Origin of the sequence: Pseudomonas sp. 21, assembly GCF_000955805.1 — a bacterium.
Classification (GTDB): domain Bacteria; phylum Pseudomonadota; class Gammaproteobacteria; order Pseudomonadales; family Pseudomonadaceae; genus Pseudomonas.
Window position 1 is genome coordinate 809,098 of record NZ_JYOA01000007.1, and the last position, 53,452, is coordinate 862,549.

Annotated in this window: 46 protein-coding genes; 29 read left to right on the plus strand and 17 right to left on the minus strand. The window is 66.4% G+C overall.

The genetic code is table 11. The features are described from left to right. The first annotated feature begins 123 nt into the window (after positions 1-123). Positions 124-519 (plus strand): lysozyme inhibitor LprI family protein, encoded by a 396-nt coding sequence (locus UB43_RS19215; protein ID WP_045214053.1) that lies wholly within the window; start codon positions 124-126, stop codon positions 517-519. A 232-nt stretch (positions 520-751) separates the two neighbouring features. Here the strand turns inward: UB43_RS19215 and fdhA are convergent, their stop codons facing one another. The 7 genes from fdhA to glyA all read right to left on the minus strand — a co-directional run bounded on the left by fdhA (position 752) and on the right by glyA (position 9,903). Beyond that, entirely contained in the window at positions 752-1,951 is a 1,200-nt protein-coding gene (gene fdhA, locus UB43_RS19220; protein WP_045214055.1) for a formaldehyde dehydrogenase, glutathione-independent, read from the minus strand. 289 nt (positions 1,952-2,240) lie between these two features. After that, positions 2,241-3,098, minus strand: coding sequence for a formyltetrahydrofolate deformylase (locus UB43_RS19225; RefSeq protein WP_045214058.1), 858 nt, complete (start codon positions 3,096-3,098; stop codon positions 2,241-2,243). 55 nt (positions 3,099-3,153) lie between these two features. Continuing rightward, on the minus strand, positions 3,154-3,789 hold the full coding sequence (locus tag UB43_RS19230; RefSeq protein ID WP_045214061.1) for a sarcosine oxidase subunit gamma: 636 nt from the start codon (positions 3,787-3,789) through the stop codon (positions 3,154-3,156). 118 nt (positions 3,790-3,907) lie between these two features. Then, the gene (locus tag UB43_RS19235; RefSeq protein WP_045214062.1) at positions 3,908-6,928 is read right to left on the minus strand and encodes a sarcosine oxidase subunit alpha; all 3,021 of its coding nucleotides are present in this window, start codon (positions 6,926-6,928) and stop codon (positions 3,908-3,910) included. After that, a complete protein-coding gene (locus UB43_RS19240; RefSeq protein ID WP_045214064.1) occupies positions 6,928-7,263 on the minus strand; it encodes a sarcosine oxidase subunit delta in 336 nt (111 codons plus the stop codon). Before UB43_RS19240 ends, UB43_RS19235 begins: the two co-directional genes overlap by 1 nt. Positions 7,264-7,276: 13 nt before the next feature. Further along, complete coding sequence (locus UB43_RS19245) at positions 7,277-8,527, minus strand: sarcosine oxidase subunit beta (RefSeq protein WP_045214067.1); 1,251 nt, start codon at positions 8,525-8,527, stop codon at positions 7,277-7,279. Between the two features lie 122 nt (positions 8,528-8,649). Continuing rightward, entirely contained in the window at positions 8,650-9,903 is a 1,254-nt protein-coding gene (gene glyA / locus UB43_RS19250) for a serine hydroxymethyltransferase (protein WP_045214069.1), read from the minus strand. 238 nt (positions 9,904-10,141) lie between these two features. On the opposite strand from glyA, the gene UB43_RS19255 reads away from it, so the two are divergent. From UB43_RS19255 to UB43_RS19270, 4 genes are all read left to right on the plus strand, one after another. Then, the gene (locus UB43_RS19255; protein ID WP_045214071.1) at positions 10,142-10,669 is read left to right on the plus strand and encodes a hypothetical protein; all 528 of its coding nucleotides are present in this window, start codon (positions 10,142-10,144) and stop codon (positions 10,667-10,669) included. A gap of 65 nt (positions 10,670-10,734) precedes the next feature. Beyond that, positions 10,735-11,415, plus strand: a complete 681-nt coding sequence (locus tag UB43_RS19260) for a hypothetical protein (RefSeq protein WP_045214074.1) — start codon at positions 10,735-10,737, stop codon at positions 11,413-11,415. Positions 11,416-11,534: 119 nt separating this feature from the next. Next, complete coding sequence (locus tag UB43_RS19265; protein ID WP_045214077.1) at positions 11,535-11,963, plus strand: hypothetical protein; 429 nt, start codon at positions 11,535-11,537, stop codon at positions 11,961-11,963. 75 nt (positions 11,964-12,038) lie between these two features. Then, positions 12,039-13,085, plus strand: coding sequence for a low specificity L-threonine aldolase (locus UB43_RS19270; RefSeq protein WP_045214079.1), 1,047 nt, complete (start codon positions 12,039-12,041; stop codon positions 13,083-13,085). A 250-nt stretch (positions 13,086-13,335) separates the two neighbouring features. Here UB43_RS19270 and UB43_RS19275 read toward each other — a convergent pair whose 3' ends face one another. After that, on the minus strand, positions 13,336-13,653 hold the full coding sequence (locus UB43_RS19275) for a heavy metal-binding domain-containing protein (RefSeq protein ID WP_017521552.1): 318 nt from the start codon (positions 13,651-13,653) through the stop codon (positions 13,336-13,338). 924 nt (positions 13,654-14,577) lie between these two features. On the opposite strand from UB43_RS19275, the gene fusA reads away from it, so the two are divergent. Further along, entirely contained in the window at positions 14,578-16,626 is a 2,049-nt protein-coding gene (gene fusA / locus UB43_RS19280) for an elongation factor G (RefSeq protein ID WP_045214082.1), read from the plus strand. A 234-nt stretch (positions 16,627-16,860) separates the two neighbouring features. Here fusA and gbcB read toward each other — a convergent pair whose 3' ends face one another. After that, a complete protein-coding gene (gene gbcB / locus UB43_RS19285) occupies positions 16,861-17,964 on the minus strand; it encodes a glycine-betaine demethylase subunit GbcB (protein ID WP_045214084.1) in 1,104 nt (367 codons plus the stop codon). A gap of 426 nt (positions 17,965-18,390) precedes the next feature. Here gbcB and gbcA point away from each other — a divergent pair, with 426 nt between their 5' ends. From gbcA to UB43_RS19330, 9 genes are all read left to right on the plus strand, one after another. Further along, positions 18,391-19,680, plus strand: a complete 1,290-nt coding sequence (gene gbcA / locus UB43_RS19290; protein ID WP_045214087.1) for a glycine-betaine demethylase subunit GbcA — start codon at positions 18,391-18,393, stop codon at positions 19,678-19,680. Between the two features lie 650 nt (positions 19,681-20,330). Next, positions 20,331-21,308, plus strand: a complete 978-nt coding sequence (locus tag UB43_RS19295; RefSeq protein WP_045214089.1) for a dipeptidase — start codon at positions 20,331-20,333, stop codon at positions 21,306-21,308. Positions 21,309-21,478: 170 nt separating this feature from the next. Beyond that, positions 21,479-22,009 carry a 4-vinyl reductase gene (locus UB43_RS19300; RefSeq protein ID WP_045214091.1) on the plus strand — a complete coding sequence of 177 codons (531 nt, stop codon included), beginning with the start codon at positions 21,479-21,481 and terminating at the stop codon, positions 22,007-22,009. A 94-nt stretch (positions 22,010-22,103) separates the two neighbouring features. Further along, on the plus strand, positions 22,104-24,179 hold the full coding sequence (gene dgcA, locus UB43_RS19305) for a dimethylglycine demethylation protein DgcA (protein WP_045214093.1): 2,076 nt from the start codon (positions 22,104-22,106) through the stop codon (positions 24,177-24,179). Between the two features lie 182 nt (positions 24,180-24,361). After that, entirely contained in the window at positions 24,362-26,344 is a 1,983-nt protein-coding gene (gene dgcB / locus UB43_RS19310; RefSeq protein WP_045214095.1) for a dimethylglycine demethylation protein DgcB, read from the plus strand. A gap of 133 nt (positions 26,345-26,477) precedes the next feature. Next, positions 26,478-27,713: an electron transfer flavoprotein subunit alpha/FixB family protein gene (locus UB43_RS19315; protein WP_045214098.1), complete on the plus strand. Its 1,236-nt coding sequence runs from the start codon at positions 26,478-26,480 to the stop codon at positions 27,711-27,713. 117 nt (positions 27,714-27,830) lie between these two features. Further along, entirely contained in the window at positions 27,831-28,607 is a 777-nt protein-coding gene (locus tag UB43_RS19320) for an electron transfer flavoprotein subunit beta (RefSeq protein ID WP_045214100.1), read from the plus strand. Positions 28,608-28,846: 239 nt separating this feature from the next. Continuing rightward, entirely contained in the window at positions 28,847-29,077 is a 231-nt protein-coding gene (locus UB43_RS19325) for a hypothetical protein (RefSeq protein ID WP_045214101.1), read from the plus strand. Next, on the plus strand, positions 29,074-29,370 hold the full coding sequence (locus UB43_RS19330; protein ID WP_045214103.1) for a cell division protein ZapA: 297 nt from the start codon (positions 29,074-29,076) through the stop codon (positions 29,368-29,370). Before UB43_RS19325 ends, UB43_RS19330 begins: the two co-directional genes overlap by 4 nt. A 564-nt stretch (positions 29,371-29,934) precedes the next feature. On the opposite strand, the gene UB43_RS19335 is transcribed toward UB43_RS19330, so the two are convergent. Then, on the minus strand, positions 29,935-31,359 hold the full coding sequence (locus UB43_RS19335) for an aspartate ammonia-lyase (protein ID WP_045214106.1): 1,425 nt from the start codon (positions 31,357-31,359) through the stop codon (positions 29,935-29,937). A 211-nt stretch (positions 31,360-31,570) separates the two neighbouring features. On the opposite strand from UB43_RS19335, the gene UB43_RS19340 reads away from it, so the two are divergent. The 4 genes from UB43_RS19340 to UB43_RS19355 all read left to right on the plus strand — a co-directional run bounded on the left by UB43_RS19340 (position 31,571) and on the right by UB43_RS19355 (position 36,728). Next, the gene (locus UB43_RS19340) at positions 31,571-32,485 is read left to right on the plus strand and encodes a LysR substrate-binding domain-containing protein (RefSeq protein ID WP_045214108.1); all 915 of its coding nucleotides are present in this window, start codon (positions 31,571-31,573) and stop codon (positions 32,483-32,485) included. Between the two features lie 113 nt (positions 32,486-32,598). Continuing rightward, positions 32,599-33,186, plus strand: a complete 588-nt coding sequence (locus UB43_RS19345; protein ID WP_045214110.1) for an RNA polymerase sigma factor — start codon at positions 32,599-32,601, stop codon at positions 33,184-33,186. Further along, entirely contained in the window at positions 33,183-34,187 is a 1,005-nt protein-coding gene (locus UB43_RS19350; protein ID WP_052969569.1) for a FecR family protein, read from the plus strand. Before UB43_RS19345 ends, UB43_RS19350 begins: the two co-directional genes overlap by 4 nt. A gap of 114 nt (positions 34,188-34,301) precedes the next feature. Further along, positions 34,302-36,728 carry a TonB-dependent receptor gene (locus UB43_RS19355; RefSeq protein ID WP_045214112.1) on the plus strand — a complete coding sequence of 809 codons (2,427 nt, stop codon included), beginning with the start codon at positions 34,302-34,304 and terminating at the stop codon, positions 36,726-36,728. 193 nt (positions 36,729-36,921) lie between these two features. Here UB43_RS19355 and adhP read toward each other — a convergent pair whose 3' ends face one another. Further along, the gene (adhP, locus tag UB43_RS19360) at positions 36,922-37,956 is read right to left on the minus strand and encodes an alcohol dehydrogenase AdhP (RefSeq protein WP_045214115.1); all 1,035 of its coding nucleotides are present in this window, start codon (positions 37,954-37,956) and stop codon (positions 36,922-36,924) included. Between the two features lie 317 nt (positions 37,957-38,273). On the opposite strand from adhP, the gene purE reads away from it, so the two are divergent. The 4 genes from purE (at position 38,274) to UB43_RS19380 (ending at position 40,928) form a co-directional block, all read left to right on the plus strand. Further along, positions 38,274-38,765 (plus strand): 5-(carboxyamino)imidazole ribonucleotide mutase, encoded by a 492-nt coding sequence (purE, locus tag UB43_RS19365; protein WP_017521570.1) that lies wholly within the window; start codon positions 38,274-38,276, stop codon positions 38,763-38,765. Between the two features lie 8 nt (positions 38,766-38,773). Continuing rightward, the gene (locus UB43_RS19370) at positions 38,774-39,859 is read left to right on the plus strand and encodes a 5-(carboxyamino)imidazole ribonucleotide synthase (protein ID WP_045214117.1); all 1,086 of its coding nucleotides are present in this window, start codon (positions 38,774-38,776) and stop codon (positions 39,857-39,859) included. Positions 39,860-40,054: 195 nt separating this feature from the next. Beyond that, positions 40,055-40,300: a GlsB/YeaQ/YmgE family stress response membrane protein gene (locus UB43_RS19375; RefSeq protein ID WP_017521572.1), complete on the plus strand. Its 246-nt coding sequence runs from the start codon at positions 40,055-40,057 to the stop codon at positions 40,298-40,300. Positions 40,301-40,385: 85 nt separating this feature from the next. After that, positions 40,386-40,928: a DUF3299 domain-containing protein gene (locus tag UB43_RS19380; RefSeq protein ID WP_045214119.1), complete on the plus strand. Its 543-nt coding sequence runs from the start codon at positions 40,386-40,388 to the stop codon at positions 40,926-40,928. A gap of 66 nt (positions 40,929-40,994) precedes the next feature. Here the strand turns inward: UB43_RS19380 and UB43_RS19385 are convergent, their stop codons facing one another. The 3 genes from UB43_RS19385 to UB43_RS19395 form a co-directional block, all read right to left on the minus strand. Then, a complete protein-coding gene (locus tag UB43_RS19385) occupies positions 40,995-41,906 on the minus strand; it encodes a D-hexose-6-phosphate mutarotase (RefSeq protein ID WP_045214121.1) in 912 nt (303 codons plus the stop codon). Between the two features lie 81 nt (positions 41,907-41,987). Further along, entirely contained in the window at positions 41,988-42,668 is a 681-nt protein-coding gene (locus UB43_RS19390; RefSeq protein WP_045214123.1) for a GNAT family N-acetyltransferase, read from the minus strand. Positions 42,669-42,680: 12 nt separating this feature from the next. Further along, entirely contained in the window at positions 42,681-43,130 is a 450-nt protein-coding gene (locus UB43_RS19395) for a GNAT family N-acetyltransferase (protein WP_045214125.1), read from the minus strand. Between the two features lie 116 nt (positions 43,131-43,246). On the opposite strand from UB43_RS19395, the gene UB43_RS19400 reads away from it, so the two are divergent. Both UB43_RS19400 and UB43_RS19405 read left to right on the plus strand, forming a co-directional pair. Next, positions 43,247-44,731: a PLP-dependent aminotransferase family protein gene (locus tag UB43_RS19400; protein WP_045214128.1), complete on the plus strand. Its 1,485-nt coding sequence runs from the start codon at positions 43,247-43,249 to the stop codon at positions 44,729-44,731. A 312-nt stretch (positions 44,732-45,043) separates the two neighbouring features. Further along, the gene (locus UB43_RS19405; protein WP_045214129.1) at positions 45,044-46,255 is read left to right on the plus strand and encodes a YeeE/YedE family protein; all 1,212 of its coding nucleotides are present in this window, start codon (positions 45,044-45,046) and stop codon (positions 46,253-46,255) included. Position 46,256: 1 nt separating this feature from the next. Here the strand turns inward: UB43_RS19405 and UB43_RS29845 are convergent, their stop codons facing one another. Then, positions 46,257-46,427 carry a hypothetical protein gene (locus UB43_RS29845; RefSeq protein WP_177329807.1) on the minus strand — a complete coding sequence of 57 codons (171 nt, stop codon included), beginning with the start codon at positions 46,425-46,427 and terminating at the stop codon, positions 46,257-46,259. Next, positions 46,420-46,980, minus strand: a complete 561-nt coding sequence (locus tag UB43_RS19410) for an HdeD family acid-resistance protein (RefSeq protein WP_045214130.1) — start codon at positions 46,978-46,980, stop codon at positions 46,420-46,422. Before UB43_RS19410 ends, UB43_RS29845 begins: the two co-directional genes overlap by 8 nt. A 467-nt stretch (positions 46,981-47,447) precedes the next feature. Here UB43_RS19410 and betI point away from each other — a divergent pair, with 467 nt between their 5' ends. The 3 genes from betI to betA all read left to right on the plus strand — a co-directional run bounded on the left by betI (position 47,448) and on the right by betA (position 51,373). Next, positions 47,448-48,041, plus strand: coding sequence for a transcriptional regulator BetI (gene betI / locus UB43_RS19415; protein ID WP_045214133.1), 594 nt, complete (start codon positions 47,448-47,450; stop codon positions 48,039-48,041). Between the two features lie 46 nt (positions 48,042-48,087). After that, positions 48,088-49,560, plus strand: a complete 1,473-nt coding sequence (betB, locus tag UB43_RS19420) for a betaine-aldehyde dehydrogenase (RefSeq protein ID WP_045214135.1) — start codon at positions 48,088-48,090, stop codon at positions 49,558-49,560. Between the two features lie 130 nt (positions 49,561-49,690). Further along, a complete protein-coding gene (gene betA, locus UB43_RS19425; RefSeq protein ID WP_045214137.1) occupies positions 49,691-51,373 on the plus strand; it encodes a choline dehydrogenase in 1,683 nt (560 codons plus the stop codon). Between the two features lie 52 nt (positions 51,374-51,425). Here the strand turns inward: betA and UB43_RS19430 are convergent, their stop codons facing one another. Beyond that, positions 51,426-51,830, minus strand: a complete 405-nt coding sequence (locus UB43_RS19430; RefSeq protein WP_017521585.1) for an acyl-CoA thioesterase — start codon at positions 51,828-51,830, stop codon at positions 51,426-51,428. Between the two features lie 260 nt (positions 51,831-52,090). Between UB43_RS19430 and UB43_RS19435 the strand changes: the two genes are divergently transcribed. Further along, positions 52,091-53,410: an MFS transporter gene (locus UB43_RS19435; RefSeq protein WP_045214139.1), complete on the plus strand. Its 1,320-nt coding sequence runs from the start codon at positions 52,091-52,093 to the stop codon at positions 53,408-53,410. The last annotated feature ends 42 nt before the right edge of the window (positions 53,411-53,452 follow it).

Below are 53,452 nucleotides of genomic sequence, written 5' to 3' on the forward strand. Positions count from 1 at the left end.
CATGGCGCGCTCCTACAGGTTGTGTCAGCTCGCAGGACGCATAACGCCCCAAGCGTTATCCGCCGTTACCCTGCGAGAGCGGCTAGAGTGGGGATTCCATCCAGAACAACGGATCGCGTCCCCATGAAGTTGCTGCTCCTTTCCCTCGGCCTGTTGGCCTTCTCCTCTTTCGTCCAGGCCGCTGCCGACTGCGCCGACGCCCAGACCCAGGCGGATATCAACGCCTGCGTCGGGTCCGCTTACAAAGCCAGCGACAAGCGCCTCAACGACCTCTACGGGCATTATCGCCAGCGCCTGGATGCCGGGCAGAAGAAAGCCCTGACCGCCGCGCAGAAGGCCTGGCTGAACTACCGCGACCTGAGCTGCAGGTTCGAGACGTCCAGCGCCGAGGGCGGCTCCGGTTACCCGATGGCCTACAGCAATTGCCTGAAGGCCATGACCGACAACCGCATCAAGGAACTGCAGACGCTGTCCGACTGCCAGGAAGGCGACTTCAACTGCCCCGCACCGAAGCGGTGAGCTGCTTTGCAGGAGGGGCCTCGCGGCCATGACTGGAGCCCGGCTCTTGTAGGAGCGAGCTTGCTCGCGAACAGGTTTCCCGGTTGCGCCGGTGTTGGGCGGGTTCGCGAGCAAGCTCGCTCCTACAGGGTTCCCTGCAAGTTCTCGGCGTTGAGGCAAAAAAAGGGAGCCTTGCGGCTCCCCTGGAGAGACGGCCGCGGAAGTGGAGTCGCGGCCGGGGTCGGTTGCGCCGTCAGGCGGCGCGGAACAGGTTGTGCGGGTCGATGACGAACTTCTTCGGCACGCCGGCATCGAACTCGCCGTAGCCTTTCGGCGCCTGGTCCAGGGTGATGACTTCCACCCCGACAACGTCGGCGATCTTGATGCGGTCCCACATGATCGCCTGCATCAGCTGGCGGTTGTACTTCATCACCGGGGTCTGGCCGGTGTGGAAGCTGTGCGACTTGGCCCAGCCCAGGCCGAAGCGGATGCTCAGCGAGCCCTGCTTGGCGGCCGCGTCCACCGCGCCCGGATCCTCGGTGACGTAGAGGCCCGGAATGCCGATCTTGCCGGCCACCCGCACCACACCCATCAGCGAGTTCAGCACGGTGGCCGGGGCCTCGTGCTGCGATCCGGAATGACCGTGACCGCGGGCCTCGAAGCCCACCGCGTCGACCGCGCAGTCCACTTCCGGCTCGCCCAGCAGGTCGGCGATCTGCTCGTGCAGCGGGGTGTCCTTGGACAGGTCGGCGATTTCGAAGCCCTGCGCCTTGGCGTGGGCCAGGCGGGTCGGGTTGACGTCGCCGACGATGACCACGGCGGCGCCCAGCAGGCGCGCCGACGCAGCGGCGGCGAGGCCGACCGGACCGGCACCGGCGATGTAGACGGTGCTGCCCGGACCGACGCCGGCCGTCACCGCGCCGTGGTAGCCGGTGGGGAGGATGTCGGAGAGGCAGGTCAGGTCGCGGATCTTCTCCATCGCCGCGTCGCGGTTGGGCAGGCGCAGCAGGTTGAAGTCGGCGTAGGGAACCATCACGTACTCGGCCTGGCCACCGACCCAGCCGCCCATGTCGACGTAGCCATAGGCGCCGCCGGCGCGGGACGGGTTGACCGTCAGGCAGACGCCGGTGTGCTGCTCCTTGCAGGTGCGGCAGTGGCCACAGGCGACGTTGAACGGCACCGAGACCAGGTCGCCGATCTTCATGGTTTCCACGCCACGGCCGATCTCGACGACTTCACCAGTGATTTCGTGGCCCAGCACCAGGCCTTCGGGTGCTGTGGTACGGCCACGGACCATGTGCTGGTCGGAGCCGCAGATATTGGTGGAAACCACGCGCAGGATCACCCCGTGGTCGATCTGCTTGCCCTGCGGGTCCTGCATCTTCGGATAGGGGATGTTCTGTACTTCGACCTTGCCCGGGCCGAGATAAACCACACCACGATTGCCAGACATACGCATTCCTCATTGTGTTTGTGGGTACAAAGGCGGGCCTTGCGGCGCGCTGTTTTGCACTGGGATGTCGTGTGTTGCGCGACAGGGCCGGTAGGTACTGCTGGCAGCCGGCTGGGCTGTCGGTGTTGCTCGTGCATGGGGGCTGGGCTTCAAGAGCCCCTCTCCCTAACCCTCTCCCGCAAGCGGGAGAGGGGATATCCGTGTGTGGAGGGAGCGCTGTGTCAGCCGGCGACTCCGAACTGCTCTTGCCCCCTCTCCCTTCAGGGAGAGGGTTGGGGAGAGGGGGTTCTTACAGCACCACCGTCCGATTGGCGTTCAGGAACACCCTCCGCTCGATGTGATAACCCACGGCCTTGGCCAGGGTCAGGCACTCCACGTCGCGGCCCTTGGCGATCAGGTCCTCGGGGTAGTGGGAGTGGTCCACGGGCTCGACGCCCTGGGCGATGATCGGGCCCTCGTCGAGGTCGTTGTTGATGTAGTGGGCGGTGGCGCCGACCAGCTTCACGCCTTTCTGGTAGGCCTGGTGATAAGGCTTGGCGCCCTTGAAGCCGGGCAGCAGGGAGTGGTGGATGTTGATCGCCCAGCCGTCCAGGCGACGGCACAATTCGGGCGAGAGCACCTGCATGTAGCGGGCGAGGATGACCAGTTCGGCGCCTGTTTCCTCGATCACCTGCCAGACCTTCGCCTCCTGCGCGCCCTTGTCGTTCGGGTCGAGGGCGAAGTGGTGGTAGGGGATGCCGTGCCAGCGCGCCAGCGGCTCCAGGTCCGGGTGGTTGGAGACCACCGCCACCACGTCCATCGGCAGCTGGCCGATGCGCTGGCGGTAGAGCAGGTCGTTCAGGCAGTGGTCGGCCTTGGAGACCATGATCACCACCTTGCTGCGGTAAGCCGGCGGGGTCAGCTCGACGTTCATCTGGAAGGGCGAGACGCGATCGGCGAGGCCGGCGCGGAAGGCCGCCTCGTCGAAGCCGTCGCCGGCGCGGAATTCGATGCGGATGAAGAAGCGCTGCGCCAGGCGGTCGTCGAAGGAGTGGTGCTCGGTGACGTAGCAGCGCTGTTCGAACAGGTAGCGCGTGACCACGTCCACCGTGCCCAGCAGGCTCGGGCTGTCGGCGGTGAGGATCCAGGTATCGGGGGTGCGGCTCATGGTCTGACTCCGAAGGATTTCCCCCCGCCGAAGTGGCGAGGGGAATCGACGCCTGTTACGCCGCCACCTGCAGGCCGTACTCGGCGCAGGCGTCCTGCAGCCACAGCCAGATGTAGTCGGAGAAGCTGCGGCGCACCACCAGTTCCCAGGTGTGCTCGCCGGTATGGCGGATCACCAGCTGGGACTTGGCGAAATTGGTGCCTACCGCCTTGCCCACCGGGAAGTTGCTTGGGTGCACGTCGTAGCCGGTGGACTTCATCAGCACTTCGCGGACCTTGGCGCCTTCGAGCTCCAGCAGGGTCTGGCCGCCGCTGACGTTGATCACCGAGTAGTGCAGCTCATCGCCCAGCGCCTCGCGCAGGCGCTGCTCGACGGCGAATTCCTCGCCACCGGGGACGATCAGCAGCCACTCGTCCGGACCGAGCCACTGCAGCGAGGTTTCGCCCTTGGCTACCAGGCCCAGGGCGACCGGCAGTTCCAGCCCCAGGGCCTTGTGCACGCCGCCGGCGAAGGCCGGGTCGTGGGCGTCGCCGCGCAGGGTCAGGTGGCCGAGGAATTTCTTCTCGCGCAGGGTCACGCCGGCGTTGGCCACCTTGCGCGCGGCGAGCTTGTCCAGCTCGGCGTGGTGCAGGGGCGATTCGGCCTGGATGCCATCGGCGGGGCGTTGCTGGTAGAGGTTGGCTTTGCTCATGTTCTGTTCACCTTGGGATTCTGGCGCTTTCCCTCTCCCCAACCCTCTCCCTGAAGGGAGAGGGGGCGGATCGGCTTTTGCTTGCAGCTCGTGGCTTGCCGCCTGAGGCTGCTTTCAATCAATCCACGTTCTGCCGTTCCCCTTTCGGGTCGTAGAACACCGAGCTGCAAATCTCAGCCTCGATCACCCGGCCATCGGCCAGCGGCGCGTAGACCTTCTCGCCCAGGCGCTTGATGCCGCCCTTCACCACTGCCAGGGCGAAGCTGTAGCCCAGGCTGCTGCTCATGTAGCTGGAGGTGACGTGGCCGACCATGGTCGCCGGGACCGTGTGCTGCGGGGTGAACAGCAGTTGCGCGCCCTCGGGCAGCAAGTCCATCGGGTTGGTCGGCTTCAGGCCCACAAGCTGCTTGCGGTCTTCGCGCTGGCAGTCGGCGCGGTTCATCCCGCGCCAGCCAATCCACGAGAACGGCTTGGTACGACCGACCGCCCAACCCATGTTCAAGTCGTCCGGGGTGACCGAGGCATCGGTGTCCTGGCCGACGATGATGAAGCCCTTCTCGGCGCGCAGGACGTGCATGGTCTCGGTGCCGTACGGCGTCAGGTTGTACTTGGCGCCGGCCGCGATGATGGCCTCCAGCACGCCCATGGCGTAGTTGGCCTGGATGTTCACCTCGTAGGACAGCTCGCCGGTGAAGGAGATGCGGAACACCCGCGCCGGGACGCCGGCGACCTTGCCTTCCTTCCAGGTCATGAAGGGGAAGGCGTCCTTGTCCAGGTCGATGTCGGTGACCTCGGCCAGCAGCTTGCGGCTGTTGGGGCCGGACAGGGTCAGGGTGGCCCAGTGGTCGGTGACCGAGGTGAAGTACACCTTCAGCTCCGGCCATTCGGTCTGGTGGTACAGCTCCAGCCACTCCAGCACGCGCGCCGCGCCGCCGGTGGTGGTGGTCATGACGAAGTGGTTGTCCGCCAGGCAGGCGGTCACGCCGTCGTCGAAGACCATGCCGTCTTCCTTGCACATCAGGCCGTAGCGGGCCTTGCCCACGTCCAGCTTGGTCCAGGCGTTGGTGTAGACGCGGTTGAGGAACTCGCGGGCGTCCGGGCCCTGGATATCGATCTTGCCCAGGGTCGAGGCGTCCAGCAGGCCGACCGACTCCCGCACGGCGCGGCATTCGCGGGCCACGGCGGCGTGCATGTCTTCGCCGCGCTTGGGGAAGTACCAGGGGCGCTTCCATTGGCCGACGTCCTCGAACTCGGCGCCGCTCTTTACGTGCCAGGCGTGCAGGGCGGTGAAGCGCACCGGCTCGAACAGGTGGCCGCAGTGACGGCCGGCGACGGCGCCGAAGGTCACCGGGGTGTAGTTCGGGCGGAACATGGTGGTGCCGGTGTCGGCGATGCTCTTGCCCTGGGCGCGGGCGGCGATGGCCAGGCCGTTGATGTTGCCCAGCTTGCCCTGGTCGGTGCCGAAGCCCAGCGCGGTATAGCGCTTGACGTGCTCGATGGACTCGAAGCCCTCGCGGCAGGCCAGTTCGATGGCGGCGGCGGTGACGTCGTTCTGGGTGTCGACGAACTGCTTGGGTGCGCGCGCCGTGGATTTCTCGTGGGGCACCTGGAACAGCGCGAGGGTGGCGTCCTCGGCGCGCTCGGCGACCACCGGCAGCTCGCCTTCGACGGCCTTGAAGCCGCCGTCGACAGCGGCCTGGCTGCCGGCCTGGTAGCCGTCGGCCAGGGCATCGGCGAGGCGGAACACGCCGTTCACCGCGCCGGCACAGATGCGCTTCTGGAAGGCCAGGCCGGGCACGAAGGCGAGGATGTCCTCGCGCCATTCCGGCTTGCCGCCCAGGTGCGAGGCCAGGTGCACCACCGGGCTGTAGCCGCCGGAGCTGGCGACCAGGTCGCAGTCCAGCCATTCGCCGGGCGCGTTGACCTTGTGGCGGAAGGTGTCGATGGAGGCGACCTTCGCACCGGTCACGCGTTTGCTGCCGCGTGCCTCGATCACCGCGCTGCCGGTGATGACCCGCATGCCGCGCTTGCGCGCTTCCTCGACCCATTCGCCGCGCGGATTGGGGCGGGCGTCGGCGATGGCGACCACCTGCAGGCCGGCTTCCTGCCAGTCCAGGGCGACGCGGTAGGCGTAGTCGTTGTTGGTGGACAGCACCAGTTTCTTGCCCGGTGCCACGCCGTAGCGGCGCACGTAGGTGGAGACGGCGCCGGCGAGCATGTTGCCCGGCACATCGTTGTTCGCGTAGACCAGCGGGCGCTCGTGGGCGCCGGCGGCCAGCACCACGCGGTTGGCCCGGACGCGGTGCACGCGCATGCGCACCTGGCCCAGCGGCGCGGTCTCGCCGATGTGATCGGTGCGGCGCTCATGGATGGTGAGGAAGTTGTGGTCGTGGTAGCCGTTGACCGTGGCGCGCGGCAGCAGGATCACGTCCGGGTTGCCTTCCAACTCGGCGATGGCCTTGGCCACCCACTCCTCGGCCGGCTTGCCGTCGAGGGTTTCGCGGGTGTCGAGCAGGCTGCCGCCGAACTCTTCCTGTTCGTCGGCGAGGATCACCCGCGCACCGCTGCGCGAGGCAGCCAGGGCGGCGGCGATACCGGCGGGGCCGGCGCCGACGATCAGCACGTCGGCATGGTGGTTCATCCAGTCGTAGCTGTCCGGGTCCACTTCGGTGGGCGCGCGGCCAAGGCCGGCGGCCTTGCGGATGTACTTCTCGTAGGTCAGCCACATGGACTGCGGGTACATGAAGGTCTTGTAGTAGAAGCCGGGCGGCATCAGCTTGCCGCCGACCTTGCCGAAGATCCCCATGAGGTCGTTCTGTACGTTCGGCCAGCCGTTGGTGGCGGTGGCCACCAGGCCGTTGTACAGCGCTTGCTGGGTGGCGCGCACGTTGGGCACCTGGGTGGATTCGCGCGAGCCGATCTGCAGGATGGCGTTGGGCTCTTCGGCGCCGGCGGCGACGATGCCGCGCGGGCGCGAGTACTTGAAGCTGCGGCCGAGGATGTCGACGCCGTTGGCCAGCAGGGCGGCGGCCAGGGTGTCACCGGCGAAGCCCTGGTAGCTCTGGCCGTTGAAGCTGAAGGTCAGCGGCTTGTTGCGGTCGATGCGACCGCCACGGGACAGGCGATTGATCTGGCTCATTAGGCCTTCTCCACGGCGGGCTGGACGGCGGCTTGCTTTTCGGTGTCAGCATCGGCGGCGGTGACGCTGGGTTTTTCGCCGATCTTGTAGGTTTCGAGGATTTCGTAGGTCACCGTGTGGCGGGTGACGTTGAAGTACTGGCGGCAGCCGGCGGCGTGCACCCACAGCTCGTGGTGGATGCCGCGCGGGTTGTCGCGGAAGAACATGTAGTCGCCCCACTCGGCATCGGTGCAGGCGGCGGGGTCGAGCGGGCGCGGGATGTGCGCCTGGCCCTTGGCGTGGAATTCCTCTTCGGAACGCAGCTCGCCGCAGTGAGGGCAGAAGATATTCAGCATGGTCGTGGCCCTCTTAGTGCGCGACGGCGGCGGCGCCGTGTTCGTCGATCAGCGCGCCGGTGTGGAAGCGTTCGATGGAGAAGGGCGCGGCCAGCGGGTGCGGCTCGCCCTTGGCGAGGGTGGCGGCGAAGACGTTGCCCGAGCCGGGCGTGGCCTTGAAGCCGCCGGTGCCCCAGCCGCAGTTGAAGAACAGGTTCTTCACCGGGGTCTTGCCGATGATCGGGCAGGCGTCCGGGGTGGTGTCGACGATGCCGCCCCACTGGCGGTTCATGCGCACGCGGGACAGCACCGGGAACATCTCGACGATGGCCTGCAGGGTGTGCTCGATCACCGGGTAGGAGCCGCGCTGGCCGTAGCCGTTGTAACCGTCGATGCCGGCGCCGATGACCAGGTCGCCCTTGTCCGACTGGCTGATGTAGCCGTGCACGGCGTTGGACATGATCACGCTGTCGATGATGGGTTTCAGTGGCTCGGAGACCAGCGCCTGCAGCGGGTGCGATTCGATCGGCAGGCGGAAGCCGGCGAGCATCGCCATGTGCCCGGAGTTGCCGGCGGTGACCACGCCGACGCGCTTGGCGCCGATGAAGCCGCGATTGGTCTCGACGCCGATCACTGCGCCGTCCTGCTTGCGGAAGCCGATTACTTCGGTCTGCTGGATCAGGTCCACGCCCAGGGCGTCCGCGGCGCGGGCGAAGCCCCAGGCCACGGCATCGTGACGGGCCACGCCACCACGGCGTTGCACGGTGGAGCCCATGACCGGGTAGCGGGCGCTTTTGGTGCAGTTCAGGTAGGGAATCTCTTCGGCCACCTGCTGGGCATTGAGCAGCTCGCCGTCCACGCCGTTGAGGCGGTTGGCGCTCACGCGGCGCTCGCCGTCGCGCATGTCCTGCAGGGTGTGGCAGAGGTTGTAGACGCCACGCTGGGAGAACATGACGTTGTAGTTCAGGTCCTGGGACAGGCCTTCCCACAGCTTCATGGCGTGTTCGTAGAGCAGCGCCGACTCGTCCCACAGGTAGTTGGAACGCACGATGGTGGTGTTGCGCGCAGTGTTGCCGCCGCCCAGCCAGCCCTTCTCGATCACCGCGACGTTGGTGATGCCGTGCTCCTTGGCCAGGTAGTAGGCGGTCGCCAGGCCGTGCCCGCCGCCGCCGACGATGACCACGTCATACACCGGCTTGGGCGTGGGCGTGCGCCACATGCGCTGCCAGTTCTCGTGGTGGCTCAGGGAGTGCTTGAACAGGCCGAAGCCGGAGTAGCGTTGCATGGGGTGCTCCTGAAATCTCTAGTCGCCGTGCCGCCCCTGTAGGAGCGAGCTGGCTCGCGAATGGCCTCGCAGCGGGGCTGTTCGCGAGCGAGCTCGCTCCTACAGAAGAGCCTCGGGGAATCTCAACGGTAGACCGGGAAGTCCGCGCACAGCCCGGCGACCTGGGTGGCCACCTTGGCCTCGACGTCGGCGTCGCCCAGGTGGTCCAGCACGTCGCTGATCCAGCCGGCCAGCTCGCGGCACTGTTCTTCCTTCAGCCCGCGGGTGGTGACCGCCGGGGTGCCGATGCGGATGCCGGAGGTGACGAACGGGCTCTGCGGGTCGTTCGGCACGGCGTTCTTGTTCACGGTGATGCCGACGCGGCCGAGGGCGGCGTCCGCTTCCTTGCCGGTCAGGCCCTGCTTCACCAGGCTGATCAGCATCAGGTGGTTGTCGGTGCCGCCGGAAACCACGTCGTAGCCGCGCTCGATGAACACCTTGGCCATGGCCTGGGCGTTCTTGATCACCTGGGCCTGGTAGTCCTTGAAGCCGGGCTCCAGCGCTTCCTTGAAGCACACCGCCTTGGCGGCGATCACGTGCATCAGCGGGCCGCCCTGGGCGCCGGGGAAGACGGCCGAGTTGAGCTTCTTCTCGATCTCTTCGTTGGATTTGGCCAGGATCAGGCCGCCGCGCGGGCCGCGCAGGGTCTTGTGGGTGGTGGTGGTGACCACGTCGGCGTAGGGCAGCGGGTTGGGGTACAGGCCGGCGGCAACCAGGCCGGCGACGTGGGCCATGTCGACGAACAGCAGCGCCCCGACCTTGTCGGCGATGGCGCGGAAGCGCGGGAAGTCCAGCGTCTTGGAATAGGCAGAGAAGCCGGCGACGATCATCTTCGGCTGGTGCTCCACGGCCAGGCGCTCGACCTCGTCGTAGTCGATCAGCCCGGTGTCGGTGTTCAGGCCGTACTGCACGGCGTTGTACAGCTTGCCCGAGGACGACACCTTGGCGCCGTGGGTCAGGTGGCCGCCGTGGGCCAGGCTCATGCCCAGGATGGTGTCGCCGGCGTTGATCAGCGCGAGGTACACGGCGGAGTTGGCCGAGGAGCCCGAGTGCGGCTGGACGTTGGCGTAGTCGGCGCCGAACAGCTGCTTGGCGCGATCGATGGCCAGCTGCTCGACCTTATCCACATGCTCGCAGCCACCGTAGTAGCGCTTGCCCGGATAGCCTTCGGCGTACTTGTTGGTCAGCCCGCTGCCCTGGGCCTGCATGACGCGCTTGCTGGTGTAGTTCTCCGAGGCGATCAGCTCGAGGTGGTCCTCCTGGCGCGCTTCCTCGGCATCCATCGCCGCGAGCAGTTCGTCGTCGTAGCCCTGGATCTGGTCTTGCTTGCTGAACATCGCTGGTCTCCCTGCGGCGCCCGGAAGCGCCATGGCCGGTACGGAGCCGAGTGGCCCCCATGGCAGCGATGGTATGACTGGCCCAGCCGGCCCAGATGCCTGCGCACGTCGCGGGTAGGTGCGTTTGCGACATGCTGCGACCGGCGCAAAAGCGACCGGGTGCGTGGAATTGCTCGTGGCGGCTGGTCAGAATGCGACATGCCCGCGCCAGGATGGCGCGGCCCGCGGAGCCTTGCCGATGAAGCGCTTCTTCTTATCTGGTTCGCTGTGCCTTGCGCTGCTGTCGCCGACGCTGTCGGCCTGGGGCATGTCGCGCTTGTTCGACGGCGACGCACGGGTCTGGGTGCAGGGCCGGACGCTGTGCTTCGGCGGCGCGGCGTTCAAGTCGCCCGGCCTGTTCTTCAATCGCACGCTGCAGGTGGATGAACGGCAGGTGACGGTGCACGCCATCGAAGTCGCCCGCGAGCCTTACGAGCCGTTCTGGTCGTCGGCCAGCATCGAACCGACCCGGGGAGTGCCGCTGCACAGCGACACCTGCTTCGCCTATGGCCAGGCCATCACCGGCTTTCGCCAGAAAGCCCCGGCGCGGCCCCTGGAGCCTGGCCTGTACAACGTCACCCTCGGCGGGCGCGACAACGCCGGGGACGGCCAGCGCGCGACCTTCATGAAGACCTTCTGCCTGGAAGCCCGCGGCGCCGGGGTGGCGGTGATCGATGCCGGCTATGACGAAAAGCAGGGGCGCTGGGTCTGCAACCCCCCGCAATGAAGCTGCGGATAGGAACCGCCCGGCCAAGGGACTAAACTGCGCCCCTCACGAAATGCGAGGACGCCATGAACCGTTCCCTGACTCTGCTTTCCGCCCTGCTGCTCACCGCGACGCTGCAGGGCTGTGGTGACGACAGCAAACCCGCCAAGGCCGAAGCGCCCGAAGCCGCCAGCACTGCCGCCGCGGCCACCCCGGCCGGCGACAGCTGCAGCGGCCATGTGCTGGAGAAGGCGCTGCCGCCGACCAAGGCCATCTACGGCTATCCCTACCTGTCCCGCGAGTGCGGCTACGACGACGCCACCATCGTCTACGGCAAGGCCGACGGCAGCCAGCACCTGGTCGTGACCCTGACCGACACCGGCCTTCCGGCGCCGGGCGCCGACCAGCAGGGTGAGGCGGCCAAGCAGTACCTGGCCGCCCAGGCCAAGCTGCGCGACACCACCGCCAAGAACGTCTCGCTGCTCAACCAGGCCCGCCAGGCCGCATTGCAGAATGGCACCGCCGCGCAGTTCGGCGGCGAGCAGTACCTGCCGGTGATCGACAGCACGCGCATGGGCGACCCACTGGCCATCAGCGTGCCGGGCCCGGACGACAAAGCCGGCGAATCCAGCCTGACCGGCCTGATCAAGGGTCGCTACGTGCTCAACATGACCTCGCCGGACAAGCCCAACGGCGGTACCGCCCAGTCCCTGCGCGAGCTGTTCGTGCCGATCTCCGAGCAGATGGCGCTGACCAAGCTGCCCTGACAGATAGAGAGATATCTGACGGGAAGTCATACCGATTTCTGATCCTCCGCCTCACCTAGTTCTTAGGAAAATTCTCGGCATCGCTCATTACCGATCGCCAGAGACAGAGGTGGAGGACCATGAAATTCACATTGAGAAACCTGCCCCTGCTGCTGGCCGCGACGTTTCCGCTGGCCGGCCATGCGCTGCAGATGCCTGCGCAACCGGCACCCGAGGTCAAGGCCTACAGCGGTGCGGACGGCGTCAAGGTCTGGCTGGAACAGATAGGGCCGCGCAAGGCCAATATGTTCCTGGTGCGCATCGGCGGGGTGGCCCACGCATGGAACATGCGCATCCATCGAATGGATGGCCTCAGCCTGCTCGATGAGTCCCTGTTCAAGCTGCATTCCCAGGGCAGGGGACCAATTGCCCTGGTGCTGCGTGGCGACTGCGGTGAAGTGATGCTCCCCGGCGAGGGCAACGCCCGGAAGGTCTGCTACGACCAGCAGTTGTCGGCGACCCAGGATGCCAAGCAGTTCGTCAGTGCCTACGTGAACCAGCGGCTGTAAGAGTCCGGCTGCACGAGAGGCGGGGTTTTCGCTACGCTGCTGACTGACATTTCTGCGCAGTGCCGAGGCAGCCCCATGACCGACAACACCCAACAGTTCGCCAGCGACAACTATTCCGGCATCTGCCCCGAAGCCTGGGCGGCGATGGCCGAGGCCAACCGCGGCCACGAGCGCGCCTACGGCGACGACCAATGGACCGCCCGCGCCTCCGACTACTTCCGCGAGCTGTTCGAGACCGACTGCGAAGTCTTCTTCGCCTTCAACGGTACCGCCGCCAACTCCCTGGCCCTGGCGGCGCTGTGCCAGAGCTACCACAGCGTGATCTGCGCCGAGACCGCCCACGTCGAGACCGACGAGTGCGGCGCGCCGGAGTTCTTCTCCAACGGCTCCAAGCTGCTGCTGGCGCGCACCGACGCCCAGGGCAAGCTGACCCCTGAGGCGATCCGCGAGATCGCCCTGAAGCGCCAGGACATCCACTACCCGAAGGCGCGCGTGGTCACCATCACCCAGGCCACCGAGGTCGGCACCGTCTACCGCCCGGACGAGCTGCAGGCGCTCAGCGCCACCTGCCGCGAGTTGGGTCTGCACCTGCACATGGACGGCGCGCGCTTCTCCAACGCCTGCGCCTTCCTCGGCGCGACCCCGGCCGAGCTGACCTGGAAATCCGGCGTCGAAGTGCTCTGCTTCGGCGGCACCAAGAACGGCATGGCGGTGGGCGAGGCCATCCTGTTCTTCAACCGCGAACTGGCCGAAGGCTTCGACTACCGCTGCAAGCAGGCCGGGCAACTGGCCTCGAAGATGCGCTTCCTCGCCGCGCCCTGGGTCGGCGTGCTGCAGGACGACGCCTGGATGCATTACGCCAGCCACGCCAACCGCTGTGCACAACTGCTGGCCGAGCGCGTCGCCGACGTACCGGGTGTGCAGCTGATGTTCCCGGTGGAAGCCAACGGCGTGTTCCTGCAGATGTCCGAGCCGGCGCTGGAAGCCCTGCGCCAGCTCGGCTGGCGCTTCTACACCTTCATCGGTGCGGGCGGCGCGCGCTTCATGTGTTCGTGGGACACCGAGATCGCCCGCGTCGAGGAGCTGGCGGCTGACATCCGCAAGGTCATGGGGGCGAGCTGAAGCGCGCCTGAGTTGTCCCCAGGCGCTGGGGACGGTTGCACGGGCAACCTGTCCCCAACCTGTGGATGAATGCCTGCAGGCCACGGAGGACATGGCTTGCAATGGCGTGGTCGAATTTTGATCAGGGCGGTTCTTGGTAGGAGCGAGCTTGCTCGCGAACCGCATTCCGCCTGCGTTCACGGTGTAAAGCGAGGCTACGGATGTTCGCGAGCAAGCTCGCTCCTACAAGTTGAAAATCGGTTCGGTTTCGTCAGATACGCACCGCCGTCCCGCTCACGCTGACCATCAGCATGCTGCCGTTCTGGCCCACCACCTCGTAATCCAGGTCGATGCCGACCACGGCGTTGGCGCCCAGCTCCTGCGCGCGCTCCTGCAGCTCCTCGAAGGCGATCTCCCGCGCTCGCCCCAGCTCCTTCTCGTACGCACCGGAACGGCCGCCAATGATGTCGCGCAGGCCGGCGAACAGGTCGCGGAACACGTTGGCGCCGAGGATCGCCTCGCCGACCACGATGCCGCGGTATTCCTGGATGGTCTTGCCCTCGATGGTGGGCGTGGTGGTCAGGATCATGGGGCTGACTCCTCTGGTGGGGGAAATCCAGCATAGTCCCGCACCCTACCGAAGGCCGCGCCGGCTGTGTTTCAGCATTTGGCGAAATCCGGGGGCAACCTTGTGATAAAGCTGTGGACAACCTGGTGGAAAATGTCCGTGGCGTGACACTTTCATGAACCCCGCGATTTCATCGCTCATTTTCATGAGAGGCCCGCTATTCGTGGCTTTCACGGCTTATGGAGGGGGTTGTGAAGATCTCCACAGGCGCTGTGGAGGCAAGCTTGTCCAACCTGTGGAAAAACTGTTGGGAGGTGGCTGCGGAGCCGATGGTGCGGGGCCTCCCTGGAACTGGCTGTTTTCTGATCAGTTGCGCTTTTTCAATCACTTGCACGCCTGTGTATCGATTACGACGAAATTCCTGTGCACGATCCTCCCACCGCTATCCCCGGTTTGTGTTGACCCTCTTGTGCGCCACCTGTGGAAAACTTCACCGACGCCCCGCCGGGCGGGGGGCGCGCGAGCCTGCTCGAAAAATGCTCAGCTGCGAGTGCAAGGAATTGATCCACAGACGTTTTTCGGCAGCGTCGGGGGCTGCGGGAAACTTTCCACAATCCCTGTGGGGCGAAGCTCGCAGAAGGTGTGGACAACCTGTCACCAGATCGCGGGAGGCCGCGCGTGGCGTGCCTTCCTCATCTCCGTACGTTTTTTGATCAATTGGCGAAAGCCCCGTCATTTCTGGCTTTCAGCGATTTTTCCGGCGGGTTTTCCACATTGGCTGTGCAGCGTTCTGCCGGGAAGATGTGGGCGGACTGTGGATGGATCGCCACAAGCCGCGATGCCACTGGCTCGCGCCGGGTTGATCAATATTTGTCCAGGGCCGCTGGGCCCGCTGCCTATAATCCATGAACTGCGGTGCAGGAGCCCTGGGGGCGGGAGACCATCATGTCCGGTTACTCGGTGGAACAGATCCGCACCGTGGCCCTGGTCGGCCACGGTGACAGCGGCAAGACCCTGCTCGCCGAAGCGCTGCTGCAGCACAGTGGGGCAATTCCCAGCATGGGCTCGCTGGAACGCGGCGACACCCTCTGCGACTCCGACCCCATGGAGCGCGAGTACCACCATTCCCTGGCCGCCGCGCTGGCGCACTTCGAGCACGAGGGCGCGCACATCCGCCTGGTCGACACTCCCGGTTATCCCGACTTCATCGGCCACGCGTTGCCGGCGCTCGCCGCAGTGGAGACCGCGCTGGTGGTGGTGAACGCGCAGAACGGTATCGAACTGTCCACGCGGCGGATGATGGACTGGGCGGGCGAACGCGGCCTGTGCCGGATGCTGGTGGTGAACAAGATCGATGCCGAACGCGTTGACCTGCCGGCCCTGTTGGCGGGTTTGCGCGAGTCGTTCGGCAAGGAGGTACTGCCCCTCAACCTGCCCGCCGAGGGTGGCGCACGGGTTGTGGATTGTTTCTTCAATCCCGACGGCGAGGCTGACTTTTCCTCCGTGGCCGAGGCGCACCAGGCGCTGGTGGACCAGGTGGTGGAGGTGGACGAGGCGCTGATGGCGCATTACCTGGAGGAGGGCGAGGTGGCGCCCGAGGCGTTGCACGAACCCTTCGAGCGCGCGCTGCGCGAGGGGCACCTGATTCCCCTGTGCTTCGTTTCTGCCCGCACCGGTGCTGGCGTCCCCGAGTTGGCCGACATTCTCGCGCGCCTTGCGCCCAACCCCACCGAGGGCAACCCGCCGCTGTTCCTGCGCACCGACGACAAGGGCAAGGAACACCCGGTGACCTGCCAGCCGGACCCCAAGGCCCATGTGCTGGCCCATGTGTTCAAGGTGGTGATCGACCCCTTCGTCGGCCGCCTGGCCGTGTTCCGCGTGCACCAGGGCACGATTCGCCGGGAAATGCAGCTGTTCGCCGGCGATGGGCGCAAGTCGTTCAAGGTGGGCCACCTGCTGCGCCTGCAGGGAAAGAAGCACGAAGAGGCGCCGTGGCTGATCCCCGGCGACTTCGGCGCGCTGACCAAGGTCGACGAACTGGAGTACGGCGTGGTGCTGCACGACTCCCACGATGAGGACCACATCCACCTCAAGCCCCTGGACTTTCCCGAGCCGATGCAGGGCCTGGCTATCGAAGCGGGCCGCCGCGGCGACGAGCAGCGCCTGGCGGAAATCCTCCAGCGCCTGCAGGCCGAAGACCCCTGTGTGCGCCTGGACTACAACGCTTCCACCCAGCAAACCGTGCTGCGCGGCATGGGCGAGATGCACCTGCGCTATCTGCTGGAGCGCATGGCCGGACAATACAAGCTGGAGGTGCAGACCCGGGTGCCCGCCGTACCCTACCGCGAGACCGCCACCCGCGTGGCGGAGGGCCATAGCCGGCACAAGAAGCAGACCGGCGGGGCGGGGCAGTTCGGCGAGGTGTTCCTGCGCATCGAGCCGCTGCCGCGGGGCGAGGGCTTCGCCTTCGTCGACGCGATCAAGGGCGGGGTGATTCCCGGCAACTTCATCCCCTCGGTGGAGAAGGGCGTGCGCTCGGCGCTGGCGGCCGGGCCGCTGGCCGGCTTCCCGGTGGAGGACGTGAAGGTCACGGTCTTCGACGGCAAGAGTCACTCGGTGGACTCCAAGGACATCGCCTTCCAGGCCGCCGGGCGCAAGGCCATGCTCGATGCGCTGCGCAATGCCGGCGGCATCGTGCTGGAGCCGGTGATGCAGATCGAGGTGACAACGCCGGATACCCATCTGGGCGACATCACCGCCGACCTGACCGGCCGCCGGGGCCAGGTGCTGGGTACCGAGTCGCTGTCGGCCAGCGTCGCACTGGTGCGCGGGCAGGTGCCGCTGGCTGAGCTTGACGGTTACGCCAACCGGCTGAAATCCATCACCGCCGGCCAGGGTCTCTATAGCCTTTCTTCCAGTCATTACAGCGCCGTCCCACAGGACGTGCAGCAACGCCTGTCGAGTGGCTACAAGGCGGTCCCGGAAGAAGACTGAGCAAATGTGGATAGTTGTCGCAGCCGGTCGCTGGAAAGGCCCGTGGCTGCGCGCTTGCGTGCGCTCTGGTGGATATCTGGCAGAAACCTGGAAGCCACGTGGCATGCGGGTTGCAGGCGGGATCGAGGCGGCCATGCGGTTCGGCCAAAGGTGTCTCCGGGCTTGCCTCGGGACACCTTCAGCCTGTGGATAACTCAGTGGGTAACGTGTGGGGCAGGTGGGGGCAGGCTGTGATCAGTACTCGATCACCACGTCGCCCTTGGGCACGCTGCAGCAGGACAGGATGTAGCCTTCGGCGACGTCTTCGTCGGTGATCCCGCCGTTGTGCTCCATCTCCACCTCGCCGGAGCGCTTCATCACCTTGCAGGTGCCGCAGATGCCCATGCCGCAGGCCTTGGGAATGTGCAGCCCGAGCTGGGCGGCGGCGGCGTGGACGGTCTCGCCCGGCGCCACGCGGATGCTCTTGCCGGTTTCGCAGAACTCGACGAGGTTCTGCTCGGCCAGGGGTACGGCCGGCGCCTCGGCAGCCTCGGCGGCCAGCTCCTTCACGTCGGCGCGCACTTCCGGCGGGGTCGGGCCGAAGGCTTCCTCGTGGTAGCGCGACATGTCGTAGCCTTCGGCTTCGAGCACGCGCTTGACCGCGTGCATGTAGGGCGTCGGGCCGCAGCAGAAGACCTCGCGCTCGAGGAAGTCCGGCGCCATCAGCTGCAGCATGGCCTTGTTCAGGAAGCCCCGGTAGCCGGCCCAGGACTCGCCCATCTCGTATTTCTCGCAGACCAGGTACAGCTTGAAGTTGTTGATCCGCGAGTTCATGTGCTCCAGCTCGCGGTGATAGATGATGTCCTTGGGCGTGCGCGCGCTGTGCACGAAGACCATGTCGACGTTGCCGTTGGTGTCGAAGAACCAGCGCGACATGGACATCACCGGGGTGATGCCGACACCGCCGGAGAGGAACAGCACCTTCTCGGCGGGGAAGTCGATGGCGTTGAAGTTGCCCACCGGACCGTGCACCGGGATCTGGTCGCCTTCCTTGAGGTTGTCGTGCAGCCAGTTCGACACCTTGCCGCCGGGCACGCGCTTGATGGTGATGGAGAAGCTGTAGGGCACCGAGGGCGAGCTGGAGATGGTGTAGGAACGCATGATCGGCTGGCCGTCGATCTCCAGCTCCAGGGTGACGAACTGCCCCGGCTTGAAGAAGAACATGATCGGTGCGTCGGCCATGAAGCAGAAGGTGCGCACATCCCAGGTTTCCTGGATGGCCTTCACGCAGCGCACCAGGTGGCGCCCGTTGGCCCAGGTCTGGGTGTTCACCGGATTGAGGAAGTTGTTCGTCGACATGCTGTCTCTCCGCGCACGCGGGCCGTGCTGGGCCTGATGGGGCAGCGCCGGGGTCCGTTTGCCTACGTCGTTCGAGCGTAGAAAGCACGGGGCCTTTCGGCATGCCTGATGGGGCGGATTGTGTGCACGAGGATGGCCGCTGCATTTACCTGCCAGCGACATTTGCATGCTTATCGCGACCTGCCGCCTGGCGCGTGCCGTTGCGCGTCGGGAAATGATCTGGCCGTGTCGCCCATGGATAAGGGTTCCTACGGGGCGCGGCCCCACACTCAGCTCCATGCCGAGCAACCCCCAGGTTGAGCGAGACGGCGGGAAACGGCGCACTCGGCGCGCCTGACACCTGCCGCAAATGCCCTGCGTGGCAAACCGTATCAGCCACTTATTTCCGCCGGCAGCCCGACCGGGCTGCGGCATGAGGACCTAGCAATGGACGTCACTACTACCCTGAGTCTGGGCGACCCGCTGGAACCGGCCCGCAAGGCCACCGCCGAGATGCTGCGCACTCGCGACCACAGCTTCTCGCTGCCGCAGCCCTTCTACAACGACGAGCGCCTGTTCCAGCTGGACATGCAGGAGATCTTCCACAAGGAGTGGCTGATCGCCGGGATGACCTGCGAGATCCCCGCCAAGGGCAACTTCCTCACCCTGCAGATCGGCGACAACCCGGTCATTGTCCTGCGTGGCGCCGAGGGCAAGATCCACGCCTTCCACAACGTCTGCCGCCACCGTGGCTCGCGCCTGTGCGTGAGCGACAAGGGCAAGGTTGCCAAGCTGGTCTGCCCTTATCACCAGTGGACCTACGAGCTGGACGGCCGCCTGCTGTTCGCCGGCACCGAGATGGGCGCGGACTTCGACATGAAGGACTACAGCCTGAAGCCGGTGAACGTGAAGACCGCCGGCGGCTACATCTTCATCTCGCTGTCGGAGAACCCGCCGGCCATCGACGACTTCCTGCGTACGCTCGAGCACTACATGGAGCCGTACGACATGGAGAACACCAAGGTGGCGGTGCAGACCACGTTGCGGGAAAAGGCCAACTGGAAGCTGGTGCTGGAAAACAACCGCGAGTGCTACCACTGCAACGGCTCGCACCCGGAGCTGCTGAACACCCTGCTGGAGTGGGACGACGTTACCGACCCGCGCGCCAGCCAGGCGTTCAAGGACCAGGTCGCGGCCTGCACCACCGCCTGGGATGCCGAGAAGATTCCCTACGCCCACGCCAGCTTCGGCCTGCGCAACCGCATCGTGCGCATGCCGCTGCTGCAGGGCACCGTATCGATGACCATGGATGGCAAGCAGGGCAGCAAGAAGCTCATGGGCCGCATCCAGAACCCGGACCTGGGCTCTATGCGCATCCTGCACCTGCCACATTCGTGGAACCACTGCATGGGCGACCACCTGATCGTCTTCACCGTGTGGCCGATCAGCGCGCAGGAAACCGTGGTCACCACCAAGTGGCTGGTGCACAAGGATGCGGTGGAAGGCGTCGATTATGACGTCGCCCGCCTGCGTGAAGTGTGGGACGCCACCAACGACCAGGACCGCCGCCTGGCCGAAGAGAACCAGCGCGGCATCAACTCCACCGCCTACCAGCCGGGGCCGTACTCCAAGACCTACGAGTTCGGCGTGATCAACTTCCTCGACTGGTACAGCGAGCGGATGTTGAACAACCTGGGCGAGGAATCCGCCCACGCGCGCCTGGTCGCCGAGAAGTAAGCCCCCGCCACCCAGCGCCCCCTTTGCGGGGGCGCTGTCGTTGAAGAGGAATCCACTTGGACGCCATGCTCTTCTACAGCAGCTCCGCCTTCGTCACCGGCCTGGTGGCGTGGAACCTCTTCGCCTGCTGGCGCAAGCGCTGAAGGCGCCCGATCGCTGCGCTATTTGTAGGAGCGAGCTTGCTCGCGAACCTCTCACCGCACTCCGTGCCGCCGCCGTATCACCCTCTCCCCAGCCCTGGCTGCGCGCCCCGCTCCGAAGGGAGAGGGAGTCGTACGTGCCGGCTGAAGCCGTAGTGTCATCTTGCGCCGAACCGTCTCCTCTCCCTTCAGGGAGCGGGTTAGGGAGAGGGTTAGGGAGAGGGCGCTCTCAGCTCTCACGCCGCGTCCCGCAACGAAGAGCGTTCGCGAGCAAGAACTGGGCGTCCCCCTCGCTCCTACAGGGAGTGCGAGCCACTCCATTCGCGCCCTCCAGTTCCCGCATTCCCCTGCACGACGCAAACGCTGTCGCCCATGTCGTGAGGTTGACGCTTTCGGTATGACCCTGGTCGTTTTCGAACCGGGTCGCCTCCGGGGGCAGGGATATCCTGCCTGCAAAGCGTCGGCACAAGTCCCGCCGCACCAGCCTTGCCTGAATAGAGAGACGCCAAGATGAGCCCAGCCGAACTTCACGCCGACAGCATCGTCATCGATGGCCTGATCATCGCCAAATGGAACCGCGAGCTGTTCGAAGACATGCGCAAGGGCGGCCTGACCGCCGCGAACTGCACCGTCTCCGTGTGGGAAGGCTTCCAGGCCACGGTGAACAACATCGTCGCCAGCCAGAAGCTGATCCGCGAGAACGGCGACCTGGTCATCCCGGTGCGCACCACGGCCGACATCCGCCGGGCCAAGGAGCAGGGCAAGACCGGCATCCTCTTCGGCTTCCAGAACGCCCACGCGTTCGAGGACCAGATCGGCTACGTCGAGGTGTTCAAGCAGCTGGGCGTGGGCATCGTGCAGATGTGCTACAACACCCAGAACCTGGTCGGCACCGGCTGCTACGAGCGCGACGGCGGCCTTTCCGGCTTCGGTCGCGAGATCGTCGCGGAGATGAACCGCGTCGGCATCATGTGCGACCTGTCCCACGTTGGCTCCAAGACCTCCGAGGAAGTCATCCTCGAGTCGAAGAAGCCCGTCACCTATTCCCACTGCCTGCCGTCGGGCCTCAAGGAACATCCGCGCAACAAGTCCGACGCCGAGCTGAAGTTCATCGCCGACCACGGCGGCTTCGTCGGCGTGACCATGTTCGCGCCCTTCCTCGCCAAGGGCATCGACTCGACCATCGACGACTACGCCGAAGCCATCGAGTACGTGATGAACCTCGTCGGCGAGGATGCCATCGGCATCGGCACCGACTTCACCCAGGGCCACGGCCAGGACTTCTTCGAGTGGCTGACCCACGACAAGGGTTACGCCCGCCGCCTGACCAACTTCGGCAAGATCGTCAACCCGCTGGGCATCCGCACCGTGGGCGAATTCCCCAACCTCACCGAGACCCTGCTCAAGCGCGGCATGCCCGAGCGCGTGGTGCGCAAGGTCATGGGCGAGAACTGGGTGCGCGTCCTGAAGGACGTCTGGGGCGAGTGATTCAACCTCAACAGCGCCCTCTCCCCCAGCCCCTCTCCCGCAAGCGGGAGAGGGGAGCAGAGCCACCGGCATGCACCTGACCCTCCGCATGCACGGATAGCTCCCTCTCCCTTCAGGGAAAGGGCTGGGGAGAGGGCAACCGCACACACGAATTCTGGAGTTCCGCACACATGACCAAACACGCCCCCGAACTGCCCATCGAAGTCGACAGCGAAACCGGCGTCTGGACCACTGACGCCCTGCCGATGCTCTACGTGCCGCGGCACTTCTTCGTCAACAACCACATGGGCATCGAGGAAGAACTGGGCGCCGAGCGTTATGCCGAGATCCTCTACAAGGCCGGCTACAAGTCCGCCTGGCACTGGTGCGAGAAGGAAGCCGAGTGCCACGGCCTGGTCGGCGTGGAAGTCTTCGAGCACTACATGAAGCGCCTGTCGCAGCGCGGCTGGGGGTTGTTCCAGATCGAGCAGATCGACCTCGACAAGGGCACCGCCCAGGTGCGCCTGAAGCACTCGGCCTTCGTCTACGTCTACGGCAAGGTCAACCGCAAGGTCGACTACATGTTCACCGGCTGGTTCGCCGGCGCCATGGACCAGATTCTCCAGGCCCGCGGCAGCGACCTCCGCACCGTGGCCGAGCAGGTCTACAGCGGCGCCGAGGAAGGCCACGACGACGGCCTGTTCGTCGTCAAACCCCTCTGATCCTCCGCCCCGTGTAGGAGCGAGCTTGCTCGCGAACCAGCAGCCGAAAGGCCGCCAGACAACAAGAAACCTCTGATCCCGTGAGGATGCCGCAATGGCTTTCGAGGCAATGTTCCAGCCGATCCAGATCGGCAAGCTGACCATCCGCAACCGCGTGCTCTCCACCGCTCACGCCGAGGTGTATGCCACCGACGGCGGCATGACCACCGAGCGCTACGTGAAGTACTACGAGGAGAAGGCCAAGGGCGGCATCGGCCTGGCCATCTGCGGCGGTTCCTCCGTGGTCGCCATCGACAGCCCGCAGGAGTGGTGGAGCTCGGTGAACCTCTCCACCGACCGCATCATCCCGCACTTCCAGAACCTCGCTGACGCCATGCACAAGCATGGCGCCAAGATCATGATCCAGATTACCCACATGGGCCGCCGCTCGCGCTGGGACGGCTTCAACTGGCCGACCCTGATGTCGCCCTCGGGCATCCGCGAACCGGTGCACCGCGCCACCTGCAAGACCATCGAGGAAGAAGAAATCTGGCGTGTCATTGGCAACTACGCGCAAGCTGCCAGACGCGCAAAAGCGGGCGGCCTGGACGGCGTCGAGCTGTCCGCCGTGCACCAGCACATGATCGACCAGTTCTGGAGCCCGCGCGTCAACAAGCGTACCGACGAGTGGGGTGGCACCTTCGAGGGCCGCATGAAGTTCGGCCTGGAAGTGCTCAAGGCCGTGCGCAAGGAAGTCGGCGACGACTTCTGCGTCGGCATGCGTATCTGCGGTGACGAGTTCCACCCGGACGGCCTCACCCACGACGACATGAAGCAGATCGCCAAGTACTACAGCGACACCGGCATGATCGACTTCATCGGCGTGGTCGGCTCGGGCTGCGACACCCACAACACCCTGGCCAACGTCATCCCGAACATGACCTACCCGCCGGAGCCCTTCCTGCACCTGGCGGCCGGCATCAAGGAAGTGGTCAACGTGCCGGTGCTGCACGCGCAGAACATCAAGGACCCGAACCAGGCCACGCGCATCCTCGAAGGCGGCTACGTGGACATGGTCGGCATGACCCGCGCGCACATCGCCGACCCGCACCTGATCGCCAAGATCAAGATGGGCCAGATCGACCAGATCAAGCAGTGCGTCGGTGCCAACTACTGCATCGACCGCCAGTACCAGGGCCTGGACGTGCTGTGCATCCAGAACGCCGCCACCTCCCGTGAATACATGGGCGTACCGCACATCATCGAGAAGACCACCGGCGTGAAGCGCAAGGTCGTGGTCGTCGGTGGCGGCCCGGCCGGCATGGAAGCGGCGCGCGTCGCCGCCGAGCGGGGGCACGACGTCACCCTGTTCGAGAAGAAGGAGCAGCTCGGCGGGCAGATCACCACCGCCTCGAAAGCCCCGCAGCGCGACCAGATCGCCGGCATCACCCGCTGGTACCAGCTGGAGCTGGCGCGGCTGAACGTCGACCTGCGCCTGGGCACCGGCGCGGATGCCGACACCATCCTCGACCTGCGCCCCGACGTGGTGGTGCTGGCCAACGGCGGCCATCCGTTCCTCGAGCAGAACGAACACTGGGGCGCCGCCGACGGGCTGGTGGTGAGCAGCTGGGACGTACTCGATGGCAAGGTCGCGCCGGGCAAGAACGTGCTGGTCTACGACACCATCTGCGAGTTCAGCGGCATGTCGGTGGCGGACTTCCTTGCCGACAAGGGTGCCCAGGTCGAGATCGTCACCGACGACATCAAGCCGGGCGTCGCCATCGGCGGCACCACCTTCCCGACCTACTACCGCAGCATGTACCCCAAGGAAGTGATCATGACCGGCGACCTGATGCTGGAGAAGGTCTACCGCGAGGGCGACAAGCTGGTGGCGGTGCTGGAGAACGAATACACCGGCGCCAAAGAGGAGCGGGTGGTCGACCAGATCGTCGTCGAGAACGGCGTGCGTCCGGACGAAACACTGTACTACGCGCTCAAGCAGGGCTCGCGCAACAAGGGCCAGATCGACGTCGAGGCGCTGTTCGCGATCAAGCCGCAGCCGTGTCTCAGTGCTCTTGATGACAACAGCGGGGGCGACGGTTACCTGCTGTTCCGCATCGGCGACTGCGTGGCCCAGCGCAACACCCATGCGGCGATCTACGACGCGCTGCGCCTGTGCAAGGACTTCTAAGACACGCCATGTGATGTCCGGTAGGCACGGACAACCCCCTCTCCCTTCAGGGAGCGGGTTGGGGAGAGGGTGGTGGGCCAAGTGACCGAGCCGACCGGAAACACCCTCTCCCCCCGCCCTCTCCCGCAAGCGGGAGAGGGAGCTTGTCCAGCGCCCCCTGAGGTCCCGTAGGGAGACCAGAAATGCTCAACATCATCCTCCCCGTCCTGCTCTTCGCCGCCCTCGGCCTCGCCGTGCTGGGCGCCGTGAAGCGCTTTTCGATGTGGCGCCGTGGCCGGCCCGAGCAGGTCGACTGGATCGGCGGCCTGCTGAAGATGCCGCGCCGCTACCTGGTGGACCTGCACCACGTGGTCGAGCGCGACAAGTACATGTCGAAGACCCACGTGGCCACTGCCGGCGGCTTCGTCGCCGCCGCACTGCTGGCCATCCTGGTGCACGGTTTCGGCCTGCACAGCCGCATCCTCGGTTTCGCCCTGCTGGCGGCCACCGCGCTGATGTTCTGCGGTGCGCTGTTCGTCGCCAAGCGCCGGCTGGACCCGCCGTCGCGCCTGTCGAAAGGCCCGTGGATGCGCCTGCCGAAAAGCCTGCTGATGTTCTCGGCGAGCTTCTTCATCGCCACCTTGCCGGTGGCCGGCATCCTGCCGGAAGGTTTCGGCGGTTGGTTCCTCGCGGCGATTCTTGCGGTGGGCGTGGCCTGGGGCGTGTCCGAGCTGTTCTTCGGCATGACCTGGGGCGGGCCGATGAAGCACGCCTTCGCCGGCGCCCTGCACCTGGCGTGGCATCGCCGCGCCGAACGGTTCTCCAGTAAAGATGGGCGCGGCGGCCGCTCCACCGGCCTGAAGCCGCTGGACCTGGAGGACCCCATGGCGCCGCTGGGCGTCGAGAAACCCACCGATTTTACCTGGAACCAGCTGCTCGGCTTCGATGCCTGCGTGCAGTGCGGCAAGTGCGAAGCCATGTGCCCGGCCTTCGCCGCCGGCCAGCCGCTGAACCCGAAGAAACTCATCCAGGACATGGTCATCGGCCTGGCCGGTGGCAGCGACGCCAACTTCGCCGGCTCCCCCTATCCCGGTAAGCCATTGGGCGAACACAGTGGCGGCCCGCACCAGCCGATCGTCGCGCTGGACGGCAAGGCGCTGGTGGATGCCGAAACCCTGTGGTCCTGCACCACCTGCCGCGCCTGCGTCGAGGAGTGCCCGATGATGATCGAGCACGTCGACGCCATCGTCGACATGCGCCGCCACCTCACCCTGGAAAAGGGCGCGACCCCGAACAAGGGCGCCGAGGTGCTGGAAAACCTCATCGCCACCGACAACCCCGGCGGCTTCGCCCCCGGCGGCCGGTTGAACTGGGCGGCGGACCTGAACTTGCCGCTGCTGGCGGACAAGCAGCAGACCGACGTGCTGTTCTGGGTCGGCGACGGCGCCTTCGACATGCGCAACCAGCGCACCCTGCGTGCCTTCGTGAAGATCCTCAAGGCCGCCAATGTCGACTTCGCCGTGCTCGGCCTGGAAGAGCGCGACAGCGGCGACGTGGCCCGCCGACTGGGCGACGAAGCCACCTTCCAGACTCTGGCCAAACGCAACATCGCCACCCTGGCCAAGTACCGCTTCAAGCGCATCGTCAGCTGTGACCCGCACAGCTTCCACGTGCTGAAGAACGAGTACGGCGCGCTGGGTGGCGACTACCAGGTGCTGCACCACACGACCTTCATCGATGAACTGGTGCAGAAGGGCGCGCTGAGCCTCGGCCAGAGCAAGGCCGCCAGCGTGACCTACCACGACCCATGCTACCTCGGCCGCTACAACGGCGAGTACGAAGCCCCGCGCGCCGTGCTCAAGGCCATCGGCATCGAGGTCAAGGAAATGCAACGCTCCGGCTTCCGTTCGCGCTGCTGCGGCGGTGGCGGCGGCGCGCCGATCACCGACATCCCCGGCAAGCAGCGGATTCCCGATATGCGCATGGTCGACATCCAGGAGACCGGTGCGGAAGTAGTGGCCGTGGGCTGCCCGCAATGCACCGCGATGCTCGAAGGCGTGGTCGCGCCGCGTCCGGAGATCAAGGATATCGCCGAACTGGTCGCCGAGGTCCTCATCGAGGCCACCGAGGTGGCGGCAAAAAAGCCCTCGCTGGCGCGCCGTGAAGCAGCGGTGGAGGTGCAGTGATGAACAGACCTGAGTATGTAGGAGCGAGCTTGCTCGCGAACCGCCCAAACTTCGGTGCTGACCCGTTCGCGAGCAATAACGAGGGCGTCCCCCTCGCTCCTTCGAAAAGCACTTTCGCGCTGGGGGCCCAGCCATGAGCGACATCATCCGCCGCGACCCGCGCGCCGAGTGGATCGCCCGCAACCGCCTGCACCCGCTGCACGCGGCCATGCAGTCGGCTCAAGGCGGCGAAAGCCGCTGGATGGGCCCCAACGGCGTGCTCCGCAAGAATCCTCACGCTGTCGGCTTCATCGGCCCCAATGGCGTCAAGCGCATCGACCGCTCCGGCAGCCAGCAAGGCACGGCGGGCGGCAAGCGCAGCAACGCGCCGGAGGTGGTGCAGCTGCCGCTGGTGCTCATCGAGCAACCGGCCTTCCTGATCGCCGTGGTGCCGGACATGGTCGGCGGCCGCCTTTCCAGCCACGACCGCGACCTGCTGGGCCTGGCCCGCAAGCTCGCCGGCAGCGACGGCGCGGTGCTGGCCGTGATCTTCGGCGAGCACAAGGAAAGCGCCTTCGATACCGCCGGCGTCGACCGCCTGCTGCAGGTCGAAGGCAACGAGTACGACGGCTACGCGCCGGAACAACGGGTATTGGCGCTGCGCTCGGTCAACAGCCAGTTCACCCCGCGCCACTGGCTGCTGCCCGACAGCCGCAGCGGTGGCGGCGAGCTGGGCCGCCGCTTGGCCGCGAGCCTGGGCGAACGCCCGGCGACCCGCGTCTGGCAGGCCGAAGGCGAGCGCTGCGTCGGCCGTGCCGGCGCCGGCCAGCAGGACCTGCACCGTGAGCTGCCGCGCCTGATCCTTGCCGCCGCCGAGTGCGCCGAGCCGGTCAGCGAAACCCGCCACGAAGCCCGCGCCGTCGAGTTGGACAACAACGTCGCGCGCAACCTGCCGCGCATCGAGGACCTCGGCCCGGTGGCCGTCGACCCGGCGCAGATTCCCATGGCCGAGGCGGAGTTCATCCTCTCTGGCGGCAATGGCGTGAAGGACTGGGACCTGTTCCATCGCGCTGCCGTGGCGCTGGGCGCCACCGAAGGCGCTTCCCGCGTCGCGGTAGACGACGGCCATATGCCGCGCGCCCGCCAGGTCGGTGCCACCGGTACCTGGGTCACTGCGCGGGTCTATCTTGCCGTCGGCATTTCCGGGGCGATCCAGCACCTGCAGGGCATCGGCTCCTGCGACAAGGTGGTGGCGATCAACATGGACCCGGGCTGCGACATGATCAAACGCGCCGACCTCTCGGTGATCGGCGACTCCACGGCGATCCTCAAGGCGCTGATGGCGCTGGCCGAAGCCCACCGCAACGGAGCGGCGCGCGATGCGGCATGAGATGAGTTCCCCCGTAGGGCGCATAGAACCGAAGGCTTTATCCGCCGCCAAAGCATCATCGGCGGATAACGCTACGCGTTATTCGCCCTACGCCAGCTTGAAAGCCCGAGGTGTCTGATGAATGACCTGAACATCGTCGCCCTGGTTTCCATCGGCGCCCACCCCGCATCCGGCCGCGCGCGCCGCGCCGACCAGGATGCCCGCGCGGTGGAGCTGGGCATGAGCCTCGCGGGCAAGCGCCTGCGCGTGGTGCATGCCGGCGATGCCGGGGAGGAAGCGTTGCGCGGCTACCTCGGCATGGGCCTGGATGAACTGGCGGTGCTCGAACAACCCGCTGGCGCCGATGCGCTGCCCGCACTGGTGGCTTACCTGGGCGACAGCGAGGCGCAACTGGTGCTCACCGGCACCCAGGCGGAAACCGGCGAAGGCTCGGGCATGTTGCCCTTCCTGCTCGCCGAGCGCCTGGGCTGGCCGCTGGTGGTCGGCCTGGCGGAAGTGGAGAAGGTCGAAGGCGGCAGCGCCCAGGTATTGCAGGCATTGCCTCGCGGCCAGCGCCGTCGTTTGAAGGTGCGCCTGCCCTTTGTCGCCAGCGTCGACAATGCTGCGCCGGTGGCACGCCAGAGCGCTTTTGGCCCGGCCCGCCGCGGCTACCTGGAAGCCCACGAAGTGGAGGTGGTGGACGACCCGCTGCTCGCCGAAGGCAGCCTGCAGCCGGCGCGCCCGCGTCCCAAGCGCCTGAAGGTGATCAAGGCCAAGACCGGCGCCGAACGCATGAAGGCCGCCACCGCCAAGGCCTCTGGCGGTACCGGGCAGGTCCTCAAGGATGTCTCTCCCGAGGCGGGTGCCGAGGCGATCTTCAAGCTGTTGCGCGAAGAGGGTGTTATTCGCGTCTGATGATGGAGTCGTCGGAGTCCGCTCCCACGCATAGAAATCTCCGTAGGAGCGGACTTTGTCCGCGATGGGCGGGTCCAAATTCCGCTGGCGCCAGGAAATCATTGAAATAGCACGAGAATTATCTCGTAAGCCATTGAATTGACAGCATACGGCTTGTCAGAAGAACTGCGTTTTCGCTGGCCCCGCCGCGCCCCTTTCTTTATCCTCCGCACCCTTTGAAAGGCTTTGCGGAGGCTCCCATGCTCGATTCCACCCTCGAACAACTTGAACAGCTGGTCGCCGAACTGCTGCAGCAGAACGAAGTGCTGGTGCAGGACAACGCCGCTGTGCGTGAAGAGCTGCTCAAGGCCCGTGAGGAAAACGACAGCCTGCAGCTGTCCCTGATGGAACAGGAAGAGAAGCACAACGCCACGGCCACCCGCCTGCAGGCCCTGATCCGCCGCGTCAGCGACAGCCGCACCCACGCATGAGTGGTGACGGCGTCCGCGTCCTGCGCATCCTCGGGCGCGACTACAGCGTCCGGGCGCCGGCCGGTGAAGAGCGCCGGCTGCAGGACGCGGCCGCGCTGTTGCAGGCGGAGATCACCGCCAGCAAGAAGAAATTCCCCTACGTCACCAGCAATGAGCTGATGGTGCTCTCCGCGCTCAACCTCTGCGCCCGCCAGCTCGGCGCATCGGAGACCGAGTGCGACGAGGCGGACGCCGTGGAGCGTATCGCCGCCCTCAATCGGCGGATTCTCGATCACCTGCAACGGCAGGATTGATCTGCGCGCCACTCTGCTTTTTGTAGGAGCGAGCTTGCTCGCGAAGCCCCTCCTGCACCGGTATTGCCGGGAGGTAGATCGTGTTCGCGAGCAATGACGATGGCGTCCCCCTCGCTCCTACAGAAGCCGCCCCGCCACGAACGGAATTCCGGGGAAGTGTCTTGTAGGGCGAATAACGCGCAGCGTTATCCGCCGCTGCGCTTGGCGCGGAACCGGCGGATCACCGCAAGCGGTTATGCGCCCGACGGTCCTGTGCGACGCATGCCAATCGCGGACGGAGTCCGTTCCCGCGAAACCTGAACCGGCGCAGGTGCGGACTCCGTCCGCCATGTTTTCCGCCGTGCCCGAATTTCAGGCAAAAAAAAGGGGACACCGGGGTAAGCGGTGTCCCTTCTAAAGGAGAGTGGGCCAAGAGGCCCCTCAACCGGTGAGACGTGGCGCTTCGGACAAGTCCGCCGCGCCGGGCATAAAAGAAGGGACTGGGGGTAACCAATCCCTGAAAGGTGAGGGAGGAATACTCCCCCTCAACCGGTGAGACGTGCCCGGCTCGCGCCGGGCGGGTGATCAGGCGCGCAGCGGAATCAGGCGCGGGGCGATCATGTTTTCCGGCAGCAGGATGTCGGCCAGGGTGGCTTCGTCCAGCAGCTTCTCCTCGCGAACCAGTTCCAGGACGCCGCGGCCGGTTTCCAGCGCGGTCTTGGCGATGCGAGTGGAGTTCTCGTAGCCGATGTACGGGTTCAGCGCGGTGACCAGGCCGATGCTGTGTTCCACCAGCTGGTGGCAGCGCTCGACGTTGGCGGTGATGCCGGTGATGCAATGCTCGCGCAGCATGTCCATGGCGCGCTGGAGCAGGCGGATCGAGTCGAAGATCTTGTAGGCGATCAGCGGCTCCATCACGTTCAGCTGCAGCTGGCCGCCTTCGGCCGCGATGGTCAGCGCCAGGTCGTTGCCCATGATTTCGAAGGCGCACATGTTCACCGCCTCCGGGATCACCGGGTTGACCTTGCCCGGCATGATCGAGCTGCCCGGCTGGCGCGGCGGCAGGTTGATCTCGTTGATGCCGGTGCGCGGGCCGCTGGACAGCAGGCGCAGGTCGTTGCAGATCTTCGACAGCTTGACCGCGGTGCGCTTGAGCATGCCGGAGAACAGCACGAAGGCGCCCATGTCGGAGGTGGCTTCGATCAGGTCGGCAGCCGGGACGACCGGGTGGCCGCTGATTTCGGCCAGGCGCTCGACGGCCAGCTTCTGGTAGCCGGGGTCGGCGTTGATGCCGGTGCCGATCGCGGTGCCGCCGAGGTTCACTTCGGTCAGCAGTTCCGGCGCCAGGCGACGCAGGCGGTCGAGGTCTTCGCCCAGGGTGGTGGCGAAGGCGTGGAATTCCTGGCCGAGGGTCATCGGCACCGCGTCCTGCAGCTGGGTACGGCCCATCTTCAGTACGCCGGCGAACTCGACGCCCTTGGCGGCGAAGGCCTGGATCAGGCTGTCGAGGCTGGCCAGCAGGGTGTCGTGGCCGAGCAGCAGGCCCAGGCGGATGGCGGTCGGGTACGCGTCGTTGGTCGACTGCGCCATGTTCACGTCGTTGTTCGGGTGCAGGTACTTGTACTCACCCTTGGTGTGGCCCATGGCTTCCAGCGCGATGTTCGCGATCACTTCGTTCGCGTTCATGTTGGTGGAAGTACCGGCGCCACCCTGGATCATGTCCACCACGAACTGGTCGTGGAAGTCACCGCGGATCAGGCGCGCACAGGCTTCGCTGATGGCAGCGTGCTTCTCGTTCGACAGGTGGCCAAGCTGGTGGTTGGCATCGGCTGCCGCCTGTTTGACCATCGCCAGGCCGACGACCAGCTTCGGGTAGTGCGACAGCGGCACGCCCGAAAGACGGAAGTTGTTCACAGCGCGCAGGGTCTGGATGCCGAAATAGGCGTCAGAAGGTACTTCGAGGGTGCCGAGGAGGTCTTTCTCGATGCGGAACGATGCAACAGGGGACATGACGGGGATTGTCTCAGGGAAACACGGCCAGTGCCGCGATGCCCGGTAGACTAGGGTTTTCGCCTTTCGTCGGCCAATGCTGTTAAAGGCTGCCTCATGCACGAACGGCATAATGTACCCTGTGACGAATTGATGACGGCGAGCGTGTGACTGTGCTACGCGCGCCCGGCTCCTGACCAATCGATCAACGTGTGAATGCGTTGGAGTTGACGTGAACCTCGAGACCAAATGGCTGGAAGACTTCAGCACCCTGGCCACCACCCGCAGTTTTTCCCAGGCCGCTGAAAAGCGCTTCGTCACCCAGCCGGCCTTCAGCCGGCGCATCCGCAGCCTGGAGGATGCCCTCGGCCTGACCCTGGTGAACCGCCAGCGCACGCCCATCGAACTGACCGAAGCGGGGCAACTGTTCCTCGTCACCGCCCGCGCGGTGGTCGAGCAGCTCGGCCAGGTGGTGCGCCACCTGCACCACCTGGAGGGCGGGCAGGGCGAGGTGCTGCAGTTCGCCGCCGCGCACTCGCTGGCACTGGGCTTCTTCCCGGCGTGGATTTCCCGGCTGCGCTCCGAAGGCCTGAATATCGCCAGCCGCCTGGTGGCGACCAACGTCGGCGAGGCGGTACACCTGCTGCGCGAAGGTGGCTGCGACCTGATGATGGCCTTCTACGACCCGGACGCCGCATTGCAGATGGACCCGGAAGTCTTCCCCTCGCTGCACCTGGGGCGCACCGAAATGCTGCCGGTGTGCGCGGTGAACTCCGCCGGCGTGCCGCTCTACGACCTCGACAGCGGTCAAAGCGTACCGCTGCTGGCCTACAGCGCCGGTGCCTTCCTCGGTCGCGGGGTCAACCTGCTGCTGCGCCAACGCAACCTGCGCTACACCACCGTCTATGAGACGGCGATGGCCGACAGCCTTAAAAGCATGGCGCTGCAAGGCATGGGCGTGGCCTGGGTGCCGCGCCTGAGCATGGAGTCGGAGCTGGCGCGCGGCGAACTGGCGCTGTGCGGCGGCCCGCACTGGATCGTCCCGCAGGAAATCCGCCTGTACCGCTGCGCGCTGGTGCGCAAGGCGCAGATTCGCCTGCTCTGGCGCAAGCTTGAAGGCGGCCTGGGGCTGGACGAAACACCTTGAGGCAGACAGCCGGGGCTATTCTGTTTATTTGATAAGCATTATCATTTGCGGCTTTCCACGGTCTCCCCCTCGCACCGGCTTCGGTGCGGACCGCTGGCGAGCCTGCAGCCCCGATGTCCCATTCCGACCGCCCGGCCGATTCCCGCGCCGCGGACGCCCCGGCGCCCGCCGAGGCGTTGCCGCGCGAGGACTTCCTGCGGGTGTTCCTTTCCCAGCGCCCGCGCATGGAGGCGCTGGTGCGACGCCGCGTCGGTTGCCGCGCCACCGCCGCGGACCTGGTGCAGGACCTGTTCCTGCGCTTCTGGAAGCGCCCGCAGGCGCCAGTGGAAGAACTCGGCAGCTACCTGCTGCGCAGTGCGCGCAACCTCGCCATCGATCACCTGCGCGGGGAGGACTCGCGCGGCCGAACCCTGAGCGCGCTGCTGCCTGATGACGACGATGCCCAGCCTTCGCCGGAACAGGCAGTGCAGGCCGGCGCCGAACTGGACCTCATCGAAGACGCCGTGCGCCAGTTGCCCGAACGCACCCGCCATATCTTCCTGCTCAGCCGCGTGCATGGCCGCACTTACGGAGAGATCGCCACGGCCATGGGGCTTTCCCAGAGCGCCGTGGAAAAACATATGATGCGCGCCCTCGATGCCTGCAAGGCGAGCCTTGAGCCCGCCGCGCCGGCAGATCGCCGTGGAGCCGCCGACCGATGAAGCCTGAAATCGCCACCTCGCCCGAGGACGCCCAGCGTCAGGCGCGCCAGTGGCTGCTGCGTTTGCAGGATCGCGGCGGCGAAGCCTGGCTGGGGGCTTTCCAGGCATGGCTGGCGGCGGATCCCCGGCACGCTCGCGCCTACGCCGAAGTCGATGCGCTGTGGCAGGCCAGTGCCGCGCCGGCGCAACGGCTGGCGGCGGAGGAGGGCGATGCCTTGCACGCCTATCTGGCGCAGATGGATCGCCCCGCTGCCCGCCGTACGCCAGGCAACCACCGACGCTGGGCCTATCCGCTGGCCAGTGCGGCCTGCCTGCTGCTGATGCTTTGGGCCGGCGGCTGGTGGTCGCCGGGCAACTGGGTCACCGACCTTGCCGCCGACTACGTCAGCGCGCCGGGCGAAGTGCGCGAGATCACCCTGGGCGACGGCTCGCGCCTGACCCTGGACGCCGACAGCGCCGTCGCGGTTTCCCTGGACGGCGAACAACGCCGCGTCGACCTGCTGCGCGGTGCTGCGTCCTTTGCCGTGAAGCATCTGCCCAAGCCTTTCGTGGTGCGCGCGGGCGAAGGCGAAGCGCGGGTGCTGGGCACCGAGTTCGAAGTCCGTCGCCTGGGCGAACAGACCCGTGTCACCGTCGCCGAAGGCCGCGTTTCGGTGCGTGGCAGTCATGCGGTTGGCGTACCGGAAGTGGTGCTCGGCGCGGGCGAGCGCGTGGGCATCGACGGCACGAAGCTGGGCCCTGCGCAACCCGCCGATGCCCAGGCTGCACTGGCCTGGCGCCAGGGCTGGCTGACCTTCTACCGCGCGCCGCTGGGCGAGGTGCTGGAGCGCCTGGGCACCTACTACCCGGGCCGCATCGTGCTGCTGGACAGCGAGCTGGCGCAGCGCCGGGTGAGCGGCAGTTTCCGCAGCGCCGACCCACAGGCCGCGCTGGATTCGCTGCAGGCCGTGGTGGGTTTCCGCCAGCAGCCGCTGCTCGGGCGCTTCGTACTGATTCACTGAGCGCGAAAAATATTTTCGAAAAAGGGGTGAGGTACCGAGGCGGCTGCTCCGTGTAGTGGTCATGAATGCGATTTATTCGCATGTGTAATCGACCTTTCGAGCAAGTGAGCCCCGATGACCCCGCTGCGCCGCGCTGTTCCCGAACTGTCTCTGAAACCCCTTGCCGCCGTCGTGCTCGGCGCTGCCCTGGTCGCCGCTCAGGTTCCCTCCGCGCGGGCCGAGAATGCCGCCGCCGGCGCCGCCCTGCAGGCGCGCTTTGGTTTCGCCATCGCCGCACAGCCGCTGCCCCAGGCGCTCAGCGAGTTCAGCCGGGTGACTGGCCTGAGCGTGGTCTACACCGATGAGACGCCGTACGACCTCAGTGCCCCGGCAGTCTCCGGCCAGCTCAGCGCCAACGATGCACTGAACCGCCTGCTTGCCGGTTCAGGCTACCGCTTCCGCGCCCTCGACGGCCGCACCCTGACCCTGGAGCGCCTGCCCGCCGACACCCTGAACCTGACCGACACCACCGTCACCGGCCAGGCGGCGTCGACCAGCTACCAACCGGCACCGGTCGCTTCCATCGGCCGCACCGACACGCCGGTGCTGGAAATCCCGCAAAGCATCGTCACCGTCCCGGCCCAGGCGCTGCGCGACCAGAAGCCGCGCAACCTTGACGACGCCCTCGGCAACATCAGCGGCATCACCCAGGCCAACACCCTCGGCGGCACCCAGGATGCGGTGATGAAGCGTGGTTTCGGCGACAATCGCGACGGCTCGATCATGCGTGACGGCCTGCCCTCGGTGCTGGGCCGCAACCTCACCGCCACCGCCGACCACGTCGAAGTGCTCAAGGGGCCGGCCTCGTTGCTGTACGGCATCCAGGACCCGGGCGGCATCGTCAACGTGGTGAGCAAGAAGCCGCAGCTGCAGCAGTACAACGCCGTCACCCTGCGCGGCTCGACCTATGCCCACGGCAAGCAGGGCAGCGGCGCGCAGATCGACACCACTGGCGCGCTGGGTGAAAGCAACCTGGCCTACCGGCTGATCGTCGATCACCAGGACGAAAACTACTGGCGCAATTTCGGCCAGCAGCGCGAGACCCTCGTCGCACCGTCGCTGGCCTGGTTCGGCGAGGACACCACGGTGAACCTGAGCTACGAGCACCGCGAGTTCAAGACGCCGTTCGACCGGGGCACCGCCATCGACCCGCGCACCAACAAGCCGCTGGATATCCCGCGTACGCGTCGCCTGGACGAGCCCTTCAACATCACCGAAGGCCGTTCCGACCTGACTCGGCTGGATGTCGAGCACCGCATCGACGACGCCTGGAAGGCGCATTTCGCCTACGGCTGGACCCGCGAGACCTACGACGACAACCAGGCCCGGGTCACCAAGGTCAACAGCAACGGCACCCTGACCCGCCGCACCGATGCCACCCGTGGTGCGGTGAGCAGCGACAGCTTCGCCACCGCCGGGCTGAACGGCGACCTGCAACTGGGCGGCTTCCGCCATGAAGTGACCTTCGGCATCGACAGCGAGAAGCGCAAGATCTACCGCGCCGACCTGATCCGCGACACGAAGAACACCACCTTCAACTACCTCGACCCGGTGTACGGGCAGATTTCCCCGGCCACCGCCGTCAGCCCCGGCGACAGCGACCAGACCGACAAGCTGCGCAGCGACTCGTTGTTCGTGCAGGATTCCTGGCACCTGGACGACCACTGGATTGTGGTCGCCGGCGGGCGCTACCAGATGTACGACCAGTACGCCGGGCGCGGCCGGCCGTTCAAGGCCAACACCGACATCAGCGGGCAGAAGTGGGTGCCGCGCGCCGGGGTGATCTACAAGATCAACGACGAGATGTCGCTGTATGGCAGCTACACCCAGTCGTTCAAGCCCAACTCCACCATCGCGCCGCTGTCCACGGGCGAGGTGATCGACTCGGCGATCCAGCCGGAAGAGGCGACCTCCTGGGAGATCGGCGGCAAGCTCGATATCCCCGGTCGCGTTACCGCCAACCTGGCCTTCTTCGACATCCGCAAGCGCAACGTGATGGTCACCCAGCTCGACGCCAACGGCGACAGCCGCGTCAGCACCGCCGGCAAGGTGCGCTCCTACGGTGCCGAGCTGGATGTCACCGGCCAGCTGAGCGAGAACTGGAACCTGATCGGCAGCTACGCCTGGCTGGACGCGGAAGTGACCGATGATCCGGAGCTGGAAGGCAACCGCCTGCAGAACGTGGCCAAGGAAACCGCCTCGCTGGCGGCGGTATACGACGCGGGGTCGATCTTCGGCGGCGACAACCTGCGCCTGGGCGGCGGCCCGCGCTATGTGGGCAAGCGCGCGGGCGACCCGTCCAAATCCTTCGAATTGCCGTCCTATACCGTGACCGATGCCTTCGCCAGCTATGACACGAAGCTGGGCGGCCACAACGTGGGCTTCCAGTTCAACGTGAAGAACCTGTTCGACCGCACCTACTATCCGTCGGCGGCGAACAACCTTTACGTGGCTATCGGCGAGCCACGGCAGTTCGAGATTTCGACCACGGTGGAGTTCTGATCCGGAGGGCGCGTCAGGCTTTGCAGGATGGGTGGAGCGCCCCAACAGCCCGTACCCTGTATCCCGTGTAGGGTGCATAACGCCTGCAGGTTTGACCGGGAGCTCCCTGTAGGGGCGCCCCATGGGCGCGATCGCNNNCATGGCCCGCTCCTACAGGTGAGGCGCGGGGTAGGAGTCCACCCCGCGCAGAGGCCTACATCTCGACCACGATCCGCCCTTCGATCTGCCCGGCGCGCATGCGGTCGAGGATGGCGTTGATGTCATCCAGCTTGCCGGCGGCGACGGTGGCTTTCACCAGGCCTTCGCCGGCGAAGTCCAGCGCTTCCTGCAGGTCCGCGCGGGTGCCGACGATGGAACCGGTGATGTGCAGGCCCTTGAGCACCACGTCGAAGATCGGCGTGGGGAAGTCGCCCGGCGGCAGGCCGACCAGCGACACGGTGCCGCCGCGGCGGGCCATGCCGATGCCCTGGCCGAAGGCGCTGTTGGACACGGCGGTGACGACCACGCCGTGGGCGCCGCCGATATCGCGCTGGACCACTTCGACCGGGTCTTCCTTCTTCGCATTGACGGTCAGGCTGGCGCCGAGCTTGCGCGCCAGTTCCAGTTTCGCGTCGTCGACATCCACGGCCACCACGTGCAGGCCCATGGCCTTGGCATACTGCACGGCGACGTGGCCCAGGCCACCGATGCCGGAGATCGCCACCCACTGGCCGGGACGTGCTTCGGTTTCCTTCAGCGCCTTGTAGACGGTGACGCCCGCGCAAAGAATCGGCGCAATCTCGGTAAAGCCGACATTCTTCGGCAGGATGCCGACGTAGTTCGGGTCCGCCAGCACGTATTCGGCGTAGCCGCCGTTCACCGAGTAGCCGGTGTTCTGCTGTCTTTCGCAGAGGGTTTCCCAGCCGGTCAGGCAGTGCTCGCAGCAGCCGCAGGCGGTGTACAGCCAGGGCACGCCGACGCGGTCGCCTTCCTTCACGCGGGTGACGCCGGCGCCGACCGCAGCGACGAAACCGACGCCTTCATGGCCGGGAATGAACGGCAGGCTCGGCTTCACCGGCCAGTCGCCTTCGGCGGCGTGCAGGTCGGTGTGGCAGACGCCGGAGGCCTCGATCTTCACCAGGATCTGTCCGGGGCCGGGCAGGGGGACTTTGACTTCCTCGATCCGCAGCGGCTCGCCAAAGGCGTGGACGACGGCGGCTTTCATGGTCGTGGGCAGGGTCGTGGACATTGCGCTCGCTCCTTGAAGGATGAGGTGCCTGCCCAGTCCGGGCAGGCTCGGGTCAGACGAGTCTGAGCCTCTGAGCCTAGGCCATCTTGAGCTGCGGCAAGCTTTTCCGAGATCGTCGCGGGCCTTGCCGGTGCCGGAATGACGAAATCGGGACCAACGGTCATGCCCAGTGCACTGCGCCACATCCTTTGCGGTATACTGCGCCGCCTTCAAGCCGGCACTGCCCGCCGGTTTGGCCACGTACAAGCCACGCCTCCGACGAGCGTGGCTTGTTGGTTTCTGACGCGCCCAAGAGCGCACTTGAGAGAGGCACGACGATGAGCGCACTGGTTGGCGTGATCATGGGTTCCAAATCCGACTGGAGCACCCTGAGCCACACCGCAGACATGCTGGACAAGCTCGGCATTCCGTATGAAGTGAAGGTGGTTTCCGCCCACCGTACTCCGGACCTGCTGTTCCAGTACGCCGAAGAGGCCGATGGCCGTGGCATCGAAGTGATCATCGCCGGCGCCGGCGGTGCCGCCCACCTGCCGGGCATGTGCGCCGCCAAGACCCACCTGCCGGTCCTCGGCGTGCCGGTGCAGTCCTCCATGCTCTCGGGCGTCGATTCGCTGCTGTCCATCGTGCAGATGCCCGCGGGCGTCCCGGTCGCCACCCTGGCCATCGGCAAGGCCGGCGCGACCAACGCAGCCCTGCTGTCCGCCAGCATCCTGGGCGCCAAGTACCCCCAATACCACGAGGCGCTGAAGCAGTTCCGCGCCACCCAGACCGAGACGGTGCTGGACAATCCCGATCCGCGCGAGGCCTGAGCAGAACCATGAAGATCGGTGTCATCGGTGGCGGCCAGCTGGGCCGCATGCTGTCCCTGGCGGGCACCCCGCTGGGCATGAACTTCGCCTTCCTCGACCCGGCGCCGGATGCCTGCGCGCAGTCCCTGGGCGAGCACATCCGCGCCGACTACAGCGACCAGGATCACCTGCGCCAGCTGGCCGATGAAGTCGACGTGGTGACCTTCGAGTTCGAGAGCGTGCCGGCCGAAACCGTGGCCTTCCTCTCGCAGTTCGTGCCGGTCTACCCGAACGCCGAGTCGCTGCGCATCGCCCGCGACCGCTGGTTCGAGAAGTCCATGTTCAAGGACCTGGGCATCCCGACCCCGTCCTTCGCCGACGTGCAGTCCCAGGCCGACCTCGACGCCGCGGTGGCCAGCATCGGCCTGCCGGCGGTGATGAAGACCCGCACCCTGGGCTACGACGGCAAGGGCCAGAAGGTCCTGCGCAAGCCCGAGGACGTCACCGGCGCCTTCGCCGAACTGGGCAGCGTGCCCTGCATCCTCGAAGGCTTCGTGCCCTTCACCGGCGAAGTCTCGCTGGTGGCGGTCCGTGCCCGCGACGGCGAAACCCGTTTCTACCCGCTGGTGCACAACACCCACGAGAACGGCATCCTGCGCCTCTCCGTGGCGAGCACTGACCACCCGCTGCAGGCGCTGGCCGAAGACTACGTCGGCCGCGTGCTGGACAAGCTGCAGTACGTGGGCGTGATGGCCTTCGAGTTCTTCGAGGTCGACGGCGGCCTGAAGGCCAACGAGATCGCCCCGCGCGTGCACAACTCCGGCCACTGGACCATCGAAGGTTCCGAGTGCAGCCAGTTCGAGAACCACGTGCGGGCCATTGCCGGTCTGCCGCTGGGCTCGACCGCAAAAGTGGGCGAGAGCGCCATGCTCAACTTCATCGGCGAAGTGCCGCCGGTGGCCGAGGTGCTGAACATCGCCGACTGCCACCTGCACCACTACGGCAAGGCCTTCAAGGCCGGGCGCAAGGTCGGTCATGCCACCCTGCGCAGCGCCGACCTGCCGACCCTGAAGGCGCGTATCGCCGAGGTCGAGGCGTTGATCGCCAAGGGCTGATCGTCAGTCTGCTGTGAAGGATGCCGCGTCAATCGCTGACGCGGCTTTTTTCATGGCGGGTTTCCTTGCGCTGTAAGAATCTCGAAACACTGCCGGGGGCTCTGGCCTGCGGTGGAACACGGAACGCCAGCGTTTCCTACACTGTCCCATGACAGGCGCGCACCCGCAGCGCTCAACCCACAAGGAGGGTTTGTCATGGGATTAATCGGAACCATCGTCATTGGCCTGATCGTCGGACTCATCGCGCGCTTCCTGAAGCCTGGCGATGACAGCATGGGCTGGATCATGACCATCCTGATCGGCATCGGCGGCTCGCTGTTGGCCACCTACGGCGGCCAGGCGCTGGGCATCTACGCGGCCGGCCAGGCGGCGGGCTTCATCGGCGCAGTGATCGGCGCCATCGTGCTGCTGGTCATTTACGGCCTGATCAAGAAGAATTGACGGTGATTTCCGCCCCTCTCCCGCCAAGGGGGAGGGCGCAGGAAGCCCTTACCGCCTGTGCCCGACCGGGCCTTTCGAGTCCACGATGCGCCGACCATTGCTCGCCTGTTGCCTGATAGTGCTGACTTCCCTGGCGTCCGCCGCCGAACTCCCCGAAACCGACTGGCTGTCCCTGATGCCGCCCAGCGACCGCAAGGCGCTGGAAGACATGCCGGAAATCACCCACAACGGCCCCGAGGCCAATGGCACCTTCACCAACAAGGGCGGGCTGAAACAGTCCGACAAGAAGCTGCCGCAGGTGATGTATTCGACCAAGACCGTGGCAGCGCTGAACGGCAAGGCGTTGCGCCTGGGCGGCTACCCGGTGCCGCTGGAGAATGACGCCAAGGGTCGCGTCACCGAGTTCTTCCTGGTGCCCTACCCGGGCGCCTGCATCCACGTGCCGCCGCCGCCGCCGAACCAGATCGTGCTGGTCCGCTACCCCAAGGGCATCCAGATCGACGATATCTACAACCCGATCTGGGTCAGCGGCACGCTGAAAGTGGAGAAGGTCAGCAATGACCTGGCCGATGCGGCCTACGCCATCGACGACGCCAAGGTGCGACCGGTGGAGGAGAGCGACCTCTAGCCCGCTCCTGCAGAAACAAAAAGCCCGGCTTGTGCCGGGCTTTTTCATTTTCAGGGCGCCGATGAATCAGGCCTTCAGCGGTTCACTCCAGATTTCCACGCTCATGCTTTCGCTGCGCCCCGGCGCCACGCACAGGGCGTCGTCCATCACTCGCGCGGTCTCGATGCAGAGCATGCCGGTCCAGGCATCGTCGGGCATCTGCGACAGCCGCGCAGCCTTGTCGATCCACGGGTTCCACACCACCGCCGAGCGCGAGCCGCCGGCCTTGACGTGGAGGCCGCGCTCCCACAGCGGGTCCTGGATCACCAGGGTCTTCTCCACGTCCAGGTAGACGCGGTCGGTCTCGCCGGTGAAGCGGATCAGTCCATGCTGCTGGCGCTCCTCCCAGTTCTCCATGGCGTCCAGGTAGCGGTTGCCCTGCAGGCCATCAATGCTTACCTGGCGGCAGTCGCTGACGGCAAAGTAGGTGTGCAGCGCCTGGGTCAGCGGCAGCGGCTTGTCGCTGAGGTTGTGGGTGGTCATTTCCAGGGTCAGGCGTTCGCCGAAGCGCATCACCAGTTCCAGCCGCGCCGAGTGCGCCCACCCGGGCAGGCCCTGGCTTGCGTCGTAGCTGAAGTGCACCGACAGCTGGCCCTGCTCGTCGGCGATGTCGTCCAGCTGCCAGTCGAGGGCGCGCACCAGACCGTGGGCCGGCGGTTTGTCGCCCTGGTAGGCGGTGCGGATGTCCACCGGGTTGCGGTCCAGGTTGCCGAACCAGGGCCAGCACACCGGGGCGCCGCCACGCACGGACTGGCCGTGGCGGTACTCGGCGGTCTCGCTCAGCCACACCAGCGGTGGTTGCTCATGGGGCTGGTAGCTGAGCAGTTGCGCGCCCTGCTGGGCGATCAGGGCTTCCCCATGGGCGGTGTGGATGCGCCAACAGGACAGTTGATCGATCTGTACCTGCTCGACGCGGGGCGTCTGGATGTCGCTGCTCATGGTGGTCTCCGGGACTGCGCTGCGAAAGTTTCAGTATCACCGATCCTTCGCGCAGCGGGCAGTTCCCGGAGAATGAAAAGATCAGCTCTGGCGCAGGGCTTCGAGCCGTTCGCGCTGCTGGCCATCGGCATCGAGGTTGGCGGCGTCCAGCCAGCGCTCGAAGGCCTGCCGGCAGCGCGGCCATTCGCTGTCGATGATGGAGAACCAGGCGGTATCGCGGTTGCGGTCCTTCACCACGGTGGCCTGGCGGAAGGTCCCCTCGAAGACGAAGCCCAGGCGCACGGCGGCGCGCATGGAGCGGGCGTTGAGTGCGTTGCACTTCCATTCCAGGCGCCGATAGCCCATCTCGAAGGCCCAGCGCGCCAGCAGGTAGACCGCCTCGGTGGAGGCCGGCGAGCGCTGCATTACGCGCCCATAGGCGATGTGGCCGATTTCGATGCTGCCGTCCCTGGGGAAGATCCGCAGGTAGCTGAGCAGGCCGACCGCGCGTCCGCTCTCACGGTCGATCACGGCGAAGAACAGCGGGTCGTTGCTGGCCGCGTTGCCCGCCAGCCAGGCGTCGAAGGGTGCGCGCTCGGGGAAGGGGCCGTAGGGCAGGTAGTCCCACAGCACGGGGTCAGAGTCGGGACCTTGCAGCGCCTCCCACAGGTCATCGCCGTGGAGGGCGACGTCCAGCGGAGCCAGGTTGATGTTTCGGCCGGTCAGGGTGCGGCGTTCGGGGCTGGCGGCGGGACGCCAGTTCAGCAGGGGTTGGTCGTTCATGGGCGCTCCGGCTCAGAGGATCTTGCGGTACTGGACGAACCCGGAGCGGTCGGCGATCCGGTCATACAGGAACATGGCGTCGGTGTTGCTCTCGTGGGTCAGCCAGTGCACCCGCGCGGCACCGTTGGCGCGGGCGTCGGCGTACACGTGCTCGATCAGCTGCGCGCCGATGCCACCGCCGCGCTGGCCTTCGGCGACGTACAGGTCCTGCAGGTAGACGTAGTCGCCCTGGGTCCAGCAGGAGCGGTGGTAGATGAAGTGCACCAGGCCGATGGCGGTGCCATCGCGCCAGGCGAGGGCGGCGTGCATCGGTTCGGCCGCATCGAGGAAGCGCTGCCAGGTGACGGCGCTGGTGGCCTCGTCGATGGTGGTCTTGTAGAAGCGCTGGTAGCCCTGCCAGAGCGGCAGCCAGGCGGCGTGATCATCGGCGGTGATCGGGCGGATCTCGACAGCGGAAGACATGGTGATGGCCTTGTGTGCGTTGGAATGCTTCCAGCCTAGGTCGGTAATTGGTTCTGCTAAAGAGCCATTCATGATCAAATCAAAGGAACCATTGCCGACTTCCCGGAAGCCGCTCCATGAGTGTTCCTCTGCCTTTCAACCCGTCCGGCATCCGCCTCGATCCTGCCCGGCCGCTGGGCGTTCAGCTGTTTCAGGCGTTGCGCGAGCGCATCCTCGATGGTCGCCTCGCGGCGCGCTCCCGGCTGCCGGCCAGCCGTGATCTGGCTGCTTCGCTGGGTGTTTCCCGCAATACCGTGGTGCGCGCCTACGAGCAGCTCTACGCCGAAGGTTACATCGAAGGCCGCACCGGCGATGGCACCTACGTGGCGGAACGGGTTCAGCCCTCGGTCGATGCGGTTCGTAGCGAAGCACGCAGCCCGGATGCGCCTTCGCTGGAGCGCCTCGCGCGGCATCATCTGCCGCTGCCGCCCACCGGCGCGCCACGGGCATTCCGGGTCGGCGTGCCGGCCTTCGACCTCTTCCCCTTCGATACCTGGGCACGGCTGCAGGCGCGCTTCTGGCGCGATCCGCCGCTGGATTGCCTGGGCTACGGCGACCCGGCCGGCGAGCAGCGCCTGCGCGAGCTGGTCGCCGCCTACCTGCGTACTACCCGCGGCCTGCATTGCGATGCCGGGCAGATCATCATCACCAGCGGCGCCCAGCAGGGCATCGCGCTGTGCGCCCAGGTGCTGCTCGCCGAGGGAGACGGCGCGGCCATCGAGAACCCCGGCTACCGCGCCGCCGGCCATGCCTTCGCCACGGCCGGCGCGCGCCTGCACGGCGTACCGGTGGATGCCGATGGCCTCTGCACGGAACGGCTGGCGCAGTTGCCGGACTGCCGGCTGGTCTACGTCACGCCTTCGCACCAGTACCCCACCGGCGTGACCCTGTCGCTGGCGCGGCGCCTGGAGCTGCTGGAGTGGGCCGAGCGCAGCGGCGGCTGGATCGTCGAGGATGATTACGACGGCGAGTATCGCTACAGCGGTACGCCGCTGATGCCGCTGGCCGCGCTGGATCGCCATGACCGCGTCCTCTACGTCGGCACCTTCTGCAAGATCGCCTTCCCTGCGCTGCGCCTGGGCTATCTGGTCGTCCCGCCGGCGCTGGCGCAGGCCTTCGCCCGCCGCCGCGCGCTGGACGTGCGGCACTCGGAAGTTGGTACCCAGCGGGTGATGGCGGACTTCATCGCCGAAGGGCATTTCCAGCGGCATGTCCGCCGCATGCGCAGGGCCGCCCGCAGCCGCCGTGACGCGCTGCTGCGTGGCTGGCCGGAGGTGGCCGGCTGCGCGCCGATGCCGGCGGTGGACGCGGGATTGCACCTGTGCGTGCGGGTCGACAGCCGCGAGCGCGAGCTGGAACTGGTGCAGCGCGCGGCGGCGGTGGGCGTCGAGGTGAACGCCCTGAGCGATTACTGGCTGCCGGAGTCCGCCGAGCCGGCGGATCTGCGGGCCGGGCTGGTGCTGGGTTTTGCGGCGGTGCCGGAGGCGCGGATCGCCGAGGCGTTGAAGGCATTGCGCAAGGTTTGGACAATCAGGAGCCCCTCTCCCCAGCCCTCTCCCTGAAGGGAGAGGGAGCCGTTCAGCTTTCACGGATACGACAGCGTCGGCCGGCGGTCGCCGAGCTGCTGCCTATGCTGCGAGCCGGAGCTATTGGCCTTCCCCGCGATCACCGTCGCTCTAGTCCCCTCTCCCTTCGGAGCGGGGCTCGCTGCCAGGGTTAGGGAGAGGGAAGCGAACTTTGCGCTGAAGACGAAGGTGGGGTGAGGCCCATACATCTTGTAACGCCCGGCTATTTGCTTAGCTGCCTTACGAAGTTGGCGAGAGGCACTACGCTCCCTAAAATACCGCCCCTCTCGAAAATACCCCGGAGCCGCCATGAGCCTAGCCCTGTCCACCGTCCCCGAGCGCAAGTCCTCTGCGTCCTGGGTCGCCTTCCTCCTCCTGCTGGCGGGCGCGCTGTTCCTCGCCCAGGTGGTGAGCGGCCGGCAGGCCCTGCTGTTCCTGGTCGGCGGCGCGCTGGGGCTGACGCTCTACCACGCGGCTTTCGGCTTCACGTCCGCCTGGCGCGTGTTCATCCGCGAACGCCGCGGCGCCGGCCTGCGTGCGCAGATGGTGATGCTGGCGCTGGCGGTGCTGCTGTTCTTCCCGGCGCTGGCCGCCGGAACGCTGTTCGGTGAACCGGTGAAGGGGCTGGTGTCGCCGGCTGGCACGTCGGTCATCGTCGGCGCCTTCATCTTCGGCATCGGTATGCAACTGGGCGGCGGCTGCGCCTCCGGCACGCTGTTCACCGTGGGCGGCGGTAACGCACGGATGCTCGTGACGCTGCTGTTCTTCATCATCGGCTCGGTGATCGCCACCCACCACATCGGCTGGTGGTTTGCCCTGCCGTCGCTGCCGCCGACCTCCATCGTGCAGTCCCTTGGCCTGTTCCCGGCACTGGCGCTGAGCCTGGCGCTGTTCGCTGCCATTGCCGCCGTCAGCGTGGTGCTGGAGCGACGCCGCCATGGCGTGCTGGAGCTGATCGCCAGCAACGGCGAGCAGGGCATCGGCCGGTTCTTCCGTGGCCCGTGGCCGCTGGTATGGGGTGCGGTGGCGCTGGCGTTGCTGAACTTCGCTACCCTGGCGCTGGCCGGACGCCCGTGGGGCGTCACCTCGGCCTTTGCCCTGTGGGGCGCGAAGGCATTCGAAAGCCTGGGGATAGCCGTCGACCAGTGGGCCTTCTGGCAGGTCGACGCCAATGCCAAGGCGCTGGCCGCACCGGTGTGGCAGGACGTTACCAGTGTGATGGACTTCGGCATCATGATCGGCGCGCTGCTGGCCGCCGGCCTCGCCGGTCGTTTCGCTCCGAGCCTGAAGATCCCGGCGCGCTCGCTGATCGCGGCAGTCATCGGCGGCCTGCTGCTGGGCTACGGCGCGCGCCTGGCGTACGGCTGCAACATCGGCGCGTATTTCAGCGGCATCGCCTCCGGCAGCCTGCACGGCTGGCTGTGGCTGGTGGCGGCGTTCTTCGGCAACGCGGTGGGTGTGCGTCTGCGGCCGATCTTCTTCCCCGCCGAGCGCGTGGAAGCGCGCCTGACCGGCTGCTGAGTCAGGCCGGGCGGGGCGTCTCGCGCTCCGCCCAGTAGGTCTGCCGGTGGCCGCGGGCCTGGTACTCCCCCGCCAGGGCTTCGGCCTCGGCGCGGCTCAGTTGGCGGCGCATGACGAAGCGGTTGCCGTTTTCGTCCAGGCGCAGCAGGCACCAGTCCCGTTCTTCAGGCATTGAAGGTTGACGTCTTGCGCAGGCGCAGCGCGAGCAGGATCAGCAGGACGCCAAAGAACACCGAATAGGCGCCGATCACCCAGGCCACGGCGATTGCCCCGGCACCGGGGTTGCCGATCATCAGCACGCCGAACAGCACCGATACCGCGCCGGAAAGCCCGAGCCACCATTCATTCTGCAGCGCCTTGCGCAGGCGGATCGCGGCGATGATCTGCAGCACGCCCATCACCAGCGCCCAGCCGGCGATCAGCATCAGCAGGCCCAGCGCGGTCAGCTGCGGCCAGAGGAAGGCGACCAGCCCGGCGGCGATCCCCAGCAAGCCCACCAGCACCAGCGGCCACAAGGGCCGGCCGGATTCGCGCATCTGCGCGGCGGCGATCAGGGTGAACAGGCCGTCGACGAAGGCGTAGGCGCCGAAGAACAGCACCATCACGGTCAGCACGATGCCCGGCCAGACCATGGCCAGGATGCCGAACAGCAGGGCGGCGACGCCGCGCAGGGCGATCCATTTCCAGTGGCGGCCCAGGGCTTGCCAGAGCGGGTGTTGCGACATGGCGGCGATCCTCGCGAGGGGTGTGGCTGAAACCATAGCCCTGCCCGGTGACCAGCGCTTGAGCCAGGTCATGCCGGCCACTGTAGGAGCGAGCTTGCTCGCGAATCGAGTTCACCGGCAGCGCCGTCGCTGGGCGGTTCGCGAGCAAGCTCGCTCCTACAACGAGAACCCAAAAAAGAAAGCCCGGCACGGGCCGGGCTGTGGAAGGCCCGTCGCAACGGGCGGGTGCCGTCAGGCGACGTCACCGGGGAGAGCGGCTGCGACACATCCGGCGCGGATTCTGCGATCCTTGCGGGTTGGAGTGTGGCGTAGCGATGAACGGTCCGGGCCCCGCCATGCGGGCGCCTCAAGGCGTTGATACAGCGCAGCATATTCTTAGTTGATTGAGCGTTCAATAAAAAACGAATAGACTGGCCCACAGTATCGCCGGACGGCATAGGTACGCCCGGCGAAGAGGAGATTGAAAAATGCCCAAGGTCGGTATGCAGCCGATTCGCCGCTCCCAATTGATCCACGCGACCCTCGAGGCGGTGGACCAGGTGGGCATGAGCGACGCCAGCATCGCCCTGATCGCCCGCCTCGCGGGGGTCTCCAACGGCATCATCAGCCACTACTTCCAGGACAAGAACGGGCTGCTGGAAGCGACGATGCGACATTTGATGTCGGCATTGAGCAAGGCCGTCGCCGAGCGCCGCGCTACCTTGCGCAACGACGAACCGCGCTCGCACCTGCGCGCCATCATCGCCGGCAACTTCGACAGCTCGCAGGTCAACGGCCCGGCCATGAAGACCTGGCTCGCGTTCTGGGCGACCAGCATGCACCAGCCGGCGCTGCGCCGGCTGCAGCGGATCAACGACCACCGGCTGTATTCGAACCTGTGCAGCCAGTTCCGCCGCGAACTGCCGCTGGCCCAGGCCCGCAGCGCCGCTCGCGGGCTGGCCGCGCTGATCGACGGCCTCTGGCTGCGGGGCGCGCTCTCGGGCGATGCCTTTGACACCGAGCAGGCGTTGGCGATTGCCTACGACTACCTCGACCAACAACTGGCCAAGCGCCCCGGATAGCGGGCGCAGCCTTGCGCTGACACCGACAAGAGAGGACCACCGCACCATGGCTCGATTCGAAGTACAGAAGCTCTACATTGGCGGTCGCTACGTGGAAGCCACCAGCGGCGCCACCTTCGAGACCATCAATCCGGCCAACGGTGAAGTCCTCGCCCAGGTACAACGCGCCTCGAAGGAAGACGTCGAGCGCGCCGTGCAGGCAGCGGTGGAAGGGCAGAAAGTCTGGGCGGCGATGACCGCCATGCAGCGCTCGCGCATCCTGCGCCGCGCCGTCGACATCCTCCGCGAGCGCAACGACGAACTGGCCGAACTGGAAACCCTCGACACCGGCAAGCCGTTGGCCGAGACCCGCTTCGTCGATATCGTCACCGGCGCCGACGTGCTCGAGTACTACGCCGGGCTGGTGCCCGCCATCGAGGGCGAACAGATCCCGCTGCGCGACACCAGCTTCGTCTATACCCGCCGCGAGCCGCTAGGCGTGGTCGCCGGCATCGGCGCCTGGAACTACCCGATCCAGATCGCCCTGTGGAAATCCGCCCCGGCCCTGGCCGCCGGCAATGCGATGATCTTCAAGCCCAGCGAAGTCACCCCGCTGACCGCGTTGAAGCTCGCCGAGGTCTACACCGAAGCCGGCCTGCCCGATGGCGTGTTCAACGTGCTCACCGGCAGCGGCCGCGAAGTCGGTCAGTGGCTGACCGAGCACCCGGTCATCGAGAAGATCTCCTTCACCGGCGGCACCGCCACCGGCAAGAAGGTCATGGCCAGCGCCTCCAGCTCCTCGCTCAAGGAAGTCACCATGGAGCTGGGCGGCAAGTCGCCGCTGATCATCTTCGAAGACGCCAACCTCGACCGCGCCGCCGACATCGCCGTCATGGCCAACTTCTTCAGCTCCGGCCAGGTCTGCACCAACGGCACTCGCGTGTTCATCCCGCGCAACCTGCAGGCGCGCTTCGAGGCCAAGGTGCTGGAGCGCGTGAAGCGCATCCGCCTGGGCAACCCGCAGGACGAGAACACCAACTTCGGCCCGCTGGTGAGCTTCCCGCACATGGAGAGCGTGCTCTCCTACATCGAGTCCGGCAAAGAGCAGAAGGCCCGCCTGCTGTGCGGTGGCGAACGCGTCACCCACGCTGAGTTCGGCCAGGGCGCGTATGTCGCGCCCACCGTGTTCACCGACTGCCGCGACGACATGACCATCGTCCGCGAGGAAATCTTCGGGCCGGTCATGAGCATCCTCGTCTACGACACCGAAGACGAGGCCATCCGCCGCGCCAACGACACCGAGTACGGCCTCGCCGCCGGCGTCGTGACCCAGGACCTGGCCCGCGCGCACCGGGCGATCCACCGCCTCGAAGCGGGCATCTGCTGGATCAACACCTGGGGCGAGTCGCCGGCCGAGATGCCGGTTGGCGGATACAAGCAATCGGGTGTCGGTCGTGAGAACGGCCTGACCACCCTGGCTCACTACACTCGCATCAAATCCGTACAGGTTGAGCTGGGCGACTACACCTCGGTGTTCTGATCGCCGCGATCGAGCCATGAAAGGCCGGTCGCAGGCATGACTCCCTGACCACCGGCCATCTTCGAACACGCAGACACCGGCGCGCACGCGTCGCGGGCGGTGTCGTGCCTGAAAAAAGAGGAAGGCCTGCATGTCCCAGGAATACGACTACATCATCATCGGCGCCGGATCGGCCGGTAACGTACTGGCTACCCGCCTGACCGAGGACACCGACGTCAGCGTCCTGCTGCTTGAGGCCGGCGGCCCGGACTACCGCGCCGACTTCCGCACCCAGATGCCCGCCGCGCTGGCCTACCCCCTGCAGGGCCGCCGCTACAACTGGGCCTACCTGACCGACCCGGAACCGCACATGAACAACCGCCGCATGGAGTGCGGGCGCGGCAAGGGCCTGGGTGGCTCCTCGCTGATCAACGGCATGTGCTACATCCGCGGCAACGCCATGGACTTCGACGGCTGGGCGCAGGAGAAGGGCCTGGAAGACTGGACCTACCTCGACTGCCTGCCGTACTTCCGCAAGGCCGAGACCCGCGACATCGGCCCCAACGACTACCACGGCGGCAGCGGCCCGGTGAGCGTCACCACGCCGAAGGCCGGCAACAACCCACTGTTCCACGCCATGGTCGAGGCCGGCGTGCAGGCCGGTTACCCGCGTACCGAGGACCTCAACGGCTACCAGCAGGAAGGCTTCGGCCCGATGGACCGTACCGTTACCCCGCAGGGCCGTCGCGCCAGTACTGCCCGTGGATACCTGGACCAGGCCCGCGAGCGCCCCAACCTGACCATCGTCACCCACGCGTTGACCGACCGCATCCTGTTCAGCGGCAAGCGCGCCATTGGCGCGACCTATCTGCATGGCGATGACAACGCGCTGAAGGAAGTCCGCGCACGCCGCGAAGTGATGGTGTGCTCTGGCGCCATCGCTTCCCCGCAACTGCTGCAGCGCTCCGGCGTCGGCCCGTCCGCCCTGCTGCGCGACCTGGGCATCGAAGTCGTGCATGACTTGCCCGGCGTCGGCCAGAACCTCCAGGACCACCTGGAGATGTACCTGCAGTACGCCTGCAAGCAGCCGGTGTCGCTATACCCGGCGCTGCAATGGTGGAACCAGCCGCAGATCGGCGCGGAGTGGATGTTCCTCGGCACGGGCCTGGGGGCGAGCAACCAGTTCGAGGCCGGTGGCTTCATCCGCAGCCGACCGGAATTCGAGTGGCCGAATATCCAGTACCACTTCCTGCCGGTGGCGATTAACTACAACGGCAGCAACGCGGTGAGCGAGCACGGCTTCCAGGCCCACGTCGGCTCGATGCGCTCTCCCAGCCGCGGCCGGATCAACCTGACTTCCCGCGATCCGCGCAAGCACCCGAGCATCCTGTTCAACTACATGTCCTGCGAGCAGGACTGGCAGGAGTTCCGCGACGCCATCCGCATCACCCGCGAGATCATGAACCAGCCTGCGCTCGACCCCTATCGCGGTCGCGAGATCAGTCCGGGCCTGGACAAACAGAGCGATGCAGACCTCGACGCCTTCGTCCGCGAACATGCGGAAACGGCTTTCCACCCGTCCTGCTCCTGCAAGATGGGCGATGACGACATGGCGGTGGTCGATGGCGAGGGCCGCGTGCACGGCATGGAGGGGCTGCGGGTGGTCGATGCGTCGATCATGCCGCTGATCATCACCGGCAACCTCAACGCCACCACCATCATGATGGCCGAGAAGATCGCCGATAAGGTTCGCGGTCGCCCGGCGCTACCGCGCAGCACTGCTGACTACTTCAAGGCTGAAGGTGCGCCGGTGCGCGGAAAACCGCAGCGCTGATTCTGTAAGGCAGAGACGAAAACGCCGGCGAGAGAGCCGGCGTTTTCAGTTTTCAGCCACGACGCGGAGGAACCGGACGGGTGCGGCCGCTACCGTCGATGGCGACGAAGACGAATACCGCCTCGGTGACCTTGCGCCATTCACTGGACAGCGGGTCGTCACTCCATACCTCGACCAGCATGCGGATCGAGCTGCGGCCCACTTCCAGGGTCTGTGTATAGAAGGAGAGCTGCGCGCCGACAGCGACCGGGACCAGGAAGGCCATGCGGTCGATGGCTACCGTGGCTACGCGGCCACCGGCAATGCGGCTGGACATGGCGGTTCCGGCGAGATCCATCTGCGCCACCAGCCAGCCACCGAAGATGTCGCCAAAGCCGTTGGTCTCGCGCGGCAGGGCGGTGATCTGCAAGGCCAGGTCGCCCTGCGGGATGGGATCTTCTTGTTCGAGCTCGATCATAGGTAAGGGCCTCTTGCCCCCGGCGTACTCATGGTGAGGTTATGGAAAAACTCTCCCAAGACACCTGCCGGCGCAAGGCCTTGGGACAGCTTTTGATCGGCCTGCCCGCATTATATAGAAGCAGGGCCCTGTGCGACGACCGCAGGACTTCGAGTTTTTCCCGCGGGCGCGGCCGCTGTGTCGCCTCCGCGCAATTTGCTATGGTGCGGCACCTGCGGCTGCCGGCCGCAGCCTCCTTGCCTGCAGAGATAACAAGCACCATGCCTTCTGTGAACGCTCCTGCCGCGCCCGCGTCACGTCCGTTGACCCGCAGCGACTACAAGACTCTTTCGCTGTCCGCCCTGGGCGGCGCCCTCGAGTTCTACGACTTCATCATCTTCGTCTTCTTCGCCACCGTGGTTGGCAAGCTGTTCTTCCCCGCCGACATGCCTGACTGGCTGCGCCAATTGCAGACCTTCGGCCTGTTCGCAGCCGGCTACCTGGCCCGTCCGCTGGGTGGTGTGGTGATGGCGCACTTCGGCGACCTGCTGGGCCGCAAGAAGATGTTCACCCTCAGCATCTTCCTGATGGCCGTGCCCACACTGATCATGGGCCTGCTGCCGACCTACGCGCAGATTGGTATCTGGGCGCCGCTGGCGCTCCTGCTGCTGCGCGTCATCCAGGGCGCGGCCATCGGCGGTGAAGTGCCGGGCGCCTGGGTGTTCGTCGCCGAGCACGTCCCGCATCGCCATGTGGGCTATGCCTGCGGCACGCTCACGTCGGGTCTGACCGCGGGCATCCTCATCGGTTCGCTGGTGGCGACCCTGATCAACAGCGTCTACAGCGCCGAAGAAGTGCAGGGCTATGCGTGGCGTATTCCATTCCTGCTGGGTGGCATCTTCGGGCTGTTCTCCGTCTACCTGCGCCGCTGGCTGCACGAGACGCCGGTATTCGCCGAGCTGCAGCTGCGCAAGCAACTGGCGGAGGAAGTCCCGCTGGGCGTGGTGGTGCGTGAACATCGTCCGGCCATCGTGCTGTCCATGCTGCTGACCTGGGTACTGTCTGCCGGCATCGTGGTGGTGATCCTGATGACTCCGTCGGTGCTGCAGACTGTCTATGGCTTCGATGCTGCTACGTCGCTGAAAGCCAACAGCGTGGCGATCGTTTGCCTGAGCGTCGGTTGCATCCTGGCCGGTCGCCTTGCCGACCGCTTCGGCGCGGGTCGTACCTTTATAGTGGGGAGCATCCTGCTGGGTGTCGTGTCCTGGACCTTCTACACCAGCTTGAAGGCACATCCGGACTGGCTGTTCCCGCTGTATGCGATCACTGGCCTGTGCGTCGGAGTCATCGGCGCAGTGCCCTATGTGATGGTCAACGCCTTCCCGGCGGTGGTTCGCTTTACCGGCCTGTCCTTCTCCTACAACCTGGCCTACGCCATCTTCGGCGGCCTGACACCCATGGTGGTTGCCCTCCTGATGAAGGAAGACCCGCTGGGCCCGGCCTACTATGTAGTGGCGCTGTGCGTGGTTGGCCTGCTGGTGGGGGCCTATCTGCTGCGGCAGGAACGCCGGCTGGTAGGGCAGGGAATGGCCGTAAACTGATCGGGCGGACAGTTTTTTGCAGAAAGTTTAAATTAGTCGTTG

What these genes read in the sequence shown, in the direction of transcription:
- UB43_RS19375 (WP_017521572.1), top strand. Translation starts at nt 40,055, where the DNA reads ATGGGATTAATCGGAACCATCGTCATTGGCCTGATCGTCGGACTCATC.
- betA (WP_045214137.1), top strand. Translation starts at nt 49,691, where the DNA reads ATGTCCCAGGAATACGACTACATCATCATCGGCGCCGGATCGGCCGGT.
- fdhA (WP_045214055.1), bottom strand. Translation starts at nt 1,951, where the DNA reads ATGTCTGGCAATCGTGGTGTGGTTTATCTCGGCCCGGGCAAGGTCGAA.
- purE (WP_017521570.1), top strand. Translation starts at nt 38,274, where the DNA reads ATGAGCGCACTGGTTGGCGTGATCATGGGTTCCAAATCCGACTGGAGC.
- gbcA (WP_045214087.1), top strand. Translation starts at nt 18,391, where the DNA reads ATGGACGTCACTACTACCCTGAGTCTGGGCGACCCGCTGGAACCGGCC.
- UB43_RS19230 (WP_045214061.1), bottom strand. Translation starts at nt 3,789, where the DNA reads ATGAGCAAAGCCAACCTCTACCAGCAACGCCCCGCCGATGGCATCCAG.
- adhP (WP_045214115.1), bottom strand. Translation starts at nt 37,956, where the DNA reads ATGTCCACGACCCTGCCCACGACCATGAAAGCCGCCGTCGTCCACGCC.
- UB43_RS19345 (WP_045214110.1), top strand. Translation starts at nt 32,599, where the DNA reads ATGTCCCATTCCGACCGCCCGGCCGATTCCCGCGCCGCGGACGCCCCG.
- UB43_RS19320 (WP_045214100.1), top strand. Translation starts at nt 27,831, where the DNA reads ATGAATGACCTGAACATCGTCGCCCTGGTTTCCATCGGCGCCCACCCC.
- UB43_RS19350 (WP_052969569.1), top strand. Translation starts at nt 33,183, where the DNA reads ATGAAGCCTGAAATCGCCACCTCGCCCGAGGACGCCCAGCGTCAGGCG.
- UB43_RS19355 (WP_045214112.1), top strand. Translation starts at nt 34,302, where the DNA reads ATGACCCCGCTGCGCCGCGCTGTTCCCGAACTGTCTCTGAAACCCCTT.
- UB43_RS19380 (WP_045214119.1), top strand. Translation starts at nt 40,386, where the DNA reads ATGCGCCGACCATTGCTCGCCTGTTGCCTGATAGTGCTGACTTCCCTG.
- UB43_RS19235 (WP_045214062.1), bottom strand. Translation starts at nt 6,928, where the DNA reads ATGAGCCAGATCAATCGCCTGTCCCGTGGCGGTCGCATCGACCGCAAC.
- UB43_RS19395 (WP_045214125.1), bottom strand. Translation starts at nt 43,130, where the DNA reads ATGTCTTCCGCTGTCGAGATCCGCCCGATCACCGCCGATGATCACGCC.
- UB43_RS19335 (WP_045214106.1), bottom strand. Translation starts at nt 31,359, where the DNA reads ATGTCCCCTGTTGCATCGTTCCGCATCGAGAAAGACCTCCTCGGCACC.
- fusA (WP_045214082.1), top strand. Translation starts at nt 14,578, where the DNA reads ATGTCCGGTTACTCGGTGGAACAGATCCGCACCGTGGCCCTGGTCGGC.
- UB43_RS19430 (WP_017521585.1), bottom strand. Translation starts at nt 51,830, where the DNA reads ATGATCGAGCTCGAACAAGAAGATCCCATCCCGCAGGGCGACCTGGCC.
- UB43_RS19300 (WP_045214091.1), top strand. Translation starts at nt 21,479, where the DNA reads ATGACCAAACACGCCCCCGAACTGCCCATCGAAGTCGACAGCGAAACC.
- UB43_RS19315 (WP_045214098.1), top strand. Translation starts at nt 26,478, where the DNA reads ATGAGCGACATCATCCGCCGCGACCCGCGCGCCGAGTGGATCGCCCGC.
- UB43_RS19245 (WP_045214067.1), bottom strand. Translation starts at nt 8,527, where the DNA reads ATGCAACGCTACTCCGGCTTCGGCCTGTTCAAGCACTCCCTGAGCCAC.
- betB (WP_045214135.1), top strand. Translation starts at nt 48,088, where the DNA reads ATGGCTCGATTCGAAGTACAGAAGCTCTACATTGGCGGTCGCTACGTG.
- UB43_RS19435 (WP_045214139.1), top strand. Translation starts at nt 52,091, where the DNA reads ATGCCTTCTGTGAACGCTCCTGCCGCGCCCGCGTCACGTCCGTTGACC.
- dgcB (WP_045214095.1), top strand. Translation starts at nt 24,362, where the DNA reads ATGCTCAACATCATCCTCCCCGTCCTGCTCTTCGCCGCCCTCGGCCTC.
- UB43_RS19405 (WP_045214129.1), top strand. Translation starts at nt 45,044, where the DNA reads ATGAGCCTAGCCCTGTCCACCGTCCCCGAGCGCAAGTCCTCTGCGTCC.
- UB43_RS19295 (WP_045214089.1), top strand. Translation starts at nt 20,331, where the DNA reads ATGAGCCCAGCCGAACTTCACGCCGACAGCATCGTCATCGATGGCCTG.
- UB43_RS19260 (WP_045214074.1), top strand. Translation starts at nt 10,735, where the DNA reads ATGAACCGTTCCCTGACTCTGCTTTCCGCCCTGCTGCTCACCGCGACG.
- UB43_RS19400 (WP_045214128.1), top strand. Translation starts at nt 43,247, where the DNA reads ATGAGTGTTCCTCTGCCTTTCAACCCGTCCGGCATCCGCCTCGATCCT.
- betI (WP_045214133.1), top strand. Translation starts at nt 47,448, where the DNA reads ATGCCCAAGGTCGGTATGCAGCCGATTCGCCGCTCCCAATTGATCCAC.
- UB43_RS19275 (WP_017521552.1), bottom strand. Translation starts at nt 13,653, where the DNA reads ATGATCCTGACCACCACGCCCACCATCGAGGGCAAGACCATCCAGGAA.
- UB43_RS19385 (WP_045214121.1), bottom strand. Translation starts at nt 41,906, where the DNA reads ATGAGCAGCGACATCCAGACGCCCCGCGTCGAGCAGGTACAGATCGAT.
- UB43_RS19410 (WP_045214130.1), bottom strand. Translation starts at nt 46,980, where the DNA reads ATGTCGCAACACCCGCTCTGGCAAGCCCTGGGCCGCCACTGGAAATGG.
- UB43_RS19370 (WP_045214117.1), top strand. Translation starts at nt 38,774, where the DNA reads ATGAAGATCGGTGTCATCGGTGGCGGCCAGCTGGGCCGCATGCTGTCC.
- UB43_RS19255 (WP_045214071.1), top strand. Translation starts at nt 10,142, where the DNA reads ATGAAGCGCTTCTTCTTATCTGGTTCGCTGTGCCTTGCGCTGCTGTCG.
- gbcB (WP_045214084.1), bottom strand. Translation starts at nt 17,964, where the DNA reads ATGTCGACGAACAACTTCCTCAATCCGGTGAACACCCAGACCTGGGCC.
- UB43_RS19215 (WP_045214053.1), top strand. Translation starts at nt 124, where the DNA reads ATGAAGTTGCTGCTCCTTTCCCTCGGCCTGTTGGCCTTCTCCTCTTTC.
- UB43_RS19390 (WP_045214123.1), bottom strand. Translation starts at nt 42,668, where the DNA reads ATGAACGACCAACCCCTGCTGAACTGGCGTCCCGCCGCCAGCCCCGAA.
- dgcA (WP_045214093.1), top strand. Translation starts at nt 22,104, where the DNA reads ATGGCTTTCGAGGCAATGTTCCAGCCGATCCAGATCGGCAAGCTGACC.
- UB43_RS19270 (WP_045214079.1), top strand. Translation starts at nt 12,039, where the DNA reads ATGACCGACAACACCCAACAGTTCGCCAGCGACAACTATTCCGGCATC.
- UB43_RS19325 (WP_045214101.1), top strand. Translation starts at nt 28,847, where the DNA reads ATGCTCGATTCCACCCTCGAACAACTTGAACAGCTGGTCGCCGAACTG.
- UB43_RS19240 (WP_045214064.1), bottom strand. Translation starts at nt 7,263, where the DNA reads ATGCTGAATATCTTCTGCCCTCACTGCGGCGAGCTGCGTTCCGAAGAG.
- glyA (WP_045214069.1), bottom strand. Translation starts at nt 9,903, where the DNA reads ATGTTCAGCAAGCAAGACCAGATCCAGGGCTACGACGACGAACTGCTC.
- UB43_RS29845 (WP_177329807.1), bottom strand. Translation starts at nt 46,427, where the DNA reads ATGCCTGAAGAACGGGACTGGTGCCTGCTGCGCCTGGACGAAAACGGC.
- UB43_RS19265 (WP_045214077.1), top strand. Translation starts at nt 11,535, where the DNA reads ATGAAATTCACATTGAGAAACCTGCCCCTGCTGCTGGCCGCGACGTTT.
- UB43_RS19225 (WP_045214058.1), bottom strand. Translation starts at nt 3,098, where the DNA reads ATGAGCCGCACCCCCGATACCTGGATCCTCACCGCCGACAGCCCGAGC.
- UB43_RS19330 (WP_045214103.1), top strand. Translation starts at nt 29,074, where the DNA reads ATGAGTGGTGACGGCGTCCGCGTCCTGCGCATCCTCGGGCGCGACTAC.